This is a genomic window from Turicibacter sp. KK003, assembly GCF_037014675.1.
Taxonomy (GTDB): domain Bacteria; phylum Bacillota_I; class Bacilli_A; order MOL361; family Turicibacteraceae; genus Turicibacter; species Turicibacter faecis.
This window is the reverse complement of record NZ_CP142738.1, coordinates 1,504,370-1,562,040: the sequence shown is the minus strand read 5'-3', so window position 1 is coordinate 1,562,040 and position 57,671 is coordinate 1,504,370. Positions and strand designations below refer to the sequence as shown.

The window sequence follows — 57,671 nt, the reverse complement described above, 5'->3', positions numbered from 1 at the left end:
TCATAATGGCTGTTCGCAAAAGGAGTTAGCTAAACATTGCCATATTCAACCGGCGACGGTGACGAGTTTGCTCGCACATTTGGAGCGACGGGGATTGATTTATCGGCAGGCTAATCAGGATGATCGCCGAATGACGAACGTTTTTTTAACGGAGATGGGAATGGAGTTAAAATATCGAATTAATCAAGCTTTCCGTCAAATCGATGATTGTTTGTTTGAAGGTTTTACATCATCAGAGCGAGGGCAAATGAAAGAGTATTTAGAGCGAATGTATGAAAATTTGCGTCGAAAGGAGATTGAGGCACATGATTAAACTATTACGCTATTTAAAGGGATCGGCCATCCTTTATGCGATTTTGGCCCCTTTATTTATGCTTGTTGAAGTTTCGATGGATTTAATGTTACCGACGATGTTATCGAATATTATTGACATTGGAATTACAAATGGCGACACGACCTATGTATGGATGACCGGAGCTAAAATGATTGGATTTGCGGTGATCGGATTGATTGGCGGTGTTGGATGTTCCATTTTTTCAACGATTGCTGCTGTCAACTTAGGACAAAATTTGCGTGATGGATTATTTGCGACGATCCAGTCCCTCTCTTTTTTAGAATTGGATCATTTTAAAACATCATCGTTAATTACGAGATTGACTAATGATATTACTCAGATTCAAACCATGGTGATGATGGGGTTGCGTATTTTAGTGCGAGCACCGTTATTATGCATTGGTGGAATTTTAATGGCTTATCGATTAAGTTCAGATTTATCTGGTATTTTTGTTATTACAATTCCTGTTATTTTAATCTTTGTTGCTATCGTCATGTCACGATCGTTCCCATTGTTTAAAAGTATGCAGGAAAAAATCGATAAAGTGAACAATGTCATGCGTGAAAACTTATTAGGGGTTCGCGTCATTAAGGCATTTACGATTGAACATAAACAAAAAGATCGATTTAATGAAGCAAATGATGATTTAATGAATCAAAGTATTCGTGCTCAGAAATTGATGATTATTTTAAATCCAGTGGTCATGCTTTTAGTTAACTTTAGTATCGTTGCTGTCTTATGGTATGGTGGATTTTTAGTTCAAGCAGGTGTGTTAGAGACTGGAAAAATCATGGCGTTCATCAATTATTTAACGCAAATTATGATGTCGTTAATGATGGTTATTATGATATCGATGAACTTTTCCAGGGCAAAAGCGTCAGCAGATCGTATTAATGAAGTGTTAATGACGGAATCAAGCATTCAAGATTCAAAGAGTCCTGAGGTCATCGATCAGTATGATATTGAATTTAAAGATGTGTCATTTAAATATCATGATCACAGTGAAGAGGTTCTAACGGATCTTTCCTTTAAAATTAAACAAGGAGATCGGGTAGGGATAATTGGTGGAACAGGTGCAGGTAAAAGTTCGCTTGTTCAGTTAATTCCTCGTCTTTACGATGTAAGTTCGGGGGAGGTCTTAATTGGTGGTCGAAATGTTAAAGAGGTAAGCCTACATGAATTACGAGATAAAATTGGCGTAGTTTTACAAGAGAGTATTTTGTTTTCGGGAACAATTGAGTCGAATATTAAATTTGGATATCATGACGCGACGGATGAAGAATTAGACCAAGCGGCAAGAGATGCACAAGCCATGGAGTTTATTCAATTAAAAGAGTCTGGTTATCAGACAGAAGTTGAACAACGTGGGAAAAATTTATCGGGTGGACAGAAACAACGGGTTTCCATTGCAAGGACTTTGATTCGTAAACCTAAAATTTTAATTTTAGATGATTCTTCAAGCGCATTGGATATGGCAACCGAGCGTCAATTACAAGAGGCAATTAAAGAACAGATGACAGGGAGTACGGTGATTATGATTGCCCAACGTATTTCGGCAGTCATGGATGCCAACCAGATTATTGTTCTTGATCAGGGACATATTTCGGGAATCGGGACGCATGAGGAATTATTAAAAACGAATGAAATCTATCGTAGTATCGCCATTTCACAATTAGGAGAGGAGGCGGTTCATCATGGCTAGACCGATGGGGCCAGGGGCCGGACCTGGTGGGCGTTTTCACCAAGCTGAAAAGTTAAAAAATCCGAAGTCAACGATTAAACGATTGCTTGGTTACATGAGTCATAAAATTTATGCCTTAATTTTCGTTTGTTTATTATGTATTATTTCGACGGTTGTTAATGTGTTAGCAACGAATTACTACGGGAATATTATTGATGATTATATTGTGCCACACGATTTAGCAGGGTTAAAATGGATGTGCCTTTTTATCGCTGGCATTTACTTCATTAGCGTGTTAGCCACGTACTTTCAAAATTTAATTATGGTGAAGCTTTCACAAGAAACGACGGCTGAAATTCGCCGAAATTTATTTACAAGTATGCAAAAACTACCGCTACGTTTTTTTGATACCCACTCAAGCGGTGATTTAATGAGTCGTCTAACGAATGATGTCGATAACATTAATATGACCTTATCACAAAGTATTACACAAATGTTTTCAGGGATTGTAACGATTATCGGAATGTTAATCGCGATGATTGTATTAAGTCCTGCATTAACAGTGGTCGGACTCATTACGACGCCGTTGATGTTTTTAACTTCACGATTTTTAGTGAAAAAAACTCAACCGTTCTTTATTAAACAACAACAAGATTTAGGAAATCTTAATGGGTACATCGAAGAAATTGTTTCCGGACAAAAGGCCGTTCTTTTATTTTCACAAGAAGAAACGGTTGAAAATGAGTTTGGTAAAATTAATCGTCAATTAACGAAAAGTTCGATTATGGCCCAAGCCTTGTCAGGATTTATGGGACCATTAAATAACTTTATTAATAATATGACCTTTTTAATCGTAGCCGTTGTTGGGGGGATTTTGGCCCTAAACACAACAGGGCTTTCAATTGGGAATATCTTTGTCTTTATCTTATATATGAGAAGTTTTACGCGTCCGATCAATGAGATTTTGAATATTTTTAACACGGTTCAATCAGCATTAGCGGGGGCAGAGCGCGTATTTGAAATTATGGATGAAGCCCCGGAATTAGATCCTGATGGAGCACATGATATAGCTGAGCTCGATGGAGACGTTGTATTAGAACATGTTAAATTCTCATATGATAAAGGAAAAACGATTTTAAAAGATGCGTGTATCCATGCCAAAAGGGGAGAAACCGTTGCGATTGTTGGGCCAACAGGGGCAGGAAAAACGACCATCATCAATTTATTAACAAAATTCTACGATATTGATTCAGGAAATATTTTAATTGATGGTGAAAATATTGACCGCTTGACGCGTTCAAGTTTACGTCGTAATATTTCGATGGTGTTACAAGACACCTATCTTTTCTCTGAAACGGTTCGTGAGAATATTCGCTATGGACGATTAGATGCGACGGATGAAGATGTGATCTTAGCGGCTAAAATGGCGAATGCCCATGCATTTATCATGCAGTTACCGGATGGGTATGATACGATTTTATCAGATAATGGAAGTAACCTCTCACAGGGACAACGTCAATTGTTAGCCATTGCTCGCGCAGTTTTATCAAAAGCATCTATCTTGATTTTAGATGAGGCAACTTCATCTATTGATACGCGAACAGAGGTTCAAATTCAAAAAGCGATGCTGCGTCTGATGGAAGGGAAAACAACCTTTGTTATTGCTCATCGTTTAAGCACGATTAAAAACGCTGATCAAATTTTAGTTTTAAATCAGGGAGAAATTATTGAGCAGGGAACACATGAATCACTGCTTAAATGCAATGGATTCTATGCTAATTTGTATAATAGCCAATTTCGTGAATAGAAATCAAAAACTCTTAAAAGCTAGCGATGATGCTTAGCTTTTAAGAGTTTTTTTATAAGGGAAAAGGAGGGAACGAATCATCAAAAAGTGACATATACTGCTATTAGAATATTTCCTCATTATATGGGGAGATGAGTCAAATGTCAGAAAATAAGGGGGTGTGAAAATGAAGCGCTGGTTTGATATTGTCGTTTCAAGTACATTACTTGTCGCCCTCTCGCCACTGTATTTAATTATTTTTATACTTGTATATCTAGATATCGGATGGCCTGTTTTTGAGAAACAACGCTATCCTGGCATGAACGAACAGTGGTTTACAATCTCCCGTTTTCGTACCATGAATCGGGCATGCAATGAAAAGGGCGAACTATTGCCCGCCGATCAACGATTAAGTGTTATCGGCTATTATTTAAAAAGGTTTAAGTTGGACCATTTGCCTGAATTTTATAATGTGTTACGTGGGGAAATGAGTTTAGTAGGACCACGACCAGGATTTATTCGTTCGATTCCTAGTAAAGATGTTAACCTCACTCGCCATTCCGTTTGCCCGGGAATGACAGGCTGGAGTCAATTACACGGAAAAAGCTTAACATGGGAAGAAAAGTTAGCCTTAGATTTATACTATGTGAAACATCAAAGTCTATGGTTTGATATTAAAATATTAGTGTTAAGTTTAGGTTTACTTTTTATTAAAAAACCTTTAAAAGTAAAAATAACTAAAAAAGATGAGTGAAACAAAAGGAGATTCACTCATCTTTTTTTACGCTTTTTTTCATAAAGGTTTAAGCTTCTTTGTTTTCATTACTTCTTTTAAGTTAAGCTTTTTTTAAAAAGAAAAATAAAGACACACTCTAGAATGGAATAAGAAACAGACATCTAACCATTTAAAACAAACATTAATGAGTTGTCTTTATAAATGGAATAAAAATTAGTAAAAAAAATGAAATCAATTCCATAAAAGCGCTTGCAACAAAATCGGATGGGTGGTATTTTATGTACATAGTCGTTTAGTAAACGGTTACATTAAGAGGAGGGGAATTATGAAATTAACAAATTCAGCCAAATACGCATACGGATTTGGTGCATTAGGAAAGGATTTAGTTTGTGGGGTTGTTGGTGTTTACATTATGTTTTACTTTACAGATGTGATTGGGTTAAACCCGGCATTTGTTGGAACACTTTTTTTGATTGCGCGGGTGTGGGATACAGTAAATGATCCGATGATGGGAATGTTAGTAGACAATACGCGAACAAAGTGGGGAAAATTTAGACCATGGATTTTAATAGGAACTTTAATAAATGCGGTTGTTTTATTTTTCTTATTTAAGAAGCCAGACTTAACAGGGGCCCCATTATATGCTTATTTTTCAGTCATGTATATCTTATGGGGAATGACATATACCATTATGGATATCCCATATTGGTCAATGATTCCTTCTTTAACGCAAGACAAAGAGGAACGAGAAAAAATATCTGTTATTCCGCGAGTGTTTGCAGCGATTGGAAATTTATGTGTAGCAACGTTTGGATTATCGATGGTTCATCAATTAGGTAAGGGCAATCAAGCGAAAGGTTTTGAATATTTAGCGTTAGGAATTTCTATTATTTTTATTATCACCTCTGTTGTGATGTGCTTAAAGGTGAAAGAGCCATCAACGAAAGTTGCTAAGACTAATGCCTAAGAAACGGACCGAGTGACACTGAAACAAACATTTAAAATTATTGGGCAAAATGGTCAATTAAAAGTGTTTATCGTTATTGTGTTATGTATGAACTTAATGTTATCATTTTTAGGCGGAATGGCACTTTATTACTTTAAATATGTGACTCAAAATGAAGGAATGTTCCAAATCTATAATGGATGTGCTGGATTCGCAGAAATTGCTGGTTTATTAATGTTCCCAATTTTAGTGAAAAGAATGGGACGTAAGCATGTATTTAGATTAGGATGTGTCTCACCGATTGTTGGGCTATTGGTATTACTTGTTTGTGGCTTTATTGCTCCTCAAAATACATTATTGGTTGCTATCGGTGCATTTTTAGCTCGAGCGGGAGGAGGATTAATTATCGCCTCATCAACAGTTATGCTTGCTGATGTTGTAGATTATAGTGAGTACAAATTTGGAACGCGAAATGAAAGTATTATCTTTTCATGTCAGACGCTACTTGTTAAATCGGCTAGTGCTTTAAGCGGATGGTTAATTGGAGTCGGGCTTGCTGCCTTTGGTTATGTAGCAAATGCACAACAAACAATGACAACAATGATGGGGATGCGAGGACTAATGTTCGTCTTACCAGCAATTTTTATTGCACTATGTTTCATTGTTTATAAAAAGTATTACAAAATCACAGGGGATTATCATGAGGAAATTATTAAGGAATTAGAGGCACGTCAACAAGCTAGAAAACAAGGGCTAGAAGTTACTAACCTCAGTTATGAATAAAATAAAAAGGGAATTGAAACGAGGGGGTTCAATTCCCTTTTTTAGGTTTTAATGGGGAAGTTGTTTAACGTGAATAGTTGAATGTTGCACCAAGCTCTGCAATTTTAACAATCACATCAACAGCTTTTTCCATTGACGGAACAGGGATATATTCAAATTTCCCATGGAAATTATGTCCACCTGTAAAGAGGTTAGGGGTAGGCAATCCGCGGAATGATAAACCAGAACCATCTGTCCCTCCTCGAATTGGAATAATAAGTGGTTCGACATCGGATTCAATAAGTGCTTGTTTGGCTAATTCAACAATATACATTTTATCTTCAATTTGAAGGTGCATATTGTAATATTGATCCGTTAGTGTCAGTTCAATAGGCTTGGTTGGATATTGACGATTAAACTGCTCAGTTAATTGCTGAATAAATTGTTTGCGTTCATTAAATTTGTCTGAATTAAAATCACGAATGATAATTTTTAAAGTGGCTTCTTCACAGTTACCACTAATTGAAGTTAGGTGGTAAAACCCTTCATATTTTTCAGTTGATTGTGGGGTTTCAAGTTTAGGAAGGTGGTTCATGAATTCGGTGGCAATAAGTCCAGCGTTAATCATTTTGTTTTTAGCATCTCCAGGGTGGACGCTTTTTCCATGAATCGTTATTTTTGCTTCAGCGGCATTGAATGATTCATACTGTAATTCCCCAAGAACTCCGCCGTCGACGGTATAGGCAAAATCTGCTCCAAACTTTTCGACTTGGAATTTGGATGCCCCGTGTCCGATTTCTTCATCTGGAGTAAAGGCTACCTTAATGCATCCGTGCTTAATCTCGGGATGCTTCACTAAGTAGTCCATTGCTGTCATGATTTCAGCAATCCCCGCTTTGTCATCGGCACCAAGTAAGGTTGTCCCATCCGTTGTAACAAGTGTTTGTCCCACATATTGATTTAAAGATGGAAAATCATTGGGCGAAAGGATGATGTTTTTTTCTTTATTTAATAAAATATCTCCTCCTTGATAGTTAACAACTTGGGGATTAACATGGGTAGCCGTAAAATCAGGGCTCGTATCTAAGTGAGAGATAAAGGCGATGACAGGGACATCGTGAGAGATATTACTTTCTAATGTTGCATAGACATATCCGTTTTCATCTTTTTCAACTTGAGTTAATCCAATTTCTTTTAACTCCTGAACAAGGATATCCCCAAAGGCTAATTGCGATGGCGTTGACGGAGTTGTTTGGGCCGTGGGGTTTGATTGCGTATCGTATGTGACATAGTTTAAAAAACGTTCCATAACTGTTTTCATCAAGCATTCCTCCAATAATTATTTTGCTTAGTATGTGCATACCGGTTAAGGTTATGTATAGTCTACCATAATTTTGAAAATTATATAAGAGAAGTTGTCAGAAGTTTATGATTCTTTGCAGAAATCATTCGATTGAAGGAAAATGTGTTATAATAAGGAATGGGTATGACAATGAGTGGAAAGAGGGGATAACGTGAAGGAAGAAAGTACATGGTTAGACTATGCGGTCGAGATTGGATGTAGTTTAGGTATAGGGTATTTGATTTCACGCTTTGTTCGTGTGGCGATTGCACGAGGGGAATCGATGCGACCGACGATTAAGAACAATCAGCCCATTTTACTAGATTGTCGCCGTTCACGTAAGCAAAGGCTAAGAAGACAGGATTTGATCGCTTTTCGAGCACACCAAAAAAAGCAGTTGAAGTTTTTCTTAAAGCGCGTCATTGCGCTTCCAGGAGATCATTTGGTGATCGAATCGGGACGCGTTTTTGTTAATGGCCATCTGATTGAAGAGGATTACTTAAATGAACCGATGAACGGTCATAATAAAGTGGACCTCATGATTGACAAAGGAAAGTTATTTGTAATGGGAGATAATCGAAATGATAGTCTGGATTCGCGAAGTCCACGCCTAGGTGTGATTGATATTGAAAAAGATGTACTAGGTGTTGTTGTTCAATTAAAAAAGTAAGGAAGTGATCGAATGACAACGATTCGTAAAGATGAACAGTTAATTTTTATTATAAACGACGAACAGGCGGGACAAACAGTTCGTGAATTTTTACAGGGGTACCATCTATCTCGTAAAAAAATTCATGAGATGTATATGAATAAAAAGGTGAGATTAAACGGGAATAGCGTTTCTTTTGAAACAATCCTTCATGCGTCTGATGAACTGGCTATCGCTCTTTTTGAGGAGGAGGAAATTGATTTTTTACCTCAAAAGATGCCATTAGAAATTATCTATGAAGATGATCATCTATTAATTATTAATAAACCAGCTGGATTAATGGTTCATCCTGATCAAAAGGATGGGAAGGGGACACTTGCTAATGGGGTAGCTTATTACTATGAGAGGCGAGGAATGAAACACCGTGTTCGCTATATTCACCGATTAGATACAGAGACGAGCGGTGGAATTATTTTTGCTAAAACATATTTAGCTCATAGTTTGTTAGATTATTGGTTAAGTGAGAAGAAAATCAGACGTTGGTATGTAGCCCTTGTTTCTGGCACGTTGAAGACGAAAAAGGGGAAAATCGACGCACCAATTGGAAGGGATCGTCATCACGGTGCTCGACGTCGTGTCAGTTCAAAAGGGGATCGTGCGCTTACTTATTATCAGTTAAAACGACAGTATCAAGGATATGCCTTGGTAGAATTAGAGTTGAAAACAGGACGTACGCATCAAATAAGGGTTCATATGAGTCATCTTGGGCACCCACTTCTTGGGGATGTCCTATACGGAGGAGCAAAAGATAAAATGAAACGTCTGGCGCTGCATTCTGCACGGATTGAAATGCTTCATCCAATTACACGTGAACCGTTAATGCTACATATTCCAATACCAAACGACATGAAGCGCTGGATAAAATAATAAAGACCACCCATTAATAAGGTGGTCTTTATTATTTTATCCATTGAGGGTTATTTATCAAACTCTACATGTTTTGCCAAACGCCAATCATATGGAAGGAGATCTTTGAGTGGAACGGCCTTTGTACGATTAATAAGAATTTTGGCATGAATATTTTGGTCGTCAAGTTGACTAATAAACTCTCGACATCGACCACATGGGGGTAATATATTTCCCCGTTTATTGATGGCTACCATTTTTACGATATGACTTTCTCCGGCTGTAATCATAGCGGCAGCAGCCGCGTGCTCTGCGCAAAACCCCATGGAGCATTTAGTTTCAATGCAAACACCTGTATAAATATGGCCACTCTCGGTTAAAATGGCAGCTGCAACACTTCCAGCTTCGGCAGCAGCTGAGAGGTGACGGGGATTTAAAACTTCCGTCGCTTTACGAATTAATTCATCAAACATACAAGTCCCTCCTCATGGTATGAGAGATAGTTGGGTTTATAATAATAGCAGAAAAGAAATTTGAAGTCAATTAGTATTAACTATAGACAAAAAGGAGGATTTTATAAAAGGTAAGTGAAAAAACGGTCTCCTTGTATAAAAAATTTACCAATCTGAGCTTTCGATTAGTGTCTCAATTAATTGCTCGCCATCAATTAAGAAAATAGGTTTATCTTTGGCAAATGTATAACAATCGGCGTCGAATGGGCTTAATGTTACAAATACGCCTTGATCAATTTGTTGGTTTCTCATCATTAAATGAAGACGTTCTAAATAGGATTGAGGAATTTCATGAGTGTTTGCATTTAAAAGACAGGAAACTAACACTTTTTGATCTTCTAAATACATTTCAATGTCATAAAATTGTTCATTCATTCGTGGCGTTAAAAAAATTCGTTTGAATCCTTTGATCCGAAATAAATCGGCAACAAGTTCCCCAAAATCAGAAGGATTCATCGAAGAAACTTGCTGATAAAGCGCATTTTTTTTCTGCGTTAATTTTTTTTCTGCTAAATCGATACATTGGCTATCTCGTTTTAAATCTCGAGAATAGCATTGGTATTTTAAAAAACAAATCACAACAAATGAAAGTAATAAAAAGAGTAGTGTATACTGTGATGCTGTCCATTCCGCTAAGTCTAGGCTTAAGGTATAGCGAATTTGAATGAGAAAAAAGATGGACAGCAGTAAGGAACAATAAAAGAAAAACATCATTTGTTGACGCGATGATTTTAGTGAGTTTGTAGACATCCTAGGACCCCTCCGCTTAAATAAGTTTCTGTTAGTATGGATACTATTTGAAAAAATTATACCATTTAATGTAAGTTGATTGAGTTTTTTAGCCCACGAGTGGAGGGGGGAAGAAAAAGTCCTATCGGTATGATAGGACTTTTTAATTAGCGTTTTAAAAGTTGTTCTGTCGTACGACGATCTTTAGAAGATTGCGTATAGCGTCGAGCTTCAGGTAATGATTTTTTTACCTCTAGACGTGTATCAGGGACGTTTCCTGTACCAAATTCAACATCATTTTTATTTTTAATACTTTGAACAGAAGCATTCATTGGAGATCCCATTTCATTTTTACCCATTGTTTTTGACTCCTTTCAAAATTCCAAGATTTTAGTTGGAATTTTATTAATAGTATGAACGACTCAATGATCAAATATGTATGTTAACGCTCAAAGTTGTCGAATAAAAACGAATGGTTAGTTGTGATTTGATTGGAAGAGACGTGGCATCTTCGTGAAAGAGTGACTGTTTAAAGTGATCAAAAGTGCTTCGTGATGTGGAGGATGAACCGAAGTCATGAAAGAATTCTTATCTTTTTCAACGATAAAAGGTGATAATTAGAGAACTTGGTTAATATAATCAAAATGGAAATGGTTTTAAACGACCGTTAATTTTTGTTTACCTAAAAGAAGTGCCTCCGTTTATAAGAAAAAGAATGGATACCACTGTTTGACCGTCTGTAAAAAGGAGGGATTGATTCATAAACTGAGGTTGACATATCGTGTCATTTTAAAAGTTGTAGGACTGATCAAATTCGATGAAAGAGGGGATATCGAATGAACTATGTGGAGGTCACTGACCAAAAGGAAAGTTTGAATACAAAGACGAGGAAGAATCGAAATCAAAAAAAAGAGGCGATGAGCCGCGTGCCAGAGAGCGCACATAATCTTTTAATGAGAAAGCATTCAAATGATTATCAATATAATTTGGAGTATTTAAAAAAATATCGTTTAGAACATGATCAGTCGGCGCTTGAATGGTTAATTTTTAATAATACTAATTTAGTTCACAAGATTATCGGACGGTATACTAAATTTTATCACCATAAGTTAGATTACGATGATTTATTTTCAGTTGGACTCGAAGGATTGATGAAGGCGATTGAAAAATTTGATTTTAATTACGATAATAATTTTTCAACCTATGCAACGTACTGGATTAAGCAAGCAGTCACGCGAGCAATTGCAGATGAGGGATTTACGATTCGGATTCCTGTGCATATGTTTGAGTCGATTAATCAGGTGATGCGTTATGAACAAAAAGCGGATCAAGGTGACGAACCTATTGATGTGACCGATTTGTGTGGGGAGTTAAATATTCCAAAGGAGAAGTACGAGGCGGTAAAGCGTGTGCAAACCTACATGTTAAAGCCCACCTCTTTAAATGGGTTTGTATCAAAAGAGGATGAGGACACCGAATTACAAGATTTAATCTCAAACGACAACGAGTTGGTGTCAGAAGGAACCTCACGCCTGTACGATAATCCAGAAAAAAAAGCAATGGATGAGGATTTAAAGAATTATATGGATAAAATGATTTTAAATTTAAACCCTCGTGAACAGTTTGTTATTACTCATCGTTTTGGTTTAAATGGAGCCGAACGAAAGACGTTGGAAGAAATTGGTGCGATTGAAGGCGTGACGAGGGAGCGCATCCGACAAATTGAAGCGAAAGCCATGCGGAAGTTACGAACACTTCTCATTCGATATAAAGAGTATTTAATTCATTAAATAAATAGAAAAGGAACCTTGGATTGATGTGCACCCCAAATGTTAGACTAAAAAATCTAACGTTAGGGGTGTTTTTTCTATGGCTAAATATAGTCCAGAATTCAAATTAAGGATTGTTAATGAATATTTACAAGGGACTTTAGGTTATCGATCGCTTGCTAAGAAATATCAGATTCCAAGTCAATCACAAATTGAAACATGGGTTAGACAGTATAAACAAGAAGGAAAAAACGGATTACAACCAAAAGAAAAACAAGTATATACTGGAGAATTTAAATTAAATGTATTAAACTATATCAAGACAACAGGTGCTTCATATAGCCAAACTGCTATTCATTTTGGAATATCAGATATAGGAACGATTGCGAATTGGAATGCAACGTTTCTAAAAGGCGGTGTAGAGGCATTACTTAAACCGAAAGGAAGGTCTCAAAGCCCTATGCCAAAATTAAAAGCATCTAAACAACCGAAAACTTTAACACGTGAACAACAATTAGAAGAAGAAATTAAATTACTCAGAATTGAGAATGAATACTTAAAAAAGTGTCACGCCCATGGGATTACGCCATGGAACCAAAGAATCAAATCGAGACAAGAATCATCCAAGAATTAACGGCTAATTTTAAATTAAGTGATATTTTAAAGGTCACAAAATTTCCTAAATCAACCTATCATTATTGGGTTAAAAAGATGGCGCAAGAGAATCCAGATCAAGAACTTGAAAATCTTATTTTAAGCATTTTTAAAGAAAATGATGAGAATTATGGTTATCGTCGAATCACAGATGAGCTTCATCATCGAGGTCATCGGGTTAACCATAAGAAAGTCTATCGTCTGATGAAAAAGCGTGGAATTATTTGCGTTAAGTTTAGTCATAAATCACGTAAATATCGTTCGTATAAAGGAACTGTTGGAACAGTGGCTAAGAATCGAATTAACCGCCGATTTAATACCCCTTATCCGTATCAGAAATTGACAACAGATGTGACTGAGTTTAAAACGCAGGAAGGAAAGAAATTATATTTAAGCCCAATCATGGACATGGCAACCGGTGAAATTTTGTCCTATTCAATGAGCCATAAACCTGACTTGAATTTTGTCATGGAATCTCTGAATCAGGTCCTACCTATTCTCAAACAAGCAAAATATAGAATAACCCTTCATTCCGATCAAGGTTGGCAGTATCAACATCAAAAATGGGTTAAAGCATTAAAAACACATAAAATTTTTCAAAGTATGTCACGAAAAGGAAATTGTCTAGATAATTCACCGATGGAAAACTTCTTTGGAATCCTTAAACAAGAAATGTACTATGGAAAGACATTTAAAACCTATGAGGAGTTAAAAGAAGCCATTGAAAACTATATCTACTACTATAATCATAAACGAATTAAAAGAAAATTGGCTGGTATGAGTCCAGTCAAATACCGAATTCGTACCAGCCAATTAGCTGCATAATATTAAGTTCAACTTTTGGGGTTCACTACAGATGAAGGTTCCTTTTCTATTAAAATATAGATGTGGTGTTTTTATAATTGGGAGGGTCTTTATACGATTCGCATGAGCTCTTTTCAAATAGGAATTCAATCATTTTTATATTTTAATGAGTGTAAAATTTTTCTATTTGTGCCATGAAGAATATGAGCTAGGAAAAGGGAAATACTAAATTTAATGAATGTCTAATCAGTTTAATTGATAGGGAAGTGTTTAAATTTAACTAGAAGGAGGTTGATGACATGATAAAAAAGTAGAGAAAAAAACGTTAGGAACTGCCTATCATCCCTCCCTTCAAAGCCTCTTTCATCTTTATAAAAAAAATCATCCGGAGTCCGCGAAGCGATTTAATCTGATTCGGACCATCAATGATGATAGTTTGCATCCTGGATATGGTTATCACTTTCATCCTCATAAGGAAGTTGAAATTTTAACTTTTATTTTAGAAGGTGAGCTAACATATACCGTGAAGGGGCAAGGTGGGGGATGTATGCGTCGGGGAGATTTTACTTATTTAACCGCGGGAAGTGGGATTGAACATAGCGAGTTTAATTGGGGGGATGTCCCTATGCGAATGATACAGGTTTGGATGAAACCTCAACACAAAAATTTACACCCTCACGTTCAATATGCGACCTTTAATGAGAACTGTCATTTGAACCAATGGTACCTCATGGCATCTGATGCTAAAAATAATCCCATTCAACTTCAACAAAATGTTCAAATTTGGGTATTGAAACAAGAAGGGAATAAAAAAACGGAGTTTTTGGTGGCCAAGAATCAGCAAGCCTATTTAGTTCAATTAGAGGGAAGTTCAACAATAAATGGTGAATGTTTGTCTAGATATGATGGTTTAGAGGTTTATGGAGAGAAAATTCAAATTATGACCGAAAGGGAGGCATGCTTTTTACTGGTTGTGACCCCTTTGTCAATTGGCACGGAACTGAATGAAAAATAAGATAGGATTGAGTTAAAAAGAAAGAGTTGAATAAAAATAGCGTGGTCTATCCTAAAAATAAATTGAGAATTTTGTATAAAAAACTAGAGGATTATGTCAAAAAAAATCAATTAGAGTTTTTTTATTCCAATAATTATGATAAAATTTAGAGGTCAATCGCTCATTTAAATGAATTAATTTTTGAGTAAAAAAATTCAATGTCTTCATGACAGGGTCGATGGGTCTCATTAAAATGTTTCGATAAGAAAGGATGAAATTTATGAAAGTATTAGTAACTGGAGGAGCGGGATATATTGGACGTACAGTTGTTTCTGCTCTTGAAGATCATGGACATACCCCAATTATTTTAGATTCACTCGTAACAGGACGTAAAGAATTTACGGAAGGGAAAATTTTTTATCAAGGGGATATTGCGGATCGTCAAGTGTTAGAAAAAATCTTTTCTGATCACCCAGAAATTAAGCATTGCATTCATTTTGCTGCATTAATTGTTGTTCCCGATTCAGTGGCGAACCCTTATGAATATTACAAAGAAAATGTAGCCAAATCATTAGAATTATTTAAAAATTTACATGAATTTGGTTGCGATAATATTGTCTTCTCTTCTTCGGCTTCTGTTTATGATGTCGTTCCAGGGTTTAAAGTGACAGAGGAGTCTCCGTTAAAACCATCTTGTCCATACGCACGAACAAAATATATGATGGAAATGGTGTTACAAGATTTCTGTCATGCGTATGGAATGCATGGAATTGCTCTTCGCTATTTTAATCCAATTGGTGCTGATCCAAAATTACGCTCAGGATCTCATGTTCAGTTTCCATCGCACGTACTAGCAAAATTATTAGAGGCTGCTTCAAGCGATGAAACAGTGTTTAATATTACAGGTGTGAATTGGCCAACGCGTGATGGTTCAGGAATTCGCGATTATATCCACGTTTGGGATTTAGCAATGGCACACGTTAAAGCATTAGAAAACTTTGATCAAGCGTTTGCCCATGCAGAGAACCCGAATGATTCTTATTTAGTGATTAATTTAGGAACAGGTAATGGGGTAACGGTAAAAGAACTTGTCTCTATTTTCGAAACAGTTTTAGGACGTGAGGTTAATAAGAAGGAGACAGATCCTCGTTCAGGAGATGTTGCAGGAGCTTATGCAAGCTGCGAACGTGCGAAAAAATTAATCGATTGGGAAGCTAAGTATACGATTGAAGACGGTATTCGAGACGCTTTCCGTTGGGATGATATTCGCGAAACAATTTTAAATTATAACTAGTTAATGAGATGAAGAAATCCCCCTAATTTAATTAGGGGGATTATATTTGGGGGTCAGTATGAAGCGCAAGATAAAGTGGTGTCTATTATTGGCATGGATGATTGTTATCTTTTTGTTTTCCCATCAGACGGGGCAGCAATCAAGTGAGAGTAGTGGGCTAGTTGAAAAGTTATTTTCTATTTTTCCTTTTTTACCGGATCAAATTTTAGGAGTGGAGTTGCACTTTTTAATTCGAAAAGCGGCTCATTTTACAGAATATTTTATTTTATATCTTTTAATGTTTAGTGTCTTTATAGATTATGCAGTTTTAAGGAGAGTGTTGCTTTATACATTATTTGGCGTTTTTTTATATGCCTGTACTGATGAGTGGCACCAATTGTTTGTTCCCGGACGAGTAGGTTCATTTAAAGATGTCTGCATTGATACTGCAGGTGGGACGCTCGCTATGGGGTTGATTTTGCTATCTTATTATATTCAAATCAAACATAAAAGGGCTTAAAGAATTAATTCTTTGAGCCCTTTTATGTTTGATCAGCTGGATGGCAGCACGATAAAACTTGATCTTGCAGTTTGGCTAATGCCTCCTTAAGTTCCTTGACTTCATTTTTTAAGTCTTCTTTTTCAATGGCTTCAATTTTTTCAAGCCGTCTATTCTCAAGTTCTTGTAAATAGGCCCCTTGCTCTGCGATATACTCGATATTAGTCGCAATAACTTCTAAAAAGTTACCTATTGCCTCTTGTTCTTCAGGGTTATTTGCTTCCATTGCAATTAAAATGGCAATAATAAATCCGAGTGTAACTAATGCGTAAGGGTCCAGTGAAAGTAGAAATGGAAGAAATCTGGGACATTCAGGTGGAACTTTATCCTCTGCCTCAAGTGTTTCTTCATCGGTTTGTCCAAGTTCTGCATCAATGCTTTCACTTGTGAAAAAAGGGGATGGTGGAGGTGGTGGCGGAGGCGGTGAAAAGGCCTGTCTCATAATGATGACCCTCCTCTTTAAAAGGATATCATAATATATACTTATGTTAAAATCTAGATTCTGTTCCTTTAGGTCAAATAAATGGCTAAGTAGATTTCAAGTTTAATGGGGATTATTGAATCGTTAGGGGAGATCATTTGAAAAGAATCCACACAGTGATTTAATAGAAAGAATCATGGGTGATAGAGCGATAGGAAATGTTTTGAAGTTATTCCATTTTGTTAGGTATGAAATGAATAAAAGTGGGGAAAGTATATATAAGTGCAGATACAATGATACTGCCGTTAAACTTTTGTCATGGGGAACGTCTAGGTGCTCACCTGCGGTAAAGTTCTTACCGTTTAAAATGACGTACTATGTTTAGTAGGAGTGCCTCGCAACATAGCGATGATTGGAGGGCGATTATAACGGTTTAAAAGAGTGGTGTGAGTAATTATGGGTGAGAGGGTGGGCTCATAGTGACACTTAACGTGTTCAAAGTGAAAGGATTGTTATTCCGTTTACTTGTCTGTTAAAAAGGATATAGCAGGAAAGTTGGATAAAATAAATATGAAGTTATTGATGGTGATTAAAGATATTTTATTAAAAGGTTTAATGGTTGATCAGACGTTTTAATCGAATACTTACCTTAAAATCTTACCGTAGAGAGGAGGAACTGCTACGAGACAGCGTATAGCTAAACAGGGGCTAACCGTTGCAACGGTATAAATAAGATTAGCTCAACGAAAAAATTTGAATTTAGGTATAGGGTTGTCGGTGCTTGAAGTGGCGGTGTTATTCATGAAAAAGTTATTTATATTAGTGAGTCTTTGTATCACGTTGATGTTAATGGGGTGTCAAGGAAAGACAGAGTCTAAAGTTTTTCAAGTGCTAAATGAGCATATTAAATTGCAAAATGAGTGCAATCGGCAGTATGAGACGTTAACTGAGTTATTCAGTCAGGAAACGGTTCTTTATAATCAACTGATGGATCAAGGATTTGAAGACTTTGAGCAGATAAAACCTTTAGTCGACGAGGGAAGTCAATTAGTTAAAGAGATTGAATCACAACTTCAGGATTATCAAACATGTGTTGATGAAGCAAGTTTAGATGAAAAGGAACTAGGAGCAGTGGACAGTGAACCATTAAATCAATTAGTTTCAACCTATCAAATTTACGAACAGGAGTTGGAGCAATATACGCAGTCATTAATTTCATTAAATGAGGCACAACAAAATTTTTATGAGGTTATTAATGATCAAGTATCCATTGCTACACTTGATGAGCGCATAACAGCTATTAATTTAGCTATTGATGAGGCAAATACCCATTCGATGAAAGAACAAGAAGCATTAGAAAATTTCAATCAGCTATATAAAGAATATGGTAAAATGAAATAGATTGCCTCACTCATTAAAGTCGAAGTTTTACATCGGCTTTTTATGAGTGCTCCACTTTAAATCCATTCATCGCGCTACCTATTAGGATAAAAAGGCGAGGTATTTAAAGAGTCACGCAAGAAGAGATTGCTTATCAAGAGAATGGAGGGAATAGCAAAACAAAACCTTGGTTTTGCTCGTTGAAGAATGAAAACTATTTTAGCTGAAAAACAAGCACATTTTATTGATGCGTTAACCATCCGTACCCTAGTATTTATTGGCGAACAGGATGTTCCAGTTTGGGAAGAAATTGATGATTACGATCGCTTTGTTCCTCTATTTGTGATTTATGAAGGAAATCGGGCATTAGGCACAGCGCGAATTATTCCCAAAGAAAAGGGGATTTATAAAATTGGTCGTGTGGCGATTAGACAGGAAGCCCGTAGTCGGGGTGTTGGAAAGAAATTGATGCAAGATGTTATGAACTATATTAAGAAGGAGACAATGGCAAAGGAGATTTGTTTAGATGCTCAATTAACAGCTGTTCCTTTTTATGAAAAATTAGGATTTAACGTTTATGGGGAAGTTTTTCAGGATGCTGGAATTGATCATATTTCCATGTCTTATAAAGGATAATACTATAAAAAAAGTTCACTTCAAATGAAGTGAACTTTTTTTATGCAAAGGTTAAGTGTAACGCAGACTCTGACGTAGATTCGTTAGATTCTTCAGGTAATTCTTGGTGGTACATGGCCAATTTAGGTTCATTATTAATTGCACGGATAAATTGTTCATATTGGGTTCCCGACTGTACCATGACTTCTAGGCAAGCTAAGATTTCGTGTTCAGCCAATGGACGTAATGTATATTCAAGAACATTGCATTCTTGTCCATGGGCAAAAGTAATGTCGTATTCAATCATTGTGCGTGCAACAACGTGAGATGATTGAATAAAGCCAACATAATCTAAGCCTAAATCTGGGCGATGTGTATCTTTATGTTTAAACTCAATTTGTTGTACAAACTGATAATTTTCAAAAATTGGACGTGGTATTAACATAGAATCTACTCCTCTACTTGAAATGTGTTACCGGTTATAGAAATAGTGTAACCCATCTCTTTTAATAAAAAAGGAGAAAAAAGGCGATAACCCCTCCAATATTATCAACAAAAAACGACAATACTAAAGGGGTTATCTGCATTTATAAAGTTGGTTTATTCGCCTGCAACTGCTAATGACTGAATAAACAGGGTTGGAGAACCAACCGTTGAAGGTCCAAATTCGAGATCATTTCCAATTTGTTTGATGTTTTTTAATAAGTCAAAGAAATTTCCGGCAATGGTCATTTCATGAACAGGATCCGTTAATTGTCCATTTTCGATTAAAAAGCCATTTGCTGATAAAGAAAAATCGCCGGAAATGGCATTTAATCCGCAATGAAGTCCTTGCACATCCGTGATGTAAATTCCATTGAACGCCGCTTTTAGAAGGTCTTCTAATGGAGAGGCCTGAGGCTTGATGTACATATTGGTTGGTGAAATGTTAACGGAACTTTTAAAGCTTGCTCGTGAAGCGTTGGCAGTAGAGGTCGTCTTAAAAATCTTCGCTGTTGTTAATGAGTGGAGATAGGTCATTAAGACACCATCGGTGATGACTTCCTTTTTATAGGTTGCTACACCTTCTCCATCAAAGGAAGAACTTCCTAAACCATTTGGAAGATGCGGGTCGTCAATGAGGGTAACGATGGAGCTTGCAATTTGCTTTCCAATCTGTCCTTTTAATCGTGAGAGGTCTTTAATGACTGCATCCGCTGAGAAGATACCACTCATGGCCTCTAAAATATCACCGGCTACTAAGTTTTTTAAGACAATCGGATAGGTTCCAGATTTGACCTTTTTAGCACCCAGCTGCGAAAGGGCAGAATGGACGATTTTTTTTGCGAAAGACTCTGCTTCGTAATCGCTAAAGTCTGTACTAATAATAAAATCACCATCATTTTTGTTTTCGCCATTTTCACTTACAAGGACGCTAACATAAGCGTAAGCAAAATTTTGTCGCTCACTCACATCAAGCCCTTTTGTATTTTTTAGAATCACTTCACTTGCACCATTTGAGAAAGAGCAATAGTCAACCGATTTAACGCGTGGGTCCAAAGCAAAACATGCTTTTTCTACGGCCTTTAAGAACTCAATCTTTTCTAATGCGGTTACCTCATTAAAGGAATGATGGTAAAGTTCTAGCTTTACATAATCCTTATCCCCCGCATAAAGTTGCTCGTTTTCTTCCTTTTCCATCACTGAAGCATTGTCAATGACACTTGAGATGATGAATGGGATGGAAGAATCATCACATTTCTCAGTATAGGTGTATCCCATTTGACCTTGATAAATTCCTCGAAATGATAACCCTTGAGTTTTTGAGACAGAGTAGGCATCAACATTTTGTTCGAATACTTTGCAAGAAAAATTATCGTTTTTTACAAGATAGACTTCCATGTCTGTTAATCCAGCCTCGTATCCTGCTTTAAATAGTAAATCGATATTTATCATTTATTATTCCCCCTTTGCACCACCAACGGTAATTTCTTTCACACGAATAGCAGGCTGCCCGACATCGGTTGGAATAGAACCACTGGCTGCCCCACACATTCCCTGGGCACGGGATAAATTATTTCCTACCATATCGATTTGATGTAAAATTTCAGGTCCATTTCCGATTAACATCGCACCACGGATAGGTTCTGCAATTTTTCCATTACGGATAATGTATCCTTCATTCACGGCGAAATTAAAGTCACCTGTTCCAGGGTTCACAGAACCGCCACCCATACTTTTTGCATAGAGACCGTACTCCGTATTTTTAATCATTTCATCCAAGGTATGATTACCATTGGCAATAAAGGTATTTGTCATACGAGAAGTCGGTGCAAATCGATAGTTTTGGCGTCGTCCAGAACCTGTTGATGCCATATTCATTCGGCGACCATTTAGTTTATCAATCATATAACTTTTTAAGATCCCGTTTTCAATTAATACTTTTCGTTGTGTGGGGGTTCCCTCGTCATCGACATTTAACGATCCCCATGCATTTTTAATCGTACCGTCATCGATTGCTGTGACAACGGGACTTGCAATTTGCTCACCGAGCTTATTTGAAAAAACAGAGAGCCCTTTAGCAACGGAACTAGCTTCTAAACCGTGTCCACACGCCTCATGGAAAATGACACCACCAAATCCATTATCCATGACAACTGGCATTTTTCCACTTGGACAAAGACCAGCATTTAACATTGTGACAGCTTGGCGGGCTGCGTCGTTTGCAAAGAAATCAGTATCCAAATTCTCGACAAACTCAAACCCCTGTAAGGCACCAGGGCCGTATGCCCCTGTTTGCATTTCTGAGCCATTAGAGGCGACAGCGCGGATGGATAATCGTGTATAGACGCGCGTGTCTTCAACAAGGGTTCCTTCAGTATTGGCGATCAGTACGTGTTGTTTTCTTTCAGAAAGACCAGCAGCGCTTTGACTAATAGATGGATGATAGTCTTTAATCACTTGGCTAATTTGACGTAATTTTTCGACTCGACGCGAGGCGGGAACATCGTTTAAATCAGTTTGGACAAGGTGCTGATTCATGATGTTTTGACGTACTAAATTTAATGGTTTTTTTAACACAGGGCCGATTAGAGCAGAGGCAATTTCACGCGTTGTTTTTAATAGATTATCGCGTGAGGCATCATTTGTATATCCGTAAACTGAATTTGTTCCTTGAAAAAGTCGAATTCCAATTCCAAAATCTTGGCCTCGATTTGCTTTATCTACTTTGCCGCCTACTAAATCCATTGATTGGGTTTGTGTTTGTTCGACGTAAAGTTCAGCGAAATCTGCCCCATAGGACATCGCCTCATCCAAAACATCGTTAATTAAGGCTTCGTTTAACATAGGTTTATACCCCCTTTTTATGCATTATTAATTATTATACCATATTATGGATGAAAAACTACGTGGGCAGATTAAATAAATAGGAAAGTTGAGACAAACGATATAAATAGAGGCTGTTGTTTTTTATAAGGCTGTGCTGTTGATTAGAAAGATAAAAATGGGAGAAGAGAGTGGTACAAGAAATTGAGGAGGCTGATACATTTATACAATTGTTTTGTTTTATAGGAAGAATAGGTGTTAAGTTAAAGGATCATACTAAATGAAAGGTTATAAATGATTATTTATCAAAAGATAGAAAGTGAGTGAATGTCTAACTATGATTCATTATCTTGGCTTTATCATCGGATTTGGGGTGAGTCTTTTTTGTTCCGGTCTATTGATGATTCGTTATTTACATCGCAAGGAGAAGACTCCTACATCGGAGTAACTGATGAGGATTATATGGGTTGGATAAATAGAGGATGAATTATGTTGCTAGGGGAATTTCTTTTGGGGCAAAGGTCATAAAAGATGACGAACAAAGAAGAGTCTGGATAAATTTGTTATATAATTTTGTTTTTTACTAAAATAACAATTGAAAAGAAAGCGGTTTACTTATATAATGAAAAGGAATTTGATAGAGGATTTTAAAAAGGCTAATAAACCAGATGGGACTCTGATTTATTGTTATGGAGGGGGACGGAATGTTTACTTGTCAGGAAATTAAATCATTTAATGCGCTAGAGTTAGAGGTTTATAACTATATTATGAGACATCAAGATCAGGTCGTAGAGATGAAGATAAGGGAACTAGCAGATGCTACCCATGTATCGACGACCACCATTTTACGTTTTTGTAAGAAAATTGGATGCAATGGATATTCTGAGTTTAAATTAAAATACAGAATGTATTTGAATCAGGAAGACAAACGAATCCAGTCTGCCGACACTGCTATCTTATTAGATTTTATAAATCGAGTGGAATTAGAAGAGTTTAATCAAAAATTAGATGAGGTAGCGGGGTTAATTTACTACGCACAAAAAATTATTTTTATTGGTATTGGAAATTCAGGGATATTAGCTAAATATGGTGCGCGATATTTTTCAGGAGTCGGAAAGTTAGCCCAGTATATTGATGATCCATTTTATCCAGTACCTCCGGGCTATTATGATGCATCTGTTATTATTGCGCTCTCTGTTTCCGGAGAAAGTAATGAGACAATTAACCAGTTAAAACGATTTACGGGTTTTAACTGTGCAACCGTAGCTATTACTAGCAGTGAAAAAAATACGATTTCTAAAATTTCTGATCTGACAATTAGTTATAACTTTCCGTTAGAGCGAACGTCTGTAGAGTTAGATCTAACAACGCAAGTACCGGTCCTACATATTTTAGAAAAGTTAGGTAAAAAAGTTCAATCACTTTCTTTCAATAAGGCTATATAAAAAATAGTTTAATAATGACCCTACATGAGGATGTTAAATCGAATAGGTAGGGTTTTTTTATGCCCAAAAGATGAAGTCTTTGTTTTTTTTATATAACAAATTCCTAAAAATGCTAATTGTTATTTTGGATTTGTAAAGTGTTACCAAAAATGTAAGCGCTTGTTATTATAGCGGTGTAGGAAGAAATTAATGATACTTGGGAGGGAAAGTTTATGTCTAGTTCATTTGGAAAAGATTTTTTATGGGGAGGGGCTGTAGCTGCTCATCAACTTGAGGGTGCGTGGAATAAAGAGGGAAAAGGGATTAGTATTGCAGATGTTATGACAGCAGGTTCGCACGACATTCGTCGAGAAATTACTGATGGAGTGTTGGAGGGAAAGTATTATCCTAATCATACGGGGATTGATTTTTATTCGCGATATAAAGAGGATATTGCCTTATTTGCCGAAATGGGTTTTAAGTGTTTTAGAACATCGATTGCCTGGTCAAGAATTTTTCCAAATGGAGATGAGTTAGAGCCAAATGAAGCGGGATTAAAGTTTTATGATGATTTATTTGATGAATTATTGAAGTATCAAATTGAACCGATTATTACACTTTCTCATTTTGAGATGCCTTATTATTTAGTAAAAGAGTATGGAGGTTTTAGGAATAGAAAGTGTATTGATTTCTTTGTAAGATATGCTGAAACAGTTATGAGACGGTATAAGGACAAGGTAAAATACTGGATGACGTTTAATGAGATTAATAACCAGGCCGATTTTGAAGAGGATATATTTCCTTTTTGTAACTCAGGAATTTTGTTTCATGAGGGGGACAATCGTGAGGAGGTCGTTTATCAGGCAGTACACCACGAATTAGTGGCAAGTGCTAGGGTGGTAAAAATAGGACATCAAATAAATCCAAATTTTAAAATCGGGTGTATGATGGCGATGGTTCCCCTTTATCCGTATTCATGTAATCCAGATGATGTCATGCTTTGTGAAGAAGAGATGCGAAAACGTTGGTATTATGCTGATGTTCATTGCCGAGGTGCTTATGGAAACTATGCAAAGAAATGGTGGAAACGTAAAGGTCTAAATATTGTAATGGAACCAGGAGATGAACAAATTTTAAAAGAGGGAACGGTCGACTTTATTGGGCTAAGTTATTATATGTCCGGAGCCATAAAGGCTCATTTAGAGAATAAGGGAGATGTAGCATTTAAAAATTTTATTAAAAACCCATATATACAAGAATCAGATTGGGGATGGCAAATAGATCCAGTAGGACTAAGATATACATTAAATCTTCTTTATGATCGATACCAGCTTCCTTTATTTATTGTTGAAAATGGGTTTGGTGCAGTGGATCAACAATTAGAGTCTGGTGAAATAAGAGATGATTATCGAATTGAATATTTAAAAACTCATATAAGGGAGTTACAAAAGGCTATCGAATTAGACGGAGTTGATGTTATTGGATATACGCCTTGGGGATGTATTGATTTAATCTCATTTGGAACAGGTGAAATGAAAAAACGTTATGGTTTTATTTACGTTGATCGTGATAATGAAGGAAATGGAACATTAGCTCGATATAAAAAGTTATCATTTAATTGGTATCAGCAAGTTATCAAAAGTAATGGAACCGTACTTTAATAGGGGGGAAAATAGTGAAGGGAAATGAGTTAATTAGTTTTCAAATTATTTCATCCGTTGGCACTGCACGTAGTTTATACGTAGAGGCCATTCAGGAGGCAAAAAAGGGAAATATAGATGGAGCAAGGCAATTAATTGAAGATGGAGTAAAAATATTTGTGGAGGGGCATCGAGCACATGCCTCACTCATTCAAAAGGAAGCAGAAGGAGAACAGACAGCATTTAGTTTATTGTTAATGCATGCCGAAGATCAATTGATGACAACAGAAACGTTAAAAATTATCGCAGAGGAGTTTATTGATATCTATCAGGATAAATTTAATCGCTAAGGGGGAATTGAAAATGTTAAAAATTAAATTATTTTGTGCGGGTGGAATGTCAACAAGTATTTTGGTGAAAAAAATGTTAGAGTCAGCTGAAAAGAAAGGGATTGCGGTAGAGATTGCTGCTTATCCTGAGGCACAGATGGATCAGCAAACAGACGATTGTGATATTGCGTTATTAGGACCACAGGTAGGGTATCGTTTAAAAACAGCACAACAAATTTGCAAACCAAAAAATATTCCGGTTGCGGTTATTCCAATGATCGATTATGGAACGATGAATGGAGAGAAAGTATTAGAGTTTGCATTGAATTTAAAATAAAATAGGGGGGGGAATTTAAATGCAAGAGTTTTTTACAAATAAAGTAATTCCATTAGTTATGAGATTTGTGACATTAAAAGGTGTGGTCGCATTAAAGGATGGGCTGTTGTATAGTATGCCGTTAACAATCGTTGGATCTATCTTTTTGTTACTTGCCAATTTTCCGATTCAAGCAGTTGTTGATTGGCTAGATTCAATGGGATGGATTGATCCATTAAACCAGGCATATGGAGCTACGTTCAATATTGTTGCGCTTATAGGTGTTGTTGGAATTGCCTATGAGTATGTTAAAAATGAGGGGTATCAAGGATTAAATGCTGGTGTTTTGGCGGCTGTTTCATTTGTTTTAACTACTAATCCTTATGTAGTCGCTGAGAACGGAACAGTCGTAAACAATGTAATTGATAAAACGTGGACGGCAGGACAAGGGATGATTGCGGCTATTGTAATCGGACTACTTGTTGGTTGGACTTACGCTTGGTTTATGAAACATGATATTCGAATTAAAATGCCTGCCGGAGTTCCAGAGGGAGTAGCCAATTCATTTACAGCATTAATTCCTGGTTTTGTTATTATTACAGGGGCAACGCTTATTTATTCATTCTTTAAATTTGTTTTGGATACAACATTTATAGAAGCGATTTATTCATTTATTCAAACACCGTTACAAGGATTAACTGATTCATTAGGTGGAGTTATTGCTGTTGGGTTAATTATTCCATTCTTATGGTGGTTTGGGGTCCATGGATCAACCATTGTCGGAGGAATTATGGGTTCTTTACTTCAGTCGAATTCATTAGCGAATCAGGCTATTCTTGATGCGGGCTTAGAGTTAACCATTGAAAATGGAGGTCGTATTGTGACCCAACAGTTTATTGATCAATTTATGACAGTTACGGGTGCCGGATTAACCATTGGTTTAGTGGTTTATATGATTTTCTTCGCTAAATCAGTTCAGTGTAAGGAGTTAGGAAAGCTAGGAGGTGTACCGGGATTATTTAATATCAATGAACCTATTTTATTTGGGTTACCAATTGTTTTAAATCCATTCCTTCTTCTTCCGTTTATACTGATGCCAGTTATTTCAGGAATTATTTTATATTTCTGTATGTCGATCGGGCTAGTTCCATTATTTTCAGGAGTTATGGTACCTTGGACAACGCCACCAATTATTTCAGGATTCTTGGTTGGAGGATGGAAAATGGCCTTATTACAAACCGCTATTTTAACTCTATCGTTCTTCGTTTATCTTCCATTTATTAAGAAAATAGACAGAATGAACTATGAAGCTGAAAAAGCCGCAAATTAAATGAAAGTCAAGAAAGATATAGACGATTAGGATGGATTAAATAATGACTATTAATGTGCAAAACTACTTCCAATTAATTTCCAGCTATAAAATACCAGTAAAAAAAGAAAAAACATTAACTTAAATCCCTGTATAATTAAGTCTCCTACAACCAATTAACGAGGGGGAATTAAGTTAATGTTCATGGATAGTATTATATCAGATTCAAATTCAATTTTCAAATTTTTAAAACAACTTGATTTAGATTTATTCTTATCTAAACCTCAGTTTAATCATGTTAACCAGTTTCTAAACTTGATGATTCAGGAAAATTATCAGGGGAAAATCTCTGCCGTTAAACACTGTCATCGGACAAGTTTTGGACGATTTTTAACGGATAGTCCTTGGGATGAGGAGGCGATCAGTCACCAGATTCAAACCTATGTTTTATCCTGTATCTATCAGCGTTCTTATCAAACTCAACAACCTATTTACGTGATGGTTGATGATACGACTTGTGTTAAAACTAAACCTTCGTCACGGGCAACACATCCTATTCAAGGATGTAGCTGGCACTTTTCTCATCTTCATCATCAACACGTTTATGGTCATCAATTTGTCGCCTTGATGCTTCAATGTGAGGATTTAATTCTTCCTTATCAAATCATTCCCTATGAAAAAGAGAAACAGAGTAAAATCGAACTCGTTCGAAGAGCTCTGATGGAATTACCCAAACCTCCCTATAAAGGCTATGTCTTAGCGGATAGTTGGTATACGTGTGAAGCTCTCCTTCAAACGGCTAAGCAAGTCGGGTTTCATTATTTAGGAGCGATTAAAACGAATCGAATCATTCTTCCTAAAGGTTACCGTCCCAACGGAATTCAACTGAAACAATTTGCGAAAACATTATCCCTTCATGATCTCGACTTAGTGACCGTCGGATCTGAGCGTTATTATACATATCTATATAAGGGACGAATAAGAGGGGGACATGTCGTCCAAATCATTTTAAGTTGGCCCCAAACGGCTCCTTTGGAAGAAAAAGCTTTACGTTGTTTTATGAGTCATGATTTGAAAATGTCTGCCAAACAACTACTTAAACACTATACTAAACGTTGGCCTATTGAAATTTTCTTCCGAGAAGTGAAGCAAAATTTCGGAATGGGGAACTATCAAATTCGAACTTTACAAGGGATTAAACGATTGATGTTAATGATTCAATTCGTTTACCTTTATTTAAAACGAATAACGTTAAATAATCGTTGTTTGGGTGACAGTTTACGCCAGTGTCAACGAAAGCAAAAACAAGAATTAGTGAAATTAATTTATCATAAAGCTCAAAAAGGTGTGGAATTAAAAACCATTTTTGAAGAGTTGAAAATTGCATAGGGTAAGTGTATTTTCATTCCTTGGAAAATTTTTCTTAAAAATTGCACATTAATAGTAATGAATTAATTTAGGGAGGTATCTTATGAGAATCCGTAACTAAATGTTTACGGGTTCCTTATTTCTCCCAATGGGGGTTTATCAATACGTACGATTGAAAGATAATAAAATTTTAAAAAATCACAGGAGGAATTCAAATGGCGTTTAGAGAGAACTTTTTATGGGGAGGAGCAACTGCTGCAAACCAATGTGAAGGAGCATATTTAGAAGGAGGACGTGGATTAGCTAATGTTGATGTTGTTCCAGCTGGAAGTGATCGTTTTTCAGTGGGATCAGGAATGATGAAGATGTTTAGTTGCAATGAAGAGCATTACTATCCAAGTCATGAGGCAATTGATATGTATCATCATTATAAAGAGGATATTGCACTGTTGGCTGGAATGGGGTTCAAATGTTATCGTTTATCAATTGCATGGTCACGAATTTTTCCAAAAGGAGATGAATTAGAGCCAAACGAAGAAGGGTTAAAGTTTTACGACAATGTATTTGATGAATGTTTAAAGTATGGTATTGAACCGTTAGTAACCATTTGTCATTTTGATGTGCCAATGCATTTAATTGAAACGATTGGTGGGTGGAGAAGCCGTCAAATGATTGACCATTATGTGAGATATTGTGAGACCATTTTTAAACGGTATAGAGATAAAGTAAAGTATTGGCTAACATTTAATGAAATTAATATGATTTTGCACTTCCCATTCATGGGAGCGGGATTGTATTTTGAGGAAGGTGAAAATAAGCCGCAGGTTAAATATACGGCGGCTCATTATGAGTTAGTGGCCAGTGCTTTAGCAACGAAGATTGCCCATGAAATAAATCCAGAATTTAAAATTGGATGTATGTTAGCTGCTGGAAATACCTATGCTAATACTTGTCATCCAGAAGATGTTTGGAGGTCAATTGAAAAAGATCGCGAAAATTATTTCTTTATTGATGTTCAATCACGTGGAGAATATCCGGCGTATGCTTTAAAACAATTAGAGCGTGAAGGTGTTAAAATTCCATTTGTTAAAGGGGATAAAGAATTACTCCAAACGTATACAGTTGATTTTATTTCCTTTTCTTACTATTCTTCTCGTTTAGTTAGTGCAAATCCAGACGTCAATAAAATGACAGAGGGAAATGTTTTTGATACTTTAAAAAATCCTTACTTAGAAGCAAGTGAATGGGGATGGCAAATTGATCCACTAGGTTTAAGGATTACATTAAATTCATTATATGACCGCTATCAAAAACCATTGTTCATTGTTGAAAATGGGTTAGGTGCCGTGGATATTCCAGATGAACATGGTTATGTAGAAGATGATTACCGTATTGACTATCTCCGTGAACATATTAGAGCGATGAAAGAGGCGGTTGAATTAGACGGGGTTGATTTACTTGGATATACAACTTGGGGGTGCATTGACCTTGTTAGTGCCGGAACAGGTGAAATGAAAAAGCGATATGGTTTTATCTATGTTGATAAAGATAATGAAGGTAATGGAACCTTAAGACGTTCGAAAAAGAAATCATATAACTGGTATAAAAAGGTGATTCACTCAAATGGTGAAGATTTAGAATAGATCTAAAGCCTCTCTTTATGGAGAGGCTTTTATGTTGTAATAGAACCTAATTAATAGACACTTACTTAATGTAAGCGAAAGTGGAGGGATAAAAATAAAAAAGGGGTATCTAATCAAAATTAGAACAGACGATGGAACCATCGTTAAGGAGAGGTAGATGATGTGAGTGAAGCACTTAGAGGTCGTATATATCGAAAATTAAAAGATAGTTTATGGGGATTTGATTTTATGAATGCAAGATCGAGATTTAGCAGACGATTTAACACAAGAAACAGTTTACCAAGTGTCTAAAACGCTTCATCATTTAGGGAGAATTTTAGATTATCACTATGGTGATGCCAAATTGCTACATTTTTTTGGTATAAGCAGTTAAAGAAAAAAGGTGATAGAGATGCAAACGATGGAGGAGGTATCAGGGTTAGAGGTTGGCTATCAAAAGTTATTCGTTGAAAGTCTAATGTTGAGCGTTAATCAAGTCAGGATTGAGGATCTAGCCATGGGTGCAGAGGTCGAGTTGCAATTTCCGTTAAAGGATAAATGGGGGCAACTCTTAGCTTGTATATATGGTGAAGGATCCTTGGAGGATGGAGGTTATTCATTTCAAGCAGGGAGGCCTCAATTAGGGAGCTCGTTTTCTATAGGCAACGTTATGGGAGTCAGGAAATTATTAAGATTGAAGGGATACCAAAGAGTTATTGATAAAGACCCTCAGGATAAGCTGTCATCGATCTGGGGAGAGGGGATGAAGCTTCCTGTTATTGAAATATCATAAAGACGGTCAAATGGGGATATTCTTATACTCGGTTCGTATGATCAACGAGATCCAGGGAGCTTTTTTTGAAAAATAGTCGTAATGAGCTGGTTTAAAAGTTAATCGCGTATACTTCATGCTAACGATCCTAACAAGGAGAAAATTCCTACATCGGAGTAATTGATGAGGATTATAGCAGGAAATTTGGATAAAATCGTGGCTTGCTACAGTTAAAAACATCAGTTGAACTGGTGTTTTTTTGTAGTAAAAACTAAATATAGTTGAATTTTTAATGGGAAAACCATGGTATAATCCTATTAGTTATCAATGATAATCGTTATCAAAAAGGAGGAGTTAAAAGATGATGATGAACAAGAGACTCATTGCGATGTGTGATGAGTCGAAGAAGTATATGGGGCTCACTATTTTATGCAGTTGGGTGGGAATTGTTTGTAATATCGTCATTGTTTGGTTGATTGGGCAGTTGATTAACCGAATGGTAGAGGGCGAGGCGTTAAATATGACAGGGGGATCGATAGGGGAGGCGTTGTCGTCGTATCCATTGATTGGCCCAATTTCTTTAGCTACAGGGATGATAGTTGTGATGATTGCCTTAGTTGTGAAGTGGGTGAGTCATTATTTATATGGATGTTACTCTTACCAAGCATCGGCAAATGCACGAACAACACTTCGACGTCTGATTTATCAGAAATTACTGCGATTGGGCATGGCGTATCAGCAAGTAGAGAAAACATCCGGAATTGTTCAGTTATCCATTGAAGGCGTTGAACAATTAGAGATTTATTTTGGCAAGTATATTCCACAATTCTTCTATTCGTTATTGGCGCCAATAACCTTGTTCGTCTGTTTATCATTTATTTCGTTTAAGGCGGCTCTTGTCTTTATGTTGGGGGTACCATTGATTCCTTTATCGATTGTCGCTATCATGAAGGTGGCAAAAAGAATTTTAAAGGCTTACTGGAATAATTATGCAAACTTAGGGGAAACCTTTTTAGAGAATTTACAAGGGTTAACAACGCTTAAGGTATATAATCAGGACGAACGAAAACACCAGGAAATGAATGAGGAGGCAGAGGGATTCCGACAAATTACGATGAAAGTATTAAGTATGCAATTAAACTCGATTAACGTGATGGATTTGATTGCCTTTGGGGGCTCTGCCATTGGAACAATTGTTGCCCTATATGAGTTTAAACGAGGAATGTTACAAGTCGGGGATTTAATTGTTATTATAACGACAGCGTCTAGGATTGGCACGCGCCTTTTTACATAATGGGGATCTTCTTATTTTAGATGAGCCAACGAGTAATTTAGATGCGTTAAACGAGGGTTCAATTTTAAAGTCTATTCGTGATTATCATCAGGAAAAGACGATTATTCTTGTCTCTCATCGCCAGTCAACAACGGCGATTTGTGACCAAGTGTACCAGTTAAAAGATCGAAAGTTAGAAATGAGTTCTTAAGCGTGGATTAGGGAGGCCTAGTCCTCTCTTTTTACAAAGTTAATGATAATGATTATCAACGATAGGAGTGGAGAACGTGGCAAAGGGAAGAATTGAGCGTGAAAAACGTGTGATTGAATTGATGATCAATGTGTATTGTCACAAGAAGCATCAGCACCAATCAAAGGGAAGGTGTTCAGATTGTGAGGCATTACTTTCCTACGCCCACCAACGCTTGAATTTTTGTAAATTTCAAGATGAGAAGACGACGTGTCAGAAATGTCCAATTCACTGTTATAAAAAGAAAATGCGACAACAGATTAAAGAAGTTATGCGTTTTTCAGGACCGCGCGTGTTGTTTTATTCACCGGTGGAGTTTTTTAAACATTTACTAGATAAATAGGGAGGTAGAGTGAATGAAGAAATTAGTAAAGGGATTATTCGTGATGGGTGGGTTTGTTTGTGTTGGTCTTGGAATCCTCGGTATTTTGTTACCTATTTTACCAACCACCCCATTTCTGCTATTAGCCTCCGTTTGTTTTGTGAAGGGGTCGACGCGATTCGATAATTGGTTTCAATCGACGTCCCTTTATCAAAAGTATTTAGCAGATTTTGTGAAACATCGGCAAATGACGCGAAGACAAAAATGGACGATTTTATTAATGGCGGATGCTATGTTGTGTGTTCCGTTTTTCCTCGTAGATTCAGTTGTGATGCGGGTGGGCTTACTGACCTTGGTTGTTGCAAAGTTTTATTACTTTTTCTTTAAAATTGACACCATTCAACACGATAAAAATTAAAAGCAAGGATTAGGAGTGAGATAGAATGCTGGCACATGTTTGTTTTTTTCTAGCACTAGGGGTTTATTATGTAGCAAAGGTAGGTTTTAAGAAGGCCTCCTTGGGGATTTATTTACACGTGATATTAGGTACCGTGTCCATCCTTTCGATGGTGATGGATACGGTCATGCAAATTGGAAGCGACCGTTTTTGGCGGTATAGCGGTTTTTCATTGACGATGTTGTTCATTGGAATTAGTGGTTACTATGTGATCAAACAAGGGAAACGTTGGATGAAATGGCACATCGTTGCGGTGGGGTCCTTCTTCGCTTATTTAATGGCTATTATCGTTTTGTAGCGGTCAGCGGGGCCTTAATCATTAGTTCCACTAATGGTTAAGGCCCCAGGATTGATGGAGCTCGAAGGTGCCGTTGATGGAATAATTCAGTGATTATTTTTTTGGGGGGAACATCATAAAACGTGGGTCATATATATATAGTGAGTTGATGATGCCCAGTGATGGTGATAGAAGGAGGGGAAAGGATGGCGGATGTAGATGATGCCTCAATTGAGGATTACGATATAGCGGATGAGGATAGCGGGTCATCGATTGATCGTTATAAGGGAAGTACATTTGCAAGTCTTTTAGTTATTATTTTATTTGTCATTTGGTTTTTATACCGAATGGGTTGTATTGGACAACGTTAAAAGGATGCATCTGATTAATTCAGGGCATCCTTTTTATATAGCGTATTTAAGGTTTCTAGAAATTGAATGATATCATCTTTTGAGGTGGCATAGGAAGTTACAAGTCGAACAACCGAATGATGCTCATCATAGGGTTCCCAAATAGTAAAGGAAAATCGCTCACTTAACACCGGAAGAAGATGATTAGGCAAGATTGGGAATAATTGATTGGTTTGTGTAGACGTCCAAAAGGAAATTCCTAAGTGTAAAAGACCTTGGCGAAGTTCATTCGCGCGTTGATTGGCCAAATGGGCAATTTCAAAGAAGAGAGCGTCTTGAAAAAGGGTGAGGAATTGAAGGCCTAGTAAACGTCCTTTTGCCAATAAAGCTCCTTTTTGTTTCATATTCAGACGGAAATCTTGGGCAAGTTCAGAATGAATGAGGACAAGCGCTTCTCCGAAAAGGGCTCCATTTTTGGTCCCACCGATATAGAATGCATCGGTAAGACGTGCATAGTCTTCAAGGGTTAGTGTATTAGATGGAGCGACTAATCCACTTCCTAGTCGTGCGCCATCCACATAGAGATAGAGATGATGCTGTCGACAAAACTTAGAAAGTTCCTCTAATTCTTGTTTCGAGTAGAGGGTTCCAAGTTCTGTTGGATTCGATAGATAAAGAAGTTTAGGTTTGACCATGTGAATGGTTTGAGGCTGTTTAAAAAAGGTGTGGAGCGCATGTAGCGTCACCTTTCCATCCGTGGCAGGGAGTGGAATAATTTTATGCCCCGTTGCCTCAATTGACCCTACTTCGTTTGTCATAATATGCCCCGTTTGGGCGGATAAGACGGCCTCGTATGGTTTTAAGGCATGTGAGATGAAGGTTAAATTGGTTTGGGTTCCTCCCACGAGAAAGTGAATCTCGCATGGCGTTGAACCTAAGTATGATTGAATGGCTGCCTGTGCCTGTTGACAGTAGTCGTCCTCCCCATAACCTGGCGTTTGGTCCGCGTTAGTCGTTAGGAGTTTTTCTAAAATTTTTGGGTGTGCCCCGTCTGCGTAGTCTATTTTAAAATTAATCATCATTAGTGGAGACCAAAAACTTGGTTTCCTTCCCTCCTTCTTGTTTCAACCAGGCTTTAAGTTGCACAAAAATCTTTTTTTTGCCTTCATAACATCTATCCCCTTGGCACCGGCAAAAGGCATTCCTTGAATAGAGATTAGGGAGATGAAGGGTAAAAGATCATTCTGCTTTTTACTGATGAGTGATGGATCCTTTTAAACGCGTTCATCGATCACTCACCATAGCCCTTTTATAGTAGGAACCAGACAACGAGGTCTGTTTCATAAAGTGTAAACTCACTTTTCGTTTGTCTTTTTCGTTTGTCTATAGATACCTTATTCTGAGACTGCGATAAAAATGTTAAAAAGAAGGAACGAGTTGCCCTTAAGGGGGAACTTCTCATCAAGGACTAGTAAAATTTAGGGGAATGGGGTATGATATCATGTATGAGAGTGGCGAATCGGAACGTTGAATGATGGGTAATTAGTGGACAGGAATTTAAAATGGAGGTCGAGTGCAATGTTTGCGAAGTGGTTAATTAAACGGTTAGAAAAACAGGAGGAAACAAGAGAAGAGGGGCGAGAGCGGCTCATTTTTATTTCAGGATTAATTGGTATCCTTGCTAATATTTTATTATTTGGGGTGAAGTTTGGCGTCGGGTGGTTAGCCGGAAGTATCGCCGTCATGGCCGATGCTTTTAACAACCTATCGGACACCGCATCTTCTGTAGTCACAATTGTTGGTGTGAAGTTAGCAAATCGACCAGCAGATAAGGAGCATCCGCATGGGCATGGGCGAATTGAGTATATTTCAGCGCTCATTGTAGCATTTATGGTAATGTTGGTGGGGGTTCAATTTATTCAATCCTCAGTCGGTCGAATTTTAAATCCGAGTGAGGTTCGTTTCGAGTGGGTCTCTTTCTTATTGTTGTTTGTATCGGTGCTTGTTAAAGTTTGGTTAAGTTTCTTTAATAAACACATGGGAGAAGCGATTCAATCGGGGGCGTTAAAGGCTGCATCCGTGGATGCTTTAGGTGACGTCTTTACCTCAAGTACGGTGCTTTTATCGTTTTTAATGGCGCGTTTGACATCATTTCCTATTGATGGATATGCAGGTGTGATTGTTGCAGGATTTATTTTATATGCGGGATATAATCTGGTGAAGGAAACGATTAGTCCTCTTCTAGGAGAGGCACCCGATGCGGAGCTCGTGCAACAGATCTATGATCGACTCCTTTCATTTGAGCATATTACGGGGGCACATGACCTAATGATTCATAATTATGGGGTGGGATGTGTCATTGCCTCTATTCATGCGGAGATTCCAGCAGACATCGATGTGATGACGATCCATGATATCATCGATGAAGCAGAACGACAAATCTCAGAAGAATTGAAGCTCCATCTAGTGATTCATATGGATCCTGTTTCTGTAGAAACCGAAGAGATTAAGCTGATGAAAAAAGAACTAGAGCAAATTATTGACGCGCATCCGGTGATCATGTCGATGCATGATTTTCGAATTATTGGGCAAGAACCAAATAAAAATTTGATTTTTGATTTAGTCGTGAATGGCTCGCTACTAAACAAAACAGTGACAGAGGAGTCCATTAAAGATGAGGTTATCGCAAAAATTAGAGAAACCCATCCGCAATACCGTTGTGTCATTGTGATTGATCGGATGTATGTTTAGAATAGAAAAGACCCAGTACCTTGGGTCTTTTCATTTTGTCATTAGAAGTTTCATCGAATAGCTCACTCAACGTAATCTGGCAGAAGGGGCGTTTTGCATGGAAGTATAAGAGCGAGCTCATTTTTTTTCATTTTTAAAAGAGGATGTCTAACTCACGTGAGTTAGACATCCTCTTTTAAAATCATAAAGTTTTTATAAAGTACATTGTTCTAGGACCTGCTCCACATGGTTAGGGACACGAACCTTACGGAAAATTTTTGTAATCATTCCTGTTTCATCGATGATAAACGTTGATCGTTCAATCCCGATGGCTTTTTTTCCGTACATATTTTTTTCCTTTAATACATCATATTGCTTACAAACCGTTTCTTCGGTATCAGATAACAGAATAAACGGTAAATCGTGTTTAGCGACGAATTTTTCATGACTTTGAACACTGTCACGACTTACGCCTAAGATGACAGCGTTTTGGTCTTTAAAGGATTGAATCGCATCGCGAAAATCTTTTGCTTCATTCGTACATCCTGGCGTATGATCGCGTGGATAAAAATAAAGAATTACTTTTCGTCCTAAGTAATCTTTTAAGCGATGTTGGCATTGATCAGATCCTGGTAATGTAAAATCAGGGGCTTGCATTCCTTCAGTTAAAGTAATAGGTTCCATTAAACTTCACTTCTTTCTTTTATAGTGATTATAAATAATTATGCGTTATGGTGAGGGGATTGTAAACAAATATGCTAAAATATTAATGAACTTTTTAGTCTCATTTTAAGTAAAATGTGGGGAATATAGCCAAAATACTAAGAGAAAGAGGTCGGTCATTGTTTTCTATGAGTAGGATTTAAATATGGGGTGACCGTCGCGATAGAGTAGCACGGTGTTTTTCTAAAAGGTGATCGCTAAAATAGGATGTATAGGATGACGCCCAGTTGATGGAAAGGATAAAAGGTTGGTTAATCGAAAAGTAATCAGTGTTAGGATATGAAAATAAAAGATAAGGATGTGTGAAGAATGTTAATGATTTTATCACCTGCTAAGACGTTTACATCAGAGGAGAACGTGCCCCGTACAAATTTTAAGGCGCTTCTTTTTCATGAAAAGACGGCGAAGTTAGTTGAACAATTGTCTTCTTTTTCTAATGAACAATTAGGAAGTCTTATGAAGATGTCCGAGGAATTGGCGACGTTAAATAGTGCGCGCTATCGTCAATTTTATTCGGATGAGTTGCGGGCGCTTCCAAGTATTTATGCTTTTTCTGGCGAAGCTTATAAGGGATTGGATGCATTAACACTCGATGAAGAGGCACTTGAGTTTTCAAATGAGTCGTTGCGCATTTTATCAGGACTTTATGGTGTTTTGCACCCCTTTGATGCGATTAATCCGTATCGGTTAGAAATGGGGTTAAAGTTTTCGGGAGAACACGGAAAAAACTTGTATGAGTATTGGAAAAAGGAAGTAACGGATTACTTTTTGTCAGCACTCGCAACAACGCCAGGTGATCAAGTGTTAATTAATTTGGCTTCTACGGAATATAGCAAGGTGGTTGATTTCAAACAGATTAAGCAACAGTATGGCGTATTAACGATTGAATTTAAAGAACAAAAGGGAGAGTCGTTCCGAACAGTAGGGATGTATGCTAAGCGAGCGCGTGGACAAATGGCACGCTATATTTTAACGCGCAAGCTTCATTCGGTTGAAGAACTCAAACAATTTAATGAGGAAGGCTATCAATTTAATGAAGACCTTTCGACTCCAACGACGTGGGTCTTTACCCGTTCGGTGAAAGGGTGAGAAGATGATTTTTTACTTCAGTGGGACGGGAAACTCCCAGGCAGCAGCAGAAACGATTGCGCGGGTACAACAAGAACGACTCGTTTCAATCATACAGGCCATTGAGGCAGAGCAATACGATTACGTGTTGCAGAAGGGGGAGGCGGTGATTTTCGTTTTTCCGGTTTACGCATGGGCGCCTCCTGAAATTGTGATGCAATTTCTTTCACGGTTAACATTTTTAGGGGAAGACCCCGATTATTTAGGAGTCATTGTGACCTACTCTAAACAAATCGGAAATTGTTTTAAGGTTGTGCATCAAGCCATTGAAGATAAAGGATGGCGTTTAACAAGTTTTTACACCCTAAAAATGCCTCATAATTATTTAATTGTGGGGCATACCGATTCATATGAGAGGGTTTATGAGACATTGGCAGCTACTTTACCAACCTTAGAAAGAATAAATCGGGAAATAGCACAAAAAGAGCACGTTTATGAACAAGCTATCGAATTCTTTCCTAGGATACGAACCTTAGCGGGACAGAGATGGATGCGAATCATGTCTAAACGAATCACCCCTTTTTACGCAAATGATCATTGTATCTCATGTAAAGTATGTGAGAAAATTTGTCCAACAAAATGTATTGAGGTGACTCAAAAACCTTCATGGAAGGGGGAGTGTTTACATTGTCTAGCCTGTCTCCACTATTGTCCGAAGTCGGCGATTCAATATGGTAAATCGATGGAAAGAAAAAAAAGATATACACATCCAGATATACGTTGGTATGAATTAAACCATAGCTCTACTAAAAATCGTCCGACTAAATTTTAGGATAAAAAGGGTCTCGGTTGAACGGAGGATGGGGCCATTTTAAACAGGATACAGCAGAATGAAAGGATAAAAAAAGATTTTTTAAATAAAATATGTATATTTTGAGTAAAATCGTCCATAATTTTAGTGTGAAAAAAGAAGGTAATTATCATTTAGAACCAAAAAAGAGGTAAAATGTCACATGAATTTTATTTTTTATAAAGGAGAATATTGAGCGAATGTGACGAAAAAACATATTTAATTTTAAAAAATATGAAGAAAAAAATAGTGAAAAAGGATGGGTAACCGGTTACCTATTGAATGAAAGTGGTATTAATTTATGACGGAATGTATTATAATCATAAATGTAAACGTTGCGAAGATATATGGCTTAATTTCATATTTCTATTGCCAAAGTTTGCGGTATTAAAAATAATACAGCACGATCAAAATAATACAACCATGAGTTGCGGTTATCTTATACGATAAGAGGAGGATTCAAGTATGTTTAAGTATTTACAGCGTACAGGTAAAGCATTAATGCTTCCAATCGCTGCTTTACCAATTGCCGGTATTTTACTTGGTGTTGGTGGGGCATTCTTAGGAATTGCTGGAATGACAGATGCACCAGCGATTTATCAAACAATCGCTAATGCGATTAATAACTCTGCGGTGCTTACAGCGATTTTAACAATTATGAAAAATATTGGAGATATCGTTTTTGGTAACTTACCGATCTTATTTGCGATTGGGGTTGCGGCTGGTTTAGCTAAAAAAGATAAAGCAACAGCAGCGTTAGCTTCTGTGTTTGGTTTCTTAGTTATGAACCAAGTTATCTCTACTTTATTAGGATTAGGATTAACGAAGTTAGGTGTTGTAACACCTGATAACGTTGGGGAATACGGAACTTATGTGACAACTAACCTTGGGATTTTCACTTTAAATATGTCAGTGTTTGGTGGGATTATTACAGGGATGGTAACATCTGCGTTACATAATAAATTCTTCAATATTCAATTCCATCCAGTTTTATCTTTCTTTGCTGGTTCACGTTTCGTTCCAATCATTACATCTTTAGTAATGGCTGTTGTTGGGGTAGTATTAGCTTACCTTTGGCCTTTCGTTCAAGATGGAATTGGAGCATTAGCAAATGTTGTTAACTCATCTGGAGTATTTGGTTCATTCTTATTCGGATTAGTTGAACGTTCATGTGTACCATTCGGATTACACCATGTATTCTATACACCATTCTGGTATGGTTCATTCGTTGAAGCTAACTTATTAATCAACGGTGTTGATACAATTGTTCAAGGGGCAAATACAGCTTACTTCGTACAATTAGGATCAATGGGTGATTTAGTTGGATTAGAATCTGGAAGAATGCATGAGATTGTTATGGGAACAACAGCGTTCTTAGCTGGTAAATATCCATTCATGATGTTCGGATTACCAGGGGCTGCTTTAGCAATGTATAAATGTGCTAAACCTGAAAAACGTCAAGCTGTTGGTGGTTTATTAGGAGCTGCTGCGTTAACAACAATCTTAACAGGTATTACTGAGCCATTAGAGTTTACATTCTTATTCGTTGCACCAATCTTATTCGTTGTGCATGCTATCTTCTGTGGATTATCATTCATGATTATGGCGATGTTAGATGTTTTCATCGGTATGACATTCTCTGGTGGATTAATTGACTTCGTTTTATTCGGATTATTACCTGCTGGTGCTGGTGTAGCAACTCATTGGTATTGGGTATTAGTTGTTGGTGTCGTTTACTTTGCTGTATACTTCTTCGTATTCAGTTTCTTAATCAAAAAATTAAACTTAAAAACACCTGGACGCGAGGATGATAACGAAGAGGTAAAATTATTCTCGAAAAAAGACTTCCAAGAACGTAATGGTGGTGGAGCAGCAGAAAAATCAGCTGCAACTGGAACTGATGAGTGGAAAGAAAAAGCACCATTAGTATTAGAAGCTTTAGGTGGAGAAGAAAATATCGAAAACATCGATGCTTGTATTACTCGCTTACGTGTTGAAGTTAAAGATACTGCTAAAGTTGATAAAGATCGTTTAAAAGCTTTAGGAGCAGCAGGGGTAATGGAAGTTAAAGGTGGAGTTCAAGCTATCTTTGGTGGAAACTCGAATACTCTTAAAAACCATATCCTTGATATTATCGGTGACTAATTAATACTATAAAGTTAATAAAAAATGACTAATCGAATGATTAGTCATTTTTTATACATGATGAAAATATATATTTCCCGGGTGAATAAAGTTACATCAACGGATTGTAATAACCAGCGTTGTTCACTAAGGATAAGTTATTTAATTGAGGTTGCTGCGTAACTGTTGGTTGGGCCATCATTTGTTGTGTATATACTGATTGACTTACAGTTGTTGGTTGGGGATTACTAGTCATTTGAGGAAGCGGTTGTCCCCAGTCAAATGAATTCGAATGCATCCCTTGTGTTAAATTCATAGGTGGTTGTCCAGCTAAATACTCATCATAATAATAGGATTCCACGCTTTCTTGACGATTGACGACATAGTTGTGGTGATTATGATGATGATGAACATTTCGAACAACGACCGGAATAACATGATCAACTCGATGATAGTGGTGTTGTTGTGGGGTACAGGCAATAGTTGGTTCAACAACTTGTTGGCAAGTTTCATATTGTCCCATAGGTGGCATAGTGACACATCCACCCATTGGAGCATTTCCTAAACATCTCATATTTTGTTTCATTTGTGCGACATCCTTTCAATCTCTAATTCAGCTACAGTATAGAATATGAAAAAGGTAATAGAATGAACGGGAAGGTGCCTAAAAAAGGAATGTTATTTTTTTATAAATTATCAATAAGTGTGAAAGACTACTAACAGAATAGATAAAGGAGTGATTCAATGAAAAATATCATTTATCCTAATTATGAAAAAAGTACTTTGAATATTATGGCGACCTTGTTAAACTATTATGACGTAGCGTCTTCCTATCAGTCTTTATCAGTTATAAAAGAAGTATTAGATAAGGAGTATAAAAATGTAGTGCTTCTTGTTTTTGATGGAATGGGGGTTGATGCGTTAGAGAAAAACTTAAAGTCAACAGATTTTTTAAATCGCCATCTGAAGGAGGAGTTAACGGCTGTAGCGCCTTCTACTACAACTGCTGCGATGACGGCTTATTATAGTGGAAAATCACCTTTTGAGCATGGATGGTTAGGTTGGTCCCTCTATTTCAAGGAATATGGACGTTGCATCGATACTTTTTTAAATACTGACAGTTATACAGGTGAGAAACTTGAGCTTCCCCATGCAGGATATACATTAATGGGCTATACTCATGTGTTAGACCGTGTGGAAGAAGCGACAAATCATCACATAAAAGCTTATATGATTGAACCAAATTATATCAATTACCAAGGGAAAAATACAAAGATTGGTGTTGAATCTGCACAGCAATTAGTTGATGAGGTTGCAAAATTAGTGTCGACTGCCGAACAAAAATTTGTTTTCGGATATTGGACAGACCCGGATAAAACAATGCATGAATCGGGGTGTTACTCGGCAAAAACGAAAGAAAAAATGACAGAAATTAATGAGCTATTAATGAATTTATCCCAACAGATGAAGGACACTTTGTTAATTATATCTGCCGATCATGGTTTAATTGATGTAGAGCCTACGACGTATTTAAATGATTATCCCGAGTTAACGGCATGCTTTTTAATGCCCCCATTTATTGAGGGACGCATGATGTCATTTTTCATACGTGAAGACTTAAGAGAGACGTTTTCTAAAAAATTTAATGAAACATTCGGGGATGATTTTATTCTGCTCACGCGTCAACAGGCACTTGAAATGAATTTATTCGGGTACCATACTCCTCATCCTAAAACACTCGATTTTATTGGGGACTTTATCGCTTGTGCGACGGGTCATAAAGTACTAGGTTATTTACCAGCCGTGAAAAAGGAAAAGTTTAATTTTACTGCAACACATGCCGGATTAACACGCGAAGAAATGGTAGTGCCACTTATTTTAGTTGAATCTAAATAATGTAGAGGGTCTTTCCAAATGGGGAGAGGCCCTTTTTCTATTGATCAGAAAATAAAAAAATGGGTAATGGGCCTTTACGTCTCTAGAGGGGGTTGCATATGATACATTATCAATGAGGTAAAGAGTAGGGGGGATATGGATGACAAAGCGTCCTTTAATTGGAATTGTTCCTCTTTGGGATGACAAAAAACAAAGTAGTTGGGTTAAACGGACCTATATTGAGGCAATCTATGATGCGGGTGGAATTCCTATTATCCTACCTATTTTTCAATCTGAACGATTTATTGAGGAACTAGTAACACGGATAGACGGTCTTTTTTTAACGGGGGGTGATGATATTCATCCGCGTCTTTACGAAGAGGTGAAAAAAGAAGCGTGCGGCCATACTTCAGAAGTTTTAGATGATTTTGAATGGTGTGTGCTAAAAAAAACGATAGAAAAAGGAAAACCTATTTTAGGTGTTTGTCGGGGGTTTCAATTTATAAATGTCTATTTTAACGGAAGCTTATTTCAAGACATTGAGAGTCAGTATATGATAGAGCGTTCTTTTTCGCATCGTCAGCTGCCTCCCTATGATGAACCAGCGCATGAGGTATACCTATCTGAGAATGGAGTATTACAACGCTGGTTAGGTGTTCAACAATTGGCAGTGAATAGTCGGCATCATCAAGGAATTAAGCGATTAGGCGAGGGATTGATCGTAGAAGCGTTAGCACCGGATGGATTAATTGAAGCCGTCCGTCATCAAGATTACCCGTTTTTAGTGGCCGTTCAGTGGCATCCTGAATTAAGGTATAAAAGAGATCAGGCCGAACGACTTTTATTTGAACGATTTGTTTTTAGTTGTCAAGAGAATGATTTTTCCTTAAAAGGTGAATGAAATATGATAAGAAAGGCATCCTATAAAAAGGAGCCTTTTTTTTTATAATAATGAGGAGAGGATTTTATAATAATGAGAAATCTTTAATCCCCTTTTTATCTTGTGATAAACGATCAAGCTTGAATAAAAAAATGACAGTTTATATAAGAAAAATGGGAAACATTGTCGATTTTTTCAGACAAGAGGTGTATAATTGCTCTATTCAATATAAGGAAAGAAGGATTGAAATGTTAAAAAATATTTGGACCATTTATAAGACAGATTTGAAACACATCGGGACCAACTACGCTGCAGCTATTGTCGTTTTAGCCCTATGTATTTTACCCTCGTTATATGCCTGGTTTAATATTAAGGCATCCTGGGATCCTTATGGGCAATCAGCAACCAGTCAAATTAAAATTGCCGTTGTAAACAATGATCAAGGAACGACGCTCAATGGGAAGGAAATAAATGTTGGGGATCAAGTAGTTGAGGAGTTAAAAAACAATGATTTAATGGGATGGCAGTTTATGAGTGAGAAAGAGGCCCAAACTCTTTTAGAAGAAGGAAAAGTCTATGCTTCTCTTACAATTCCAACTGATTTTTCTCAAGATATTTCATCTCTTGTTACAACGGATGTGAAAAAAGGAAAAATTATTTATCAAGTGAATGAAAAAATAAATGCGATTGCTCCTAAATTAACAAGTAAAGGAGCAACGGGTGTTCAAGAAAGTATTAATCAAACTATTGTCAAAACTGTCAGTGGTATTTTGTTAGAGGCAGGAAAAGAGTTAGGAATGGAGATTCAAGAAAAGGTTTTACCTGAATTATCACATGTTCACTCACAGTTAGAAGAGCTCGTTTCTAAGTTTGGTGAGATGAATGAGTTAGTAGACACGGCTCACCGTGGAGGGATTCAATTAAAGGATTTAATCCAATCCATTCAAAATGATTTACCTCTGATTGAATCAACGATTGATTCTGCTAAGCAGACGGCGACAGGGTTAGAAGGCTTTATAATCTCATCGAAGTCAGCCCTTTCTGATTTCGTCCCAACACTAAAATCAGATTTAGAACTTGTATCGGTGATTAGTGGGGAACTAACAACGTATACACAAGGGGTTAAGGATGCTATTTCAAGCGGTTCAGAACAGGCTCCACAGGTTGTTGATCGACTGATAAGTAAGGTAGATGGAACACAAGGACTTATTCAATCGTTTATTAAAATGTTAAAAAGTTTTAATAAGTTTCCTGCAGGGCGATTTGATGAAATGATTGCGCAACTTGAGGGAGTTCAAGGTGATTTAGCTCGCGTTCAACAGCTACTAGAAAAGGTTAAAGGTCAATTAGCAACAGGAGAAGGACCAGATTTGACAGTGTTTGATCAAATTTTAACTTTATTAAATGATGTATCTAACACAGCCGATTCAATTGTTAAACGTTTTGATGACGAAATTGCTCCCTCTTTAAATCAAGTTATCGATAAAGCGTATGAAACAGCAGAGTCTGTCTTAACTGTTTTAAATGAAGCAAGTAATAAGTTACCTGATGTAACAAATTTATTAAATACCGCCTATAGTGGTTCTGACCAAGGAATTTCGGCAATTGAGTATATTAATGGAAAGCTTCCAGAGGCAGAGGAAAAACTACAAACGTTGACAGAGAAACTTGGAGAAATAAACAGTAGTGAAGGGTTACAGGAAGTATTAACGCTCATTCAAGAAGGAATTGCTCAACGTGAAAGCTTTATGGCTACACCTGTTGAGTTAGTTGAAGAAACGTTATTCCCAATGCATAATTATGGAACAGCGATGACGCCATTTTATAGTGTACTTGCTCAATGGGTCGGAATGACATTGTTAATTTCGATGTTAGCGGTGCATGCAAGAGGAGAGTATAAAAAAAGCGAAGAATACTTTGGTAAATTACTATTATTTTTAAGTATTGCACTTCTTCAAGGATTAATTATCGCATTAGGGGATTTATACCTATTGAAAATTTATTGTATGAATCCACTCTTATTTGTGGGCGGTATCTTGTTCACAAGTGTCGTTTTTACATTCATTATTTACTCACTTGTCTCTGTTTTTGGAAATGTCGGAAAAGTTGTTTCGATTATTCTGCTCGTTTTACAGGTAGCGGGTTCTGGAGGAACCTTCCCTATCCAATTAACTCCTAAATTTTTCCAAATCATTTATCCGTTTTTACCGTTTACTTATGCCATTTCGTTTGCACGAGAATCAATAGGTGGGGTTGTTCAAAGTGTTTTATCTAGAGATATAGTAATTCTAAGTACTTATATTATAGTAGCTATTCTCGTCTCAGTTTTCTTGAAAAAACCGCTCAACCGCTTGATGTCAGGATTTAGTGATAAATTTAAAGAAAGTGGGTTGGGAGAATAACGGAAGGTTAATTTTTCTTAAAAAAGATTGACACACCAATAGGGGTATGATATAAAAAGAGTAGATTATATTAGCACTCTTACTTAACGAGTGATAAAACAAGAGGGAGCGATTCAATTGAAACAGTTTAAGGCAGAATCAAAACGTTTACTTGATTTAATGATCAACTCGATTTATACGCATCGCGAGATTTTCTTGCGAGAATTAATTTCAAATGCAAGTGATGCTATTGATAAACTTTACTATCGAGCACTAACGGATCACAATTTAAGTTTCAATTCGGAAGATTATTTTATTAAAATTACGGTTGATGAGGCAAAGCGCCAAATTAAAATTTCGGATACTGGAATTGGGATGACAGAAGCGGAATTAGACGAGCATTTAGGAGTCATTGCAAAGAGTGGTTCGTTACAGTTTAAAAAAGATACAGAATTAGAAGACGGACATGATATCATTGGTCAATTCGGTGTTGGTTTTTATTCTGCATTCTTAGTGGCGGACAAGGTAACGGTGATTTCAAAAGCATTAGGGGCAGAGACAGCCTATAAGTGGGAGTCATGCGGTGCAGATGGTTATGTGATTGAACCATGCGAAAAGGAATCTGTGGGAACAGATATTATCCTAACAGTTAAAGAAAATACCGAAGATGAGAATTTCGATGAATATTTAGATCCATACAAATTAAAAGCAATTATCAAAAAATACTCTGACTTTATTCGTTATCCAATTAAAATGGATATCACACATTCGCAATTAAAAGAAGGAACAGAGAATGAATACGAAGAAGTTACAGAAGAGCAAACAGTGAATAGCATGGTTCCAATTTGGAAAAAGAATAAACGCGAATTGACTGATGCTGATTATCAAGCTTTTTATCACGAGAAACATTTTGGATTTGACGATCCATTAGCTCATGTTCATTTAAGTGTTGATGGGAATGTTAGCTATCAAGCTATTTTATATATTCCTGAAAAAATGCCATATGATTTCTACACAACGGAATATGAAAAAGGGTTAGAGTTATATTCAAGCGGTGTTTTAATCATGAATAAATGTGCGGATTTATTACCCGATTACTTTAGCTTTGTAAAGGGAATTGTAGACTCAGAGGATTTATCATTAAATATCTCACGAGAAATCTTACAACATGATCGTCAGTTAAAGTTAATAGCGAAAAATATTAAAACAAAAATTAAAAATGAATTAGAAAAAATGATTAAAAATGACCGTGAAAAATATGAAACGTTCTACCAATCATTTGGTCGTCAATTAAAATATGGGGTTTATTCGGATTTTGGTGCAAATAAAGAGGTATTACAAGATTTATTAATGTTTACTTCTTCTTACGAAGATAAATTAGTCACTCTATCTGAATATGTATCACGTATGAAAGAGGGTCAATCTCATATTTATTATGCAGTAGGGGATTCAATTGATCGAGTTAAAAAATTACCGCAATCAGAAGCAGTTCTTGATCAAGGATATGAAATTCTCTACTTTACAGAAGATATTGACGAGTTTGCGATTAAGATGCTGATGTCTTATGACGGAAAAGAATTCAAATCAGTTTCTAGTGCCGATTTAGACCTTGAAACTGATGAAAAGGATGCAGAAGCAACTAAAGAATTCGCCTCATTATTTGAAAATATGACATCTGTTTTAAGCGGTAAGGTAAAAGCTGTACGTGCAAGCCAACGTTTAAAATCACATCCTGTTTGTTTAGCGAATGAAGGGGAATTATCCATTGAAATGGAAAAAGTGTTAAATGCCATGCCAAATGGACAACAAGTTAAAGCAGACAAAGTGCTAGAAGTTAACGTTAATCATGAAGTATTTAAATCTTTACAGGCGGCTTATGAACAAGATCAAGCTAAATTTGATTTATATACAGATGTTTTATATAACCAGGCACGCCTAATTGAAGGATTAGATATTGAAGATCCAGTGGCATTTACCAATAATGTTTGTCAATTAATGAAATAAAAAGTCTTTAGAAAAACATCAACTTTGTAGTTAAGTTGATGTTTTTTTTGATTCCGGGTATGCTAAGAGGGAAGACGGATCTTCTTGTTAAATTAAGCATTTTTGTTTATAATAAAATTAAAACGTTTTATATGGAATAGATAGAAATGTTTATTCAATTCATCAAGCGTTAGAAATAGCGGACAAAGGTGGACTATAAGATAGACTTAAATCAGTCATAGAGGGTGTTTATAAAAATGTCCGGACATGGTGTTTAAGAGAGGAGGAATTAAAGATGAAAAAACGACAGAAAGAAACGATTCTCATCGGGTGTGGCCTCGTGAGTTTATCCTTGATTTTGCATTTCGTCCACGTATTAATTTTTAAAGATGTTCATCATACGATGATCTTTTTAGTTGCAGATATTGCGTTTATTCCGCTAGAGGTCTTTTTTACGACAATGATTTTAGAGCGCGTGTTAGAGAGACGTAAGAAGGAACAGGATCTTGAAAAATTAAATATGTTAGTTGGCGTTTTTTATGCTGAATTTGGAACGCAATTATTGGAGTACTTTGTTAATCAAGATGATCGTGTCGCTATTTGTAAAAAATTACGGATCCAAGATCCAAGTGTTTGGAATGATGAGTATTTTAAACGACTACAACAACTTAACTCATCGTATCATTATGAGGTGCAACTTACTAAAATTGATTTAAGAGAGTTGCAACAAATTTTACATGAGGGGAAAAATATTATTATTACACTCATGACAACAGATAGCTTGCATGAACATGAGACATTTACAGAAATGTTGATGCGAATTATGCATTTAAAAGAGGAATTAGATACCCAAGATATTACCGATTTATCAAAAATTAAGTGCACACATTTAGAGGAAGATATGGCGGCCATTTATCGCTACCTAACTTACGAATGGTGTTACTATTTGAACTATTTAAATAAATTCTATCCAAGTTTGTTTAGTACAGTGATTATGTTAAGCCCATTTAATAAAAAGCATCAGCGTACGCTATTAGAACAACGTGAAAGCGAAGGAGGTCATCTTTCGTGTCCTTATTAAAACCAACGCAAACCATAGGGTTGATTGCGTTATCTAACGGATTATCTGTACAACAAAAACCAACGCTTGATCGGTTAGAGCAAACATTAGAGGAAATGGGGCTCTCTACCGTACGTCCCCCTTCTTTGTTTGCTAAAGAGAGTGTCTATCATGCCTCAGATAAAGAGCGTGCGAAGATGTTGATGGATTTTTATAAAAACCCAGATATCCGAGCGATTTTTGATGTATCTGGAGGAGATTTAGCAAATGGAGTTCTTTCCTATCTGGATTACGAGTGGATGAGCCAACATCCCAAACCTTTTTTCGGGTACAGTGATTTATCGGTGGTGCTAAATGCGCTATATACAAAAACAGGACAATCGAGTTATCTCTATCAAATTCGTCACCTGGTCGGAACCTTTGCTGATGCACAACAGGGGCAATTTAAAGCCTCACTTTTTGAGCAGGAACACGCCTTATTCACTTTTCCATTTGACTGGATTCAGGGACAGAAGATGGAGGGCGTTGTGATTGGAGGAAATATACGATGTTTCTTAAAATTAGCAGGTACAGCGTATTGGCCCTCGTTTAAAGGGAAGATTTTACTGCTTGAGGCGTATAGTGGTGATGTGGCGAAAATGGCAACTTATTTGAATCAATATAAGCAACTTGGGGTATTTGAAGAGATTAACGGCCTTATTCTCGGACATTTCACTGAAATGCAGAAAAAATCGTTTCAGCCGGATATCGTGACACTTGTTCGTCAAATTGTTGAAAATCCATCTTTACCGATGATTAAGACTGATGCGATTGGTCATGGGGCCGACGCTAAATGTATGGTAATTGGTGGTCAGTATAACTTTAAAGAGAAAGAGATGAGATATGAGGATGGATGTAACAGATAAAAAAAGCCATTGCGGGTCGTGTCTCCATAATGTGAATAATTACTGTATGAGTACATTAGGTTATTATTTTTATGGGGAGTCGATTTCAGATGAAGAAGTAGAATGTGAGGATTGGATAAAAAATCAACATTCTTATGGCGAACGTTTAAAACAAACGATGGGTAAAGGTAAGAAATAATGAAGGCGTTTGTTCCTTGTAAAGGGAGCAAACGCTTTTTTACGGAGGAATCATTTAGAAGTCATATAACGGTTAATTGTGACATAAATTAAGAGTGTAACATGAGTTAAAGAGAGGATGATGAGTATGTATTGTCGTCATTGTGGGAAAGAGTTAAATGAAAATGCTGATTACTGTACTTCATGCGGAGTAGCAACAACAAAAGGTGATTCTTATTGTGGAAACTGCGGTTCAGAAGTTGCTAAAGAGGCGGATGTTTGTCCAACATGCGGAACTAATTTGAAAAGAGGAGTGGGGGCTCCAAAATCAAAATTAGTTGCTGGATTATTAGGAATCTTTTTGGGGGTATTTGGAATTCACCGCTTTTATTTAGGGTATACGACAATTGGACTTGTTCAATTATTAGTGAGTGTGATTCTTGGAATTTTCACATGTGGAATTTCAACTGCGCTTGTGTCATTATGGGGATTTGTAGAAGGTATTTTAATTCTTTGTGGAACGGTGATTACAACAGATGCTGGCGGGAATGAGCTTCAATAAATGAGTGAAAAAATAAGGTGGATCCGTCTGATTATTTATGCCGCTATTTTTATTTTAATCTATATGATTCCACTTGAAACCGTTGAAGGCCAGCGTTTATGTATCTGGTATCATCTCTTTCATATGGATTGTTTAGGTTGCGGGTTTACACGGGCATTTTTTAGCCTCATGCATGGTCAGATTCTAAAGGCATTCATGTATAATCCTATGGTTATCGTGGTTCCAGTTGCTTTCTTCTTGGTGTTGCAAGATAGTTGGATGATTATCCAAAGGTCGCCTCAATGGAGCCTCTTAGAAAAGTTTTTTAAGTGGGGGATGGCGCGATGTTATCCTCACAATATAAAGAACGGGTAGAAAACTACCTGTTTTTTTTATATATAAACTTTGAAAACCAAAGTAGTTGACGATAAAAGGGGCGGTATGCTATGATGAGGATAATAGAGAGGTGGAAGTTGATGGAATTAAAACAAGAGGTGTTAGCCTTGTTCATGAATCATCATGATGAGGTCATATCCGGTCAGGAAATAGCTAATCGTCTTTCTTTTAGTCGGACAGCAATTTGGAAGGTGATTAAACAATTAAGGGAAGAGGGATACCCAATTGAGTCGATAGGAAATAAAGGATATCGTTTATGCCAGGTTCGTGATCCCCTATCACGGGATTTAATTATTAAGGCGTTGCATTCCGATTATCAGAAAATACAATTTGAAATTTACCCACAAGTTGATTCAACGAATACGCAGGCAAAGGTTCGTGCAATAGAAGGAGCCCAACATGGGCATGTGATCTTAGCTGATGAGCAGACGAGGGGACATGGTCGTTTTGGAAGGCCCTTTTACTCACCTAAGGGCGAGGGGCTTTATATGAGCCTTATTTTACGTCCTCAGATGCATCTGAGTCAGTCTGTCTATGTCACGATGCAAGTTGCCGTCCTCATCTGTCGTGTACTAGAGCGTTTGACCCATCAAGCCCCTAGTATCAAATGGGTAAATGACATTTACTTAGGAGATAAAAAGGTATGCGGTATTTTAACGGAGGCTGTTACCGATTTTGAAACAGGGCAGGTCCAATACATGATCTTAGGGATTGGATTAAATGTTTGGAACGAAGAGTTTCCAGATGAATTAAAACAGATCGCCACTGCTTTAACTCCTTTAAAGACGACACGAAATGAGATTTGTGCGGCTTTATTAAATGAGGTATTACCGATTAGTTCATCTTTTTCTTTTGATGAAGAGATTTTAGTTGAATATAAACGACGATCGAACGTTTTGGGGAAGACCGTGGAGTTTGTTAAAAATCGTGCTCCGATTGAAGGCGTGGCCGAAGACATCGATGAAACGGGTGGACTCATTGTCCGATTACAAAATGGAGAGGTTGAAACGCTACATTCGGGTGAAGTTTCAATCCGAAGAAAGTAGGGGATGACTTCACTATGAGAAAAGAGATGATGAAAATTCGTGAGATAACATCAATCGCCCTTTGTTTGGCGATGCTCTGTGTCTCCTCATATGTATCAATTCCATTGCCTTTTATGACAACGCCCATTACGGCACAAACGATTATGATTAATACGATTGCACTTTGGCTAACCCCCGCACAAGCCATGACAACGATGGGTGCCTACTTGATATTAGGACTGATCGGTTTTCCTGTTTTCGCTGGGGGAAGTTCGGGCATATCCGTGTTCCTTCGGCCGACGGGAGGATTTTTAATCGCCTTTTTTATCTCGGTGGGGGTGATTAGCGGATTAAAAAAACGATTCCCGCAAAAGCTCGGGTCCAATATTTTTTTAACCGTAGGGATTGGGATGCCGATTGTTTATTTCGTGGGTGCTTTTTGGATGAGCATTCTGATGGAGATAGACTTTGTCGTCGCTTTTCAACTCTCGGTCTATCCGTTTATTGTAGGCGATCTTTTAAAATGTTTAATCGCTTGTCGTCTAGTCGAAAGACTAAATGGCACCATGAAACAAAGGTCAGTTTTTATAAAAAGGAAGTTAGTCTAATGGCATCACATAAAACTCGTTGAATGTTTATCCAACGAGTTTTATGTTTAAAAAGGTTAAAACATTGACGCCATTAGGAATCGTGTTACAATAGAGAAGAAGAAATGAAAAAGAAGAAATTTGTAAAAATAAAGAAAACTACGGGCAATGAGCCTAAAAATAGACAGAATTGAAAGAGGTAGGAAGATGTCAACCTTTAACGAATTAAACCTAAGTCCTGAAATTTTAAAGTCTTTGGCGGGACTCGGATATGAAAAAATGACGGATGTTCAATCACGTGTTATTCCTGAGATTTTAAAAGGAAACGATGTGATGGTCCAATCTAAAACAGGAAGCGGGAAAACTGCTGCTTTTGGAACGGCTATTAGTGAGCAAATTGACTGGGAGGAAAATCGACCACAGGCATTGATTTTAACACCGACGCGAGAATTAGCCATTCAGATTCAAGAGGAAATGATGAATATTGGACGCTTTAAACGGTTAAAGGCGGTTGCCGTTTATGGAAAGTCCCCGTTTAAAGAACAGGCCCAACAGTTAAAACAAAAGACGCATGTCGTTGTTGGAACACCAGGACGTGTGCTTGATCATTTAGAGCGTGGGACATTGAATTTACAACGAGTAAAATACGTGGTCTTAGATGAAGCCGACGAAATGTTGAGCATGGGATTTATCGAGACGATTGAGATGATTTTAAAGATGACGTCTTTAAATCGACAAACCTTATTTTTTTCAGCTACTCTGCCAGCTCGAATTGAAAAATTAAGCCAACAGTATTTAAAGAATCCATCTATGATAACGATTGAATCAGAGTCTATTGTCAATGAATCCATCGAACATGCGCTATATCAGGTTCGGGTGCCTGAGAAGGTGCGCGTATTAAAGGATGTTTTAACGATTGAGAATCCGACTCAATGTATGATTTTTTGTGCGACGCGCGATGAAGTTGACGCATTGTATCAAGGATTAAAGGCGCAAGGCTATCCGGTTTTAAAATTACATGGGGGAATGGAACAAAAAGAGCGACTTGAGACGATGCGCCAATTTAAAATGGGGAGATTCCCATATTTAATTGCGACGGATGTCGCAGCCCGTGGAATCGATGTGAGTCAGATGAGCCATGTTTTTAATTTTGATTTACCGGAAGATGGCGAGGCTTTTGTTCACCGTGTGGGGCGTGTTGGTCGCGCAGGAGAAAAAGGAAAAGCAGTAACATTTGTGACACCATTTGAAGCGAGAAAGCTTGAAGAAATTCAAACCTATATTGGGTTTGAATTACCGGTGAAGGAGCGCCCTGTAAAAATAGAGGTCGAACAGTCAAGGGAACGGTTTGAGTCTCAACTCAAACGTCGTCCGCAACAGAAACAGACAAAACAGGCGGATGTTCATCGTGAAATTATGAAACTTTATTTAAATGGTGGAAAGAAGAAGAAATTACGCACTGTTGATTTTGTTGGAACGATTTTATCTATCGATGGAATTTGTAAAGAGGATATCGGGATTATTGAGATTAAGGATCAAGTGACCTATATCGATATTTTAAATGGGAAAGGTTTTGATGTTCTCGATGGATTAAAGACACGGACGATTAAAGGAAAGAAATTAAAGGTTCAACGGGCCTATCAAGTATAAGTAAATAAAAGGAAAAAAAGCACTTTGTGTTGATGACCTGATGTGTCAGACATGAAGTGTTTTTTTTATGATTTTTTTCTTTGTGCCCCATTATTTTAAAGATGGTGAGGAGGGGGACACTTTTGATAAAGCATTTGCGATAAGGGGGATATTTCAGGGGGGAATGAAAAAATTTTTTTCGATTAGGAAGAAAATGTCTAGGTCATAGCACCAATCGGGGTCTTTTACATACGATAGAAAAAGATAGGAGGAAGGATGTGAATCAGATGAGTGAAGAGGTTAATGAAGGGATAAGTAAGTATACGATCAAAAATCTAAATTTACAAAAGGAACCCTCGAAGTCAGCTATGATTATTAAAGTAATTCCAGCCTATTCTCGATTTGAACTATTGGATTCAGATGATGAGTGGTTAAAGGTGAGTTTTAACCATCGAGAGGGATATGTCGCTAAAGGTAACGTGTCAGTCACCAAAATAACGACGGCAACGACGCGTTTAAAAACAAGACCTTTAAAAGAATCCAAATCAATGAAGACGATTAAAAAGCATCAAGTGGTTGAAGTGGTTGATCAAGAGGGAGTTTTTAATCAAGTCTTTTATGAAGGAAAACTGGGCTATGTTGAAGCCGATCTGTTAAGTGATGACGGAATCAAATATCAACCTGATAAGCTCGGAAATTTTTATTACAATGCTGAAAAGTTCGTAAATGACCAGAAGATTAAGAGTCCGACTCCCTTTTTAGTTGTCACAGATTTAAAGGCAAAGCAAACGTATGTATTTGAGGATGTTAAGGGATCCTGGAAAGAATTATATTGTTGGCCATGTTCGATTGGGGCGGCCCAAACACCTACGATTACAGGAGTTTTTCATATTAATGGGCGTAAAGAGTCTTTTAAAACAGGACGTTATCAAGCGAAATATGCCACAAAAATAAAAGAGGGATATTATTATCACTCAGTTTTGTATGACCCAAGTGGAACAAAGGTAACGGAAGGTCGCTTAGGCGAGGCGTTAAGCCATGGGTGTATTCGTTTAGCGGCGGATCAAGCGAAATGGATTTATGACGCTATTTTAGATGGGACGACCGTTGTGATTCATTAGGAAACTTCATGAAAAGTTTCATTTAATAGGAACAAGTTTGAAGGGCCATTCATAAAATGAAGAGAAATGTCATTAGAAAGGATGAATAGAAAGTGAAAGTTGTAAAATGCCATATATCTGTCTATCAATATACATGGACAAGTTTAAATTTGCGTGCAGAAAAATCATTGATTTCGGAGGTGTTAACCATCATTCCATCCCATACGAAATTTGAGGTTATTGGATCAGATCATTTATGGTTAAAAGTCATTTATGATGGACAGATTGGCTATGTATTGAAACAAACTGTATCTGTGAGTGAGGTTCTTACTCACTCACAGGTAAACTTTTTAAAACAGCAAGCGTGTTAATAAACGAACCTTATCTTTCTAGATAAGGTTTTTTTAAAAGAAAAATTTTTAAAAAAAAGAAGATTTTTAGAAATTACGACAAAATATGTGGGAGCTTTTCAGTATAATTTTAAAGTAAGGGAACAAAAGGTTAAAAAATGATGTGGGGACTCGTTTTTTAATAGAGAAATTTATATTTGGGTAGATGTTTTGCGTTCTTCGCTTGTATCGTTAAAATTTTAAATAAGTTTATGCATCTGAGGACATTGACTTCAGATGCTTTTTTTGTAAAGCTTTTTATGTTGAGGGAAAAATTGATGGTCTTCGCATTTTCGTGTCACGCACATTCAGAGATGAACATACTATAACATAGAATAAAGGTGAGAAAAAGGAGAAATAGTATGTTATGTTTTGAAAAATTAAATGCAATTAAAGGATTTGATATGTGGAATCCTGTTAATGCACATCAAAATAATTATGCGTGGTCAATGGCGGAAATGGGAGATTATATTTATGTTGGAACTTGCCGTAATATGTTCACATCGATGCTTTCATTAGCGAAACGACCTTTATTGGGCCAAGTTCAAACAACGGGATTAGATAATAATGCTGAAATTTGGCGTTATAAAAAGGATGGGACGCAAGGGTGGCAACGTGTGTTTAAAACACATCCTTATGATAAAAGTTTTGGATTTCGGGCGATGACGGTGCATGAATCAAAATATTCAACAGCCCTTTATGCAGCAACGATCGGGGAGCGTGTTTATATTTATAAAAGTATTGACGGTGTGACTTGGAAAAAACTACGAACACCACAGGTAGTTGGAGGAAGTTCACGTTCATTTGCTTCACTAAATGGTAGACTTTATGTGTCAACGCTTCAGGAAGGAATTGGAGGAAAAAATTCTTACCTGTATTCGAGCGCTGATCCTGAGTTTGAACCATTTAAGCTCGTTATGGACCCTCATCATCCTTATTTTCAGAAAGATAAAAATCCGATGGGCGGAATAGATGCACTGGAGGTGTTTAATCACAAGTTGTATTTAGGTGTTTCAGGTGAAAACGGGGCAGAAGTTTGGCGTTCAATGGAGGGCCAACCTGCAATGAATAAATGGATAAAAGTTGGTGATGCAGGATTTGGGGATGGAATGAATCAAGAAATCATGTCGATGGGAACGTTTAAAAATCATTTATATGTGGCATTAACTAAAAAATTTCCATTAGCCTTATTTGCGCCGCTTGGTTTTGATCTTGTTCGTTTTGATCGTTGTGACTGTTGGGAACTCATTGTAGGAGGACGGCCAATGAAACCAACTCATCCGAAGACAGGAGAACGAACAACGAGTCTTTCGGGCTTTAAATCGGGCTTTAATTCGCCATTTAATGTATATGGGTGGCAATTACTTGCTTATCAAGATCAATTGATTTTAACAACGTTTGA

58 protein-coding genes and 2 pseudogenes (2 of these 60 running past the window's edge) are annotated in these 57,671 nt (G+C 37.0%); 49 read left to right on the top strand and 11 right to left on the bottom strand.

Features of this window, described 5'->3' with window-relative positions; genetic code table 11:
* The 5 genes and pseudogenes from VXM77_RS07690 to melB all read left to right on the top strand — a co-directional run.
* Positions 1-313, top strand: partial view of a MarR family transcriptional regulator gene (locus VXM77_RS07690; RefSeq protein ID WP_161832002.1) — the 3' portion only. It extends 149 nt beyond the left edge of the window; the window shows 313 of its 462 coding nt (coding positions 150-462); the start codon falls outside the window, past its left edge; the stop codon is at positions 311-313.
* Positions 306-2,036, top strand: a complete 1,731-nt coding sequence (locus tag VXM77_RS07685) for an ABC transporter ATP-binding protein (protein ID WP_161832003.1) — start codon at positions 306-308, stop codon at positions 2,034-2,036. Before VXM77_RS07690 ends, VXM77_RS07685 begins: the two co-directional genes overlap by 8 nt.
* A complete protein-coding gene (locus tag VXM77_RS07680; RefSeq protein WP_161832004.1) occupies positions 2,029-3,822 on the top strand; it encodes an ABC transporter ATP-binding protein in 1,794 nt (597 codons plus the stop codon). Before VXM77_RS07685 ends, VXM77_RS07680 begins: the two co-directional genes overlap by 8 nt.
* Positions 3,823-3,988: 166 nt before the next feature.
* Entirely contained in the window at positions 3,989-4,555 is a 567-nt protein-coding gene (locus VXM77_RS07675) for a sugar transferase (RefSeq protein ID WP_161832005.1), read from the top strand.
* A 307-nt stretch (positions 4,556-4,862) separates the two neighbouring features.
* A pseudogene (gene melB / locus VXM77_RS07670) lies at positions 4,863-6,266 on the top strand (melibiose:sodium transporter MelB).
* A gap of 64 nt (positions 6,267-6,330) precedes the next feature.
* Here the strand turns inward: melB and pepT are convergent.
* Positions 6,331-7,566 (bottom strand): peptidase T, encoded by a 1,236-nt coding sequence (pepT, locus tag VXM77_RS07665; protein ID WP_161832007.1) that lies wholly within the window; start codon positions 7,564-7,566, stop codon positions 6,331-6,333.
* 193 nt (positions 7,567-7,759) lie between these two features.
* On the opposite strand from pepT, the gene lepB reads away from it, so the two are divergent.
* Both lepB and VXM77_RS07655 read left to right on the top strand, forming a co-directional pair.
* Positions 7,760-8,257: a signal peptidase I gene (gene lepB, locus VXM77_RS07660; protein WP_161832008.1), complete on the top strand. Its 498-nt coding sequence runs from the start codon at positions 7,760-7,762 to the stop codon at positions 8,255-8,257.
* Positions 8,258-8,269: 12 nt separating this feature from the next.
* Positions 8,270-9,163 (top strand): RluA family pseudouridine synthase, encoded by an 894-nt coding sequence (locus VXM77_RS07655; protein WP_161832009.1) that lies wholly within the window; start codon positions 8,270-8,272, stop codon positions 9,161-9,163.
* A gap of 50 nt (positions 9,164-9,213) precedes the next feature.
* On the opposite strand, the gene VXM77_RS07650 is transcribed toward VXM77_RS07655, so the two are convergent.
* The 3 genes from VXM77_RS07650 to VXM77_RS07640 all read right to left on the bottom strand — a co-directional run bounded on the left by VXM77_RS07650 (position 9,214) and on the right by VXM77_RS07640 (position 10,742).
* Complete coding sequence (locus VXM77_RS07650; RefSeq protein WP_161832010.1) at positions 9,214-9,615, bottom strand: cytidine deaminase; 402 nt, start codon at positions 9,613-9,615, stop codon at positions 9,214-9,216.
* A gap of 144 nt (positions 9,616-9,759) precedes the next feature.
* Positions 9,760-10,404 carry a restriction endonuclease gene (locus VXM77_RS07645; protein WP_161832011.1) on the bottom strand — a complete coding sequence of 215 codons (645 nt, stop codon included), beginning with the start codon at positions 10,402-10,404 and terminating at the stop codon, positions 9,760-9,762.
* 146 nt (positions 10,405-10,550) lie between these two features.
* Positions 10,551-10,742 carry a hypothetical protein gene (locus VXM77_RS07640; protein WP_161832012.1) on the bottom strand — a complete coding sequence of 64 codons (192 nt, stop codon included), beginning with the start codon at positions 10,740-10,742 and terminating at the stop codon, positions 10,551-10,553.
* Between the two features lie 477 nt (positions 10,743-11,219).
* On the opposite strand from VXM77_RS07640, the gene VXM77_RS07635 reads away from it, so the two are divergent.
* The 7 genes and pseudogenes from VXM77_RS07635 (at position 11,220) to VXM77_RS07605 (ending at position 16,397) form a co-directional block, all read left to right on the top strand.
* Positions 11,220-12,173 (top strand): RNA polymerase sigma factor RpoD/SigA, encoded by a 954-nt coding sequence (locus VXM77_RS07635; protein ID WP_161832013.1) that lies wholly within the window; start codon positions 11,220-11,222, stop codon positions 12,171-12,173.
* Positions 12,174-12,252: 79 nt separating this feature from the next.
* Positions 12,253-12,786: a helix-turn-helix domain-containing protein gene (locus VXM77_RS07630; protein ID WP_161832943.1), complete on the top strand. Its 534-nt coding sequence runs from the start codon at positions 12,253-12,255 to the stop codon at positions 12,784-12,786.
* A complete protein-coding gene (locus VXM77_RS07625; RefSeq protein WP_161832944.1) occupies positions 12,741-13,631 on the top strand; it encodes an IS3 family transposase in 891 nt (296 codons plus the stop codon). The genes VXM77_RS07630 and VXM77_RS07625 overlap by 46 nt, the downstream gene beginning before the upstream one ends.
* Positions 13,632-13,983: 352 nt before the next feature.
* Positions 13,984-14,247: pseudogene (locus VXM77_RS07620) on the top strand (pirin family protein); the annotation flags it as partial.
* Positions 14,236-14,625 (top strand): hypothetical protein, encoded by a 390-nt coding sequence (locus tag VXM77_RS07615; RefSeq protein ID WP_317453428.1) that lies wholly within the window; start codon positions 14,236-14,238, stop codon positions 14,623-14,625. The pseudogene VXM77_RS07620 and the gene VXM77_RS07615, both read left to right, overlap by 12 nt.
* Positions 14,626-14,884: 259 nt before the next feature.
* On the top strand, positions 14,885-15,898 hold the full coding sequence (galE, locus tag VXM77_RS07610) for a UDP-glucose 4-epimerase GalE (RefSeq protein ID WP_161832840.1): 1,014 nt from the start codon (positions 14,885-14,887) through the stop codon (positions 15,896-15,898).
* 58 nt (positions 15,899-15,956) lie between these two features.
* Positions 15,957-16,397 (top strand): VanZ family protein, encoded by a 441-nt coding sequence (locus tag VXM77_RS07605; protein ID WP_338505862.1) that lies wholly within the window; start codon positions 15,957-15,959, stop codon positions 16,395-16,397.
* Between the two features lie 22 nt (positions 16,398-16,419).
* On the opposite strand, the gene VXM77_RS07600 is transcribed toward VXM77_RS07605, so the two are convergent.
* Positions 16,420-16,878, bottom strand: coding sequence for a hypothetical protein (locus VXM77_RS07600; protein WP_338505860.1), 459 nt, complete (start codon positions 16,876-16,878; stop codon positions 16,420-16,422).
* A 780-nt stretch (positions 16,879-17,658) separates the two neighbouring features.
* Between VXM77_RS07600 and VXM77_RS07595 the strand changes: the two genes are divergently transcribed.
* Together VXM77_RS07595 and VXM77_RS07590 are read left to right on the top strand one after the other, a co-directional pair.
* A complete protein-coding gene (locus VXM77_RS07595) occupies positions 17,659-18,258 on the top strand; it encodes a YkyA family protein (protein WP_161832843.1) in 600 nt (199 codons plus the stop codon).
* 186 nt (positions 18,259-18,444) lie between these two features.
* The gene (locus VXM77_RS07590; RefSeq protein ID WP_161832844.1) at positions 18,445-18,873 is read left to right on the top strand and encodes a GNAT family N-acetyltransferase; all 429 of its coding nucleotides are present in this window, start codon (positions 18,445-18,447) and stop codon (positions 18,871-18,873) included.
* Between the two features lie 40 nt (positions 18,874-18,913).
* Here the strand turns inward: VXM77_RS07590 and VXM77_RS07585 are convergent, their stop codons facing one another.
* The 3 genes from VXM77_RS07585 to VXM77_RS07575 all read right to left on the bottom strand — a co-directional run bounded on the left by VXM77_RS07585 (position 18,914) and on the right by VXM77_RS07575 (position 22,179).
* A complete protein-coding gene (locus VXM77_RS07585) occupies positions 18,914-19,297 on the bottom strand; it encodes a hypothetical protein (RefSeq protein ID WP_161832845.1) in 384 nt (127 codons plus the stop codon).
* 155 nt (positions 19,298-19,452) lie between these two features.
* Positions 19,453-20,787, bottom strand: a complete 1,335-nt coding sequence (locus tag VXM77_RS07580) for a TldD/PmbA family protein (protein ID WP_161832846.1) — start codon at positions 20,785-20,787, stop codon at positions 19,453-19,455.
* 3 nt (positions 20,788-20,790) lie between these two features.
* Positions 20,791-22,179 carry a TldD/PmbA family protein gene (locus tag VXM77_RS07575; RefSeq protein ID WP_161832847.1) on the bottom strand — a complete coding sequence of 463 codons (1,389 nt, stop codon included), beginning with the start codon at positions 22,177-22,179 and terminating at the stop codon, positions 20,791-20,793.
* Positions 22,180-22,862: 683 nt separating this feature from the next.
* Here VXM77_RS07575 and VXM77_RS07570 point away from each other — a divergent pair.
* The 14 genes from VXM77_RS07570 to VXM77_RS07505 all read left to right on the top strand — a co-directional run bounded on the left by VXM77_RS07570 (position 22,863) and on the right by VXM77_RS07505 (position 33,888).
* Positions 22,863-23,603, top strand: coding sequence for a MurR/RpiR family transcriptional regulator (locus VXM77_RS07570; protein WP_161832848.1), 741 nt, complete (start codon positions 22,863-22,865; stop codon positions 23,601-23,603).
* Positions 23,604-23,815: 212 nt separating this feature from the next.
* Complete coding sequence (locus VXM77_RS07565; RefSeq protein WP_262950891.1) at positions 23,816-25,243, top strand: 6-phospho-beta-glucosidase; 1,428 nt, start codon at positions 23,816-23,818, stop codon at positions 25,241-25,243.
* A gap of 14 nt (positions 25,244-25,257) precedes the next feature.
* Positions 25,258-25,572 carry a PTS lactose/cellobiose transporter subunit IIA gene (locus tag VXM77_RS07560; protein WP_161832952.1) on the top strand — a complete coding sequence of 105 codons (315 nt, stop codon included), beginning with the start codon at positions 25,258-25,260 and terminating at the stop codon, positions 25,570-25,572.
* A gap of 13 nt (positions 25,573-25,585) precedes the next feature.
* Entirely contained in the window at positions 25,586-25,888 is a 303-nt protein-coding gene (locus tag VXM77_RS07555) for a PTS sugar transporter subunit IIB (RefSeq protein WP_262950890.1), read from the top strand.
* 19 nt (positions 25,889-25,907) lie between these two features.
* On the top strand, positions 25,908-27,197 hold the full coding sequence (locus VXM77_RS07550; RefSeq protein WP_161832092.1) for a PTS sugar transporter subunit IIC: 1,290 nt from the start codon (positions 25,908-25,910) through the stop codon (positions 27,195-27,197).
* Between the two features lie 177 nt (positions 27,198-27,374).
* Positions 27,375-28,565 (top strand): transposase, encoded by a 1,191-nt coding sequence (locus tag VXM77_RS07545; RefSeq protein ID WP_161832744.1) that lies wholly within the window; start codon positions 27,375-27,377, stop codon positions 28,563-28,565.
* Positions 28,566-28,759: 194 nt separating this feature from the next.
* On the top strand, positions 28,760-30,187 hold the full coding sequence (locus tag VXM77_RS07540) for a 6-phospho-beta-glucosidase (protein ID WP_338505851.1): 1,428 nt from the start codon (positions 28,760-28,762) through the stop codon (positions 30,185-30,187).
* Positions 30,188-30,587: 400 nt separating this feature from the next.
* Positions 30,588-30,959 (top strand): hypothetical protein, encoded by a 372-nt coding sequence (locus tag VXM77_RS07535; protein WP_262953898.1) that lies wholly within the window; start codon positions 30,588-30,590, stop codon positions 30,957-30,959.
* 340 nt (positions 30,960-31,299) lie between these two features.
* Positions 31,300-32,232, top strand: coding sequence for an ABC transporter transmembrane domain-containing protein (locus VXM77_RS07530; protein ID WP_338505848.1), 933 nt, complete (start codon positions 31,300-31,302; stop codon positions 32,230-32,232).
* Positions 32,210-32,422 carry a hypothetical protein gene (locus tag VXM77_RS07525; protein ID WP_338505846.1) on the top strand — a complete coding sequence of 71 codons (213 nt, stop codon included), beginning with the start codon at positions 32,210-32,212 and terminating at the stop codon, positions 32,420-32,422. Before VXM77_RS07530 ends, VXM77_RS07525 begins: the two co-directional genes overlap by 23 nt.
* Positions 32,423-32,498: 76 nt before the next feature.
* On the top strand, positions 32,499-32,804 hold the full coding sequence (locus VXM77_RS07520; RefSeq protein ID WP_161832086.1) for a nitrous oxide-stimulated promoter family protein: 306 nt from the start codon (positions 32,499-32,501) through the stop codon (positions 32,802-32,804).
* A gap of 13 nt (positions 32,805-32,817) precedes the next feature.
* Positions 32,818-33,201 (top strand): YbaN family protein, encoded by a 384-nt coding sequence (locus VXM77_RS07515; protein ID WP_161832085.1) that lies wholly within the window; start codon positions 32,818-32,820, stop codon positions 33,199-33,201.
* 25 nt (positions 33,202-33,226) lie between these two features.
* Positions 33,227-33,538, top strand: a complete 312-nt coding sequence (locus VXM77_RS07510) for a hypothetical protein (RefSeq protein WP_161832084.1) — start codon at positions 33,227-33,229, stop codon at positions 33,536-33,538.
* A gap of 185 nt (positions 33,539-33,723) precedes the next feature.
* Positions 33,724-33,888, top strand: a complete 165-nt coding sequence (locus VXM77_RS07505) for a hypothetical protein (RefSeq protein ID WP_161832083.1) — start codon at positions 33,724-33,726, stop codon at positions 33,886-33,888.
* A 14-nt stretch (positions 33,889-33,902) separates the two neighbouring features.
* Here the strand turns inward: VXM77_RS07505 and VXM77_RS07500 are convergent, their stop codons facing one another.
* Positions 33,903-34,949 carry an aminotransferase class I/II-fold pyridoxal phosphate-dependent enzyme gene (locus VXM77_RS07500; RefSeq protein WP_338505844.1) on the bottom strand — a complete coding sequence of 349 codons (1,047 nt, stop codon included), beginning with the start codon at positions 34,947-34,949 and terminating at the stop codon, positions 33,903-33,905.
* Positions 34,950-35,445: 496 nt separating this feature from the next.
* Between VXM77_RS07500 and VXM77_RS07495 the strand changes: the two genes are divergently transcribed.
* Complete coding sequence (locus tag VXM77_RS07495) at positions 35,446-36,618, top strand: cation diffusion facilitator family transporter (protein ID WP_161832081.1); 1,173 nt, start codon at positions 35,446-35,448, stop codon at positions 36,616-36,618.
* Positions 36,619-36,810: 192 nt separating this feature from the next.
* Here the strand turns inward: VXM77_RS07495 and bcp are convergent, their stop codons facing one another.
* A complete protein-coding gene (bcp, locus tag VXM77_RS07490) occupies positions 36,811-37,281 on the bottom strand; it encodes a thioredoxin-dependent thiol peroxidase (protein WP_161832080.1) in 471 nt (156 codons plus the stop codon).
* Between the two features lie 348 nt (positions 37,282-37,629).
* On the opposite strand from bcp, the gene yaaA reads away from it, so the two are divergent.
* The 3 genes from yaaA (at position 37,630) to VXM77_RS07475 (ending at position 41,383) form a co-directional block, all read left to right on the top strand.
* The gene (yaaA, locus tag VXM77_RS07485; protein WP_161832079.1) at positions 37,630-38,409 is read left to right on the top strand and encodes a peroxide stress protein YaaA; all 780 of its coding nucleotides are present in this window, start codon (positions 37,630-37,632) and stop codon (positions 38,407-38,409) included.
* A gap of 4 nt (positions 38,410-38,413) precedes the next feature.
* The gene (locus tag VXM77_RS07480; RefSeq protein WP_161832078.1) at positions 38,414-39,220 is read left to right on the top strand and encodes an EFR1 family ferrodoxin; all 807 of its coding nucleotides are present in this window, start codon (positions 38,414-38,416) and stop codon (positions 39,218-39,220) included.
* A 483-nt stretch (positions 39,221-39,703) separates the two neighbouring features.
* Entirely contained in the window at positions 39,704-41,383 is a 1,680-nt protein-coding gene (locus VXM77_RS07475; protein ID WP_161832077.1) for a PTS transporter subunit EIIC, read from the top strand.
* 91 nt (positions 41,384-41,474) lie between these two features.
* Here the strand turns inward: VXM77_RS07475 and VXM77_RS07470 are convergent, their stop codons facing one another.
* Positions 41,475-41,948, bottom strand: coding sequence for a hypothetical protein (locus tag VXM77_RS07470; protein WP_237658929.1), 474 nt, complete (start codon positions 41,946-41,948; stop codon positions 41,475-41,477).
* A 158-nt stretch (positions 41,949-42,106) separates the two neighbouring features.
* On the opposite strand from VXM77_RS07470, the gene VXM77_RS07465 reads away from it, so the two are divergent.
* From VXM77_RS07465 to VXM77_RS07395, 15 genes are all read left to right on the top strand, one after another.
* A complete protein-coding gene (locus tag VXM77_RS07465) occupies positions 42,107-43,258 on the top strand; it encodes an alkaline phosphatase family protein (protein ID WP_161832076.1) in 1,152 nt (383 codons plus the stop codon).
* A 139-nt stretch (positions 43,259-43,397) separates the two neighbouring features.
* Positions 43,398-44,138, top strand: coding sequence for a gamma-glutamyl-gamma-aminobutyrate hydrolase family protein (locus tag VXM77_RS07460; RefSeq protein WP_338505842.1), 741 nt, complete (start codon positions 43,398-43,400; stop codon positions 44,136-44,138).
* 227 nt (positions 44,139-44,365) lie between these two features.
* Positions 44,366-46,519 (top strand): YhgE/Pip domain-containing protein, encoded by a 2,154-nt coding sequence (locus VXM77_RS07455; protein ID WP_338505841.1) that lies wholly within the window; start codon positions 44,366-44,368, stop codon positions 46,517-46,519.
* Between the two features lie 117 nt (positions 46,520-46,636).
* Positions 46,637-48,502, top strand: a complete 1,866-nt coding sequence (gene htpG / locus VXM77_RS07450) for a molecular chaperone HtpG (RefSeq protein ID WP_338505840.1) — start codon at positions 46,637-46,639, stop codon at positions 48,500-48,502.
* A 274-nt stretch (positions 48,503-48,776) separates the two neighbouring features.
* Positions 48,777-49,562: a hypothetical protein gene (locus VXM77_RS07445; protein WP_161832072.1), complete on the top strand. Its 786-nt coding sequence runs from the start codon at positions 48,777-48,779 to the stop codon at positions 49,560-49,562.
* Positions 49,550-50,446 carry a S66 peptidase family protein gene (locus VXM77_RS07440; protein WP_161832071.1) on the top strand — a complete coding sequence of 299 codons (897 nt, stop codon included), beginning with the start codon at positions 49,550-49,552 and terminating at the stop codon, positions 50,444-50,446. The genes VXM77_RS07445 and VXM77_RS07440 overlap by 13 nt, the downstream gene beginning before the upstream one ends.
* Entirely contained in the window at positions 50,424-50,624 is a 201-nt protein-coding gene (locus VXM77_RS07435; protein WP_262950647.1) for a hypothetical protein, read from the top strand. The genes VXM77_RS07440 and VXM77_RS07435 overlap by 23 nt, the downstream gene beginning before the upstream one ends.
* A gap of 126 nt (positions 50,625-50,750) precedes the next feature.
* Positions 50,751-51,164 carry a TM2 domain-containing protein gene (locus tag VXM77_RS07430; protein WP_161832069.1) on the top strand — a complete coding sequence of 138 codons (414 nt, stop codon included), beginning with the start codon at positions 50,751-50,753 and terminating at the stop codon, positions 51,162-51,164.
* Positions 51,165-51,518: a DUF2752 domain-containing protein gene (locus tag VXM77_RS07425; protein WP_161832068.1), complete on the top strand. Its 354-nt coding sequence runs from the start codon at positions 51,165-51,167 to the stop codon at positions 51,516-51,518.
* A 101-nt stretch (positions 51,519-51,619) separates the two neighbouring features.
* Positions 51,620-52,585, top strand: a complete 966-nt coding sequence (locus tag VXM77_RS07420; protein WP_338505838.1) for a biotin--[acetyl-CoA-carboxylase] ligase — start codon at positions 51,620-51,622, stop codon at positions 52,583-52,585.
* Between the two features lie 14 nt (positions 52,586-52,599).
* Positions 52,600-53,172, top strand: coding sequence for a biotin transporter BioY (locus tag VXM77_RS07415; RefSeq protein ID WP_161832066.1), 573 nt, complete (start codon positions 52,600-52,602; stop codon positions 53,170-53,172).
* A 186-nt stretch (positions 53,173-53,358) separates the two neighbouring features.
* Positions 53,359-54,801, top strand: coding sequence for a DEAD/DEAH box helicase (locus VXM77_RS07410; RefSeq protein WP_161832065.1), 1,443 nt, complete (start codon positions 53,359-53,361; stop codon positions 54,799-54,801).
* Positions 54,802-55,067: 266 nt separating this feature from the next.
* Positions 55,068-55,901, top strand: a complete 834-nt coding sequence (locus tag VXM77_RS07405; protein ID WP_237658932.1) for a L,D-transpeptidase family protein — start codon at positions 55,068-55,070, stop codon at positions 55,899-55,901.
* A 92-nt stretch (positions 55,902-55,993) separates the two neighbouring features.
* Positions 55,994-56,251, top strand: coding sequence for an SH3 domain-containing protein (locus VXM77_RS07400; RefSeq protein ID WP_161832063.1), 258 nt, complete (start codon positions 55,994-55,996; stop codon positions 56,249-56,251).
* A gap of 380 nt (positions 56,252-56,631) precedes the next feature.
* Positions 56,632-57,671: the 5' portion of a hypothetical protein gene (locus VXM77_RS07395; protein ID WP_338505837.1), read on the top strand. The gene runs 463 nt beyond the window's last position; 1,040 of the gene's 1,503 nt are visible here — the first part of the coding sequence; the start codon lies at positions 56,632-56,634; the stop codon falls past the right edge of the window.

Coding starts and splice junctions, on each gene's coding strand:
- VXM77_RS07685 (WP_161832003.1), top strand. CDS start 306: ATGATTAAACTATTACGCTATTTAAAGGGATCGGCCATCCTTTATGCG.
- VXM77_RS07680 (WP_161832004.1), top strand. CDS start 2,029: ATGGCTAGACCGATGGGGCCAGGGGCCGGACCTGGTGGGCGTTTTCAC.
- VXM77_RS07675 (WP_161832005.1), top strand. CDS start 3,989: ATGAAGCGCTGGTTTGATATTGTCGTTTCAAGTACATTACTTGTCGCC.
- pepT (WP_161832007.1), bottom strand. CDS start 7,566: ATGAAAACAGTTATGGAACGTTTTTTAAACTATGTCACATACGATACG.
- VXM77_RS07655 (WP_161832009.1), top strand. CDS start 8,270: ATGACAACGATTCGTAAAGATGAACAGTTAATTTTTATTATAAACGAC.
- VXM77_RS07650 (WP_161832010.1), bottom strand. CDS start 9,615: ATGTTTGATGAATTAATTCGTAAAGCGACGGAAGTTTTAAATCCCCGT.
- VXM77_RS07645 (WP_161832011.1), bottom strand. CDS start 10,404: ATGTCTACAAACTCACTAAAATCATCGCGTCAACAAATGATGTTTTTC.
- VXM77_RS07640 (WP_161832012.1), bottom strand. CDS start 10,742: ATGGGTAAAAATGAAATGGGATCTCCAATGAATGCTTCTGTTCAAAGT.
- VXM77_RS07635 (WP_161832013.1), top strand. CDS start 11,220: ATGAACTATGTGGAGGTCACTGACCAAAAGGAAAGTTTGAATACAAAG.
- VXM77_RS07630 (WP_161832943.1), top strand. CDS start 12,253: ATGGCTAAATATAGTCCAGAATTCAAATTAAGGATTGTTAATGAATAT.
- VXM77_RS07625 (WP_161832944.1), top strand. CDS start 12,741: ATGGAACCAAAGAATCAAATCGAGACAAGAATCATCCAAGAATTAACG.
- VXM77_RS07615 (WP_317453428.1), top strand. CDS start 14,236: ATGCGAATGATACAGGTTTGGATGAAACCTCAACACAAAAATTTACAC.
- galE (WP_161832840.1), top strand. CDS start 14,885: ATGAAAGTATTAGTAACTGGAGGAGCGGGATATATTGGACGTACAGTT.
- VXM77_RS07605 (WP_338505862.1), top strand. CDS start 15,957: ATGAAGCGCAAGATAAAGTGGTGTCTATTATTGGCATGGATGATTGTT.
- VXM77_RS07600 (WP_338505860.1), bottom strand. CDS start 16,878: ATGAGACAGGCCTTTTCACCGCCTCCGCCACCACCTCCACCATCCCCT.
- VXM77_RS07595 (WP_161832843.1), top strand. CDS start 17,659: ATGAAAAAGTTATTTATATTAGTGAGTCTTTGTATCACGTTGATGTTA.
- VXM77_RS07590 (WP_161832844.1), top strand. CDS start 18,445: ATGAAAACTATTTTAGCTGAAAAACAAGCACATTTTATTGATGCGTTA.
- VXM77_RS07585 (WP_161832845.1), bottom strand. CDS start 19,297: ATGTTAATACCACGTCCAATTTTTGAAAATTATCAGTTTGTACAACAA.
- VXM77_RS07580 (WP_161832846.1), bottom strand. CDS start 20,787: ATGATAAATATCGATTTACTATTTAAAGCAGGATACGAGGCTGGATTA.
- VXM77_RS07575 (WP_161832847.1), bottom strand. CDS start 22,179: ATGTTAAACGAAGCCTTAATTAACGATGTTTTGGATGAGGCGATGTCC.
- VXM77_RS07570 (WP_161832848.1), top strand. CDS start 22,863: ATGTTTACTTGTCAGGAAATTAAATCATTTAATGCGCTAGAGTTAGAG.
- VXM77_RS07565 (WP_262950891.1), top strand. CDS start 23,816: ATGTCTAGTTCATTTGGAAAAGATTTTTTATGGGGAGGGGCTGTAGCT.
- VXM77_RS07555 (WP_262950890.1), top strand. CDS start 25,586: ATGTTAAAAATTAAATTATTTTGTGCGGGTGGAATGTCAACAAGTATT.
- VXM77_RS07550 (WP_161832092.1), top strand. CDS start 25,908: ATGCAAGAGTTTTTTACAAATAAAGTAATTCCATTAGTTATGAGATTT.
- VXM77_RS07545 (WP_161832744.1), top strand. CDS start 27,375: ATGTTCATGGATAGTATTATATCAGATTCAAATTCAATTTTCAAATTT.
- VXM77_RS07540 (WP_338505851.1), top strand. CDS start 28,760: ATGGCGTTTAGAGAGAACTTTTTATGGGGAGGAGCAACTGCTGCAAAC.
- VXM77_RS07535 (WP_262953898.1), top strand. CDS start 30,588: ATGGAGGAGGTATCAGGGTTAGAGGTTGGCTATCAAAAGTTATTCGTT.
- VXM77_RS07530 (WP_338505848.1), top strand. CDS start 31,300: ATGATGATGAACAAGAGACTCATTGCGATGTGTGATGAGTCGAAGAAG.
- VXM77_RS07515 (WP_161832085.1), top strand. CDS start 32,818: ATGAAGAAATTAGTAAAGGGATTATTCGTGATGGGTGGGTTTGTTTGT.
- VXM77_RS07510 (WP_161832084.1), top strand. CDS start 33,227: ATGCTGGCACATGTTTGTTTTTTTCTAGCACTAGGGGTTTATTATGTA.
- VXM77_RS07505 (WP_161832083.1), top strand. CDS start 33,724: ATGGCGGATGTAGATGATGCCTCAATTGAGGATTACGATATAGCGGAT.
- VXM77_RS07500 (WP_338505844.1), bottom strand. CDS start 34,949: ATGATGATTAATTTTAAAATAGACTACGCAGACGGGGCACACCCAAAA.
- VXM77_RS07495 (WP_161832081.1), top strand. CDS start 35,446: ATGTTTGCGAAGTGGTTAATTAAACGGTTAGAAAAACAGGAGGAAACA.
- bcp (WP_161832080.1), bottom strand. CDS start 37,281: ATGGAACCTATTACTTTAACTGAAGGAATGCAAGCCCCTGATTTTACA.
- yaaA (WP_161832079.1), top strand. CDS start 37,630: ATGTTAATGATTTTATCACCTGCTAAGACGTTTACATCAGAGGAGAAC.
- VXM77_RS07480 (WP_161832078.1), top strand. CDS start 38,414: ATGATTTTTTACTTCAGTGGGACGGGAAACTCCCAGGCAGCAGCAGAA.
- VXM77_RS07475 (WP_161832077.1), top strand. CDS start 39,704: ATGTTTAAGTATTTACAGCGTACAGGTAAAGCATTAATGCTTCCAATC.
- VXM77_RS07470 (WP_237658929.1), bottom strand. CDS start 41,948: ATGAAACAAAATATGAGATGTTTAGGAAATGCTCCAATGGGTGGATGT.
- VXM77_RS07465 (WP_161832076.1), top strand. CDS start 42,107: ATGAAAAATATCATTTATCCTAATTATGAAAAAAGTACTTTGAATATT.
- VXM77_RS07460 (WP_338505842.1), top strand. CDS start 43,398: ATGACAAAGCGTCCTTTAATTGGAATTGTTCCTCTTTGGGATGACAAA.
- VXM77_RS07455 (WP_338505841.1), top strand. CDS start 44,366: ATGTTAAAAAATATTTGGACCATTTATAAGACAGATTTGAAACACATC.
- VXM77_RS07445 (WP_161832072.1), top strand. CDS start 48,777: ATGAAAAAACGACAGAAAGAAACGATTCTCATCGGGTGTGGCCTCGTG.
- VXM77_RS07435 (WP_262950647.1), top strand. CDS start 50,424: ATGAGGATGGATGTAACAGATAAAAAAAGCCATTGCGGGTCGTGTCTC.
- VXM77_RS07430 (WP_161832069.1), top strand. CDS start 50,751: ATGTATTGTCGTCATTGTGGGAAAGAGTTAAATGAAAATGCTGATTAC.
- VXM77_RS07425 (WP_161832068.1), top strand. CDS start 51,165: ATGAGTGAAAAAATAAGGTGGATCCGTCTGATTATTTATGCCGCTATT.
- VXM77_RS07420 (WP_338505838.1), top strand. CDS start 51,620: ATGGAATTAAAACAAGAGGTGTTAGCCTTGTTCATGAATCATCATGAT.
- VXM77_RS07415 (WP_161832066.1), top strand. CDS start 52,600: ATGAGAAAAGAGATGATGAAAATTCGTGAGATAACATCAATCGCCCTT.
- VXM77_RS07410 (WP_161832065.1), top strand. CDS start 53,359: ATGTCAACCTTTAACGAATTAAACCTAAGTCCTGAAATTTTAAAGTCT.
- VXM77_RS07405 (WP_237658932.1), top strand. CDS start 55,068: ATGAGTGAAGAGGTTAATGAAGGGATAAGTAAGTATACGATCAAAAAT.